This is a genomic window from Phycisphaerales bacterium (assembly GCA_016699835.1).
Lineage (GTDB): Bacteria > Planctomycetota > Phycisphaerae > Phycisphaerales > UBA1924.
On sequence record CP064987.1, the window covers coordinates 3,053,927 to 3,111,597 of the forward strand.

The following is a 57,671-nucleotide window of genomic DNA, read 5'->3' on the forward strand; positions in this document are numbered from 1 at the left end:
TTGAACTGCTCAGCATCCGCAAGAAGGCGGAGCGTGAGCAACGTGCCACTGATCGGCGTGCCGTACATGGAGCACACGCCGCTGCGACCAGGGTTTCAATCCAGCCGATGCTCACGGAAGCAGATCGCAACACCGAAGTCGAGGTGCCTCGACGTGACATAGAAGGTGTGATCGGCGGTCGACTCCTCGCCTGGATCGGGGCGGTCATTGTGATCGTCGGCATCGGTTTCTTCGTGAAGTACGCGCACGATGAGGGCTGGATCGTCCTGACTCCCGCTCGCGGATGCATCACCGGCGGCATGTTCGGGGCGGCTCTCACGGCTGCGGGAGTCTTCGTCTGGAAACGATTCGGACCTGCGGCATCGGTTGGCGTGATCGCCGCCGGTATCGGCTCGATGTTCGCCTCCGTGCTCGCCGCCGAACACGTCTACCACCTCATCTCGCCCGGTATCGCGTTCGTTCTCCTTTCGATGGTCACGGTCGTAGGTATTGTGCTGTCGGCAAACCTCAGGCTGATCTCGGTGACGGCGCTCTCCATGGTGGGCGCGTATCTCGTCCCATTTCTCCTGATCACAGGCAGGCAGAGCACATGGGTGACCCCGTCTTATGCGGTCCTCCTCCAGATTGTGGGCATTGCCACGGCCTGGAGATTGCGTGGGCGCTTCTATTCCCTCCGAACGCTCGCGATGTGGGGCACAGGCATCCTGGGCATCTGGTGGGTTCTCGACCACGCCCTGGAGCACCCGGTCCAGTGCTTCGCATTCACCATTGTCTATTGGGCAGTGGTGCACATCGAGATCGCCAAGTCAGCCCTTCTTGCGAGCGACTCACCCGAGTTCTCTTCGGATTCTGAGGATTCAACATACTCCGTCAATCTCGAGAACGTGCTGCGGTGGAGGCCCTACGTCGCCTCGTTCTCGGCCAGCGTCTATGCCGCGGGTCTGGGGATCTACATCGCACGCGATACGAGCCTCCGCTTCGACTGGCTCGTCCCCACGTGCGGGATGGCCGCGACCGCCACGATCGGCTTCGTCATTGCCGCCGGCCACAAACTCCGCGAGCCATCTACCGAACGCAGCCGCCTCGGTGTGTGCCTCCTCCTCCAGGCGGGCGCGTTCCTCCTGCTCACCATCGGAATGGCACTGACGAGTTGGTCGATGCCACTTGCCTTGCTCATCCTCGGCGTCGCCGCCGTCGCGGCCTCATCTCGAATTCGATACGACCCTCTCCTGATCTACGGCATGATTGCCGCCGGAATCGGCACGGTTCGACTCCTCCTCTTCGATTCCATCCTCTCGGGCATGAACACCGGGGGCGTGCACGTGATCGGCCTCGAGCTCACCACCTGGACCGCGATGATGGCGATCGCCGGTGTGGCCTGGTTCGTGATCGGGGCCATTGTCCGCCACACGGAGAGCCATCGTGCGATCTCCAACGCATCCTGGTGTCTCGCCCTCCTCCTCGTGCCGATAGGGCTCGCAAACGCGTCGACTCCTGTGCACGCGATGAGCATCGCGTTTGCGTCCGCCGCGATCGCCGTGGCCGTTCTCGCACGAGCCGCTCGGAGTCAAGGAGTTTGGATCGCCTCAGTCGGAACTATGGCCCTCGCGTCGATTCTGGCGGTCTATGGGGTATGGTGGATGGAGCCATCCATACTGGAACTCGCCGGCGCCCATCTGGCCCGAGAGGCCATGGTGCCCCTGACGTGTGCCGTGGCCTGGATCGTGATGGCATTGCTCGAACGGAGCGAGAGCGAACGACGCGCGAGCGAGATCATCTTTGGACTGTTGGGCTTTGCATTTCTCTTCTCCACGCCCATCCACGAGCGGACCGACTCCACCTCGCTCGCGTGGATCTGGCTGGGGCTTGATCTCTTCATCATCTCGGGAATCCCGCTCCTCAAGCGCCGTGCAATCACACTCATCACGCCCGTCGCGAGCCTGATGAGTGCAATCGTGTGGTTCGCCGCATACGTGTTGGCTCCGTGGTCGGCAAGCCCATCACCACTTGTTTTCCATCCTGGCCTCTGGTACTCCTTCATTCTCGCGTGTGCGATCGTGATGCAGGCTCGGCTCCTCCGTCCGGGATCGAGTTCAGACAGAACCAACGGCGGCACGCTCGACATGCTGGAACGTGCCTTATACGTGATTGCAGGTTCACTGCTCTTTACTTCAACCAGCCTTGAGGTGGCGCGTGGCGCCTCAAAGCTCGCCTCCGATGAGGCCGCGCAAGGAGGTGCGCTCTCGATCTGGTGGGCCCTCATCGCGGTAGGGCTTATCACGCTTGGGTTCTTCCGGAATCGGTCCATCGTCCGTCACGTCGGGTTGGGCCTGCTCATGGTTGTCGGTGCCAAAGTCGTGATCCTTGATCTTGCCACTGTGTCCGCGGGCTGGCGGATCGGTAGTTTCGTGGGTGTCGGACTCCTCATGCTCGCGGTGGCCATCGGGTACTCTCGCTTGAACCGCACCAACGCCAAATCGCCCATTGAGGAGCGCGGCACGACCGACCGTTGATCTCTACTCTCACGCATGCCGCGCCACTCGCGAGCGACCGAGGTCCATCGCCTCTTCGTCGCCGCTTCACCGCCAGTTGGGATGGCCCAACGAATGCTCGATCTCGTCCCGCGTTCCGGCGGCTACGAGCACGCCCGCCCCACGCCACTCGAGCAGATTCACCTGACGCTCCTCTTCATCGGCGACACCGCCGACCGACTCCTTCCCCACGTCGTCGAGTCCGTCGAACGATCGGTCGCCGGGCTTTCGCCGTGCGTCCTCCGCGTCGCGTCGCCGATGGTCCTTCCGCCAAAGGGCATGGCCCGCGTCCTCGCCCTCGAACTCTCCCCGCATCGAACGATTCTCGAGATCCACCGTCGCCTCGCCAACCGTCTCACCAGCACCCACCGAATGCCCGATCGGTTCCTGCCCCATATCACGATCGCACGATTCCCAGGACCCGGCGTCGATCGTGCCACTCTCGCACCATGGTCGCTCCCTGAAATCGACGAGTACCCCATCGAGTTCCTCGTCGACCGCGTCATCCTCATCCGCAGCGTCCTGGGGGGCGGTCCCGAAGGCCGAGCCGACCACAAACCGGTCGCGTCGATCGTTCTGGGCGCGTGAGTCCCTCGTGGGCACTCTACCGACGTCCGCGCCCCATCTCTGGTACACTCTGGCTCCATGGATCGCGACGAGCGTGCCCTCATCCTCAGCGACGGGAGCCTGGCCTCCGCGGTTGCCTGCGCCGCCGCCAGCGAGGCCTCGGCCCTCGCCGGGCGCAAGGACCGTCCCGCCATCATGGCCTGGATGAGCCAGCACACCCCAGGCCTCGCCGCCCGCCGAAAGGCCGTGGATGCCCAGACCGATCTCTTCGGCCTCGACCAACTCCCCCCGCCCGAGCAACTTGCGAGCGTGAAAGCCCACGGCGAGGCCGAGTGCATCGATCTCCTCCGCGCCACCTACGCCGCCGCCCACGCCGGGTGCGTGGTCGTCGTCTGGCCCATCCACTGCGTCACGAGCGAGGGAGCCGTGGACCTCGATGGCGTCGCCCGAACAGTCGATCGTTCTCTCCTCGCCGCACGCCTCGTGGGCCTCGACGCCCGAGAGCACGGCCACCCCGGCCTGCGCGTCGAGGTCCCCTATGTCGATCTCACGGACATCCAACTCGCCGACCTCGCCTTCGAGTTTGCGGTTCCCCTTCGCGGTTGCTGGTGGTCCACCGGCGGCGGAAGCGAGGCCGCCGCCGAGCGTGCCCGTTGGACCAAGGCCCTGCGAGCTGTCGGCTGGCGCACCGAGCCTGCTCCGATGCCGCCGGCACAAACTCCCAAGGCGACCAAGCCCGCGAGCACGGCTTCTGTGACCACACGAGTCGCCGCCAAGCCCTGAGCCTGGAATCAACCTTGGGTCGTTCGTCGTGCGTCGCCATACTTTGGAGGCGTGACACGATTTGTTCGTTGTGCCATTGCTGGAATCGCTCGAGTTCCACGCACGAAAAAAACCCGCGGATCACGAGGATCCGCGGGTCGAGGGTGGACTCGAATATCGAGTCGTGTGCTTAGCAGCCGCTGTTGAACCGGGCGAGGTAGTACAGCAGGTCGTCGATCGTCACGCCGAAGTCGGGCGCGCCAGAGCCTGTGCCGTCATCGACGTCCGCAGTGGCGTCGCCGAGGTTGAAGATGTTGAGGTAATAGAGCAGGTCGTCGATCGTCACGCCGCCGTCGGGCGTGCCCGTGCCCGTGCCGTCATCCACGTCGGCGAGGCAGACCGCCGCGAAGACATACTGACGACCCGCGAGCGTGTTGAGGTCGATGGTGCGGGTGGCGCCCACGTTCCCAAGGTTCGGCGTCGCCGCGGGCAGGCCGCCGATGACCTGGTTGGACATGTACGACCCGTCATTGTTGACGATAAAGCCGCCGATCTTGATGACCGAAGAGCCGTCCCAGCCGAGTTCGTCAAGATCGATCGCGATCTCCAGGCCCGTCGTCACGCTCGTGGCGAGCGACGTGTCGGTGTCGGTGATCCCGCCGATGTTGCTGTTGTCGAGATAGAACATGATCTGTCCCGCCGTACCGACGGGGTTGAAGGGATCGATCTCGAGCGAGGCCGACGCCAGTCGCGGGCTGTAGTTCGTGTAGAGCGCCGGGGTGAATCCGTCCTGGGGCTGGATGAAGTTCGTGCTCCCGCCGTTGCAGGTCGAGAATGCGCCGCTGAAATCGACCGGCGTACGCGTCGGCTCGTCCTTCTGACGCCCGTCGTACGCGCCGAAATCCAGCGCGTTGTTGTTCAGGTCCTCGAGACGCCCGTTGCTGCGGAGCGTCGCCGCGTCCATCACCTGGTAGACATTGGGCGTGCCGCTCGTCTTGACGCTCATCCAGTAGTCGGGGAGGAAACTGTTGCGGACATAGTCCTGCACGCTCCCGCCGATCACCTCGTCGAAGTGCAGCCCGTTCCCCGAGCCGTCGTCGCCCATCCCGTTGAGGATGTTGAATCCGATATCGACGTTGTCGCCGCGGAGTTTGTTCTGCCCGGCGGCCGTCTCGGCTCCGATGGGCCCCTCCACGCCGATCGCGTCCACGAACAACTGAATCTTGTTGCCGCCCGAGTCACATTGCGACGCGGTCGAGTTCTCGATGTTGCCTGTCAGCATAATCCACAACTTGCCCGTACCCGTGTCCACCTTGGCATAGATCGCGTCGAACTCCGACCCGTTGGAGACGTCGGCGTTCCCGGCCGGAGGCGGGCACAACCCGTCCACGCCAATAGCGTTGGTGTTATTGAGGGCCACCTGGATCGAATCGGGATTCGTCCCGCCCGCGAGCACACCACTCCCGGAGCCGACAAGCACGCTCCCGAGATAGTTCCCGATCCCGCCGGCAAAGTCCGCAAAGTTCGCGAACAACTCGGGTGTCGCGTTCCCGTTGCCGAACGTCAGGTAATAGTCCGCCTCAAATCCAGCGTCGAACGTCAGGCCCGCCATCTTGTTCAGACCGTCGAAGTCCACGTTGGGGTTCGTGTTCAGCAGCGTCTGCTGACCGCCCGTGACCGAGTCGATGAACAGGTCAAACTTGTTGAAGTTCGACTCCACGTTCCCTGTGATGCACACATACAGCACACCCGCGTTCACCACGGCATACACCGCGTCGAGCTCCGAGCCGTTCGCGTTCGACGCCGAGTTGTTCGAGTTCCCGAAGCCGGTGCGAGCGGCCTGCACCGCGAGAGGCGCGCCATAGATCGCCGCGTCGAGCGTCCCGTCAACCGTGGGCGCCGTCACACTCACCGTCGGCGTGGCGGTCGCGAACTGATCCCCAGCAAACGAACCAAAGTTGATCCCCGCGACCGGGGTCGTCCCGCCCACAAAGTTGCCGGCTCCATCTCCGCCGAGATTGCCCGTTCCGGCCGGGAGGCTCCCCAGCACCTGGTTCGAGAGATAATCATGCCCGCCGCCGTTGATGAACGCGCAGATCTTGATCGCTCCAGCCGGATTCCCGATCGCCGACAGCGGAATCGCGATCTCCACGCCCGTCGTCGCCAGCGCAGGGTCGCCGCCCGTCGAGTTCGGATCGCACGGCGTCGGCACGCCCGCGTTCCCGAAGCCCGTGCCGTTCTCCTGGATCCAGCGCGGCGGCCCATAGAACGCCTTCTCGCTCGGATCGAGCTTCCCGTTCACCGTCTGCGCCTGCGCCAACCCGGCGCAACCCACCAACCCGATCACCGTCACGATTGTGTTCCGCTTCAACATCGATTCGCTCCCTCGATTTCAGAAAAACACCTTGCAACAAACATCTCTGCGTGGATACGTCCACTCATGTCGCGATGACGCCGAAGAAACTCGTACGTCAACGCCCTTGGTGTCGCACTCTGGCCAAGGATTTGACCGGGACTAGTCTACACGAAGCACGCATCCTTTGGCCAGCAAAAACTGCACGACAACTCCGCGATGGCCCCGTGATTCCACCGGGATCTCTCCGCCCCGGCCCGAGAACGACTGTCATCCTTGAAAGTCCGCGCATAAATCCAGTCCCGTGTAACCGTTTCATCCGGAACTCATGCAAAACACCGGGACAATCGCCGTAACGATCGAACCAGGTTTCAACGCGCCTTGGAGTCATACGTGCGCCCTCGCAGATCGCAACTCATCCTCGAGCCAACCCCGGTACAAATGCGTACCCCAAGTTTTCCTGTGCCCAACGCCACCGCCCACCAACTGGTCCGTATAGACTCACGAAACCTTGACAACCTAGTGAGAACTCCGGTAGGTTGTCATCGTTTGAAGCGGATTCTCGTCTCGCTCCGCCCCGTCTCGGAGAAACACATGAAATCGCTGGTGAAACCGATGATCGTTGGTGCACGTCGTTCGCGCCATTCCAAACTGGCCTTCACGCTCATCGAACTCCTCGTCGTCATCGCCATCATCGCGCTGCTTATCGGGCTTCTCCTCCCCGCGCTCGGCAAGGCACGCCGAACCGCCCAGGAAGCCAAGAACCTCTCCAACCTCAAGGGCATGGGCCTCATCATGACCCTCTACGCCAACGACTCCAAGTCGTGGTACCCCGTTATGAAGCAGCCAAACGCGTACAACACGCCGGGCTCGCTCAATGGGCAGTTCGTCTACGGCGGCGTCGCCGGGCTCTTCAGCCTCTTCCAGGAGGGCGATGGCACGGATTTGGGCTTCCGTGGCAACGCCAATCCCAACCTCGCCGCCTACGTCGATGGCAATCGCGAGCCGCTGCTTCGAGCCTATTGCGACGCCCTCGCCATTCTTGTGAACCCGACCGACAAGGAAGACCGCTACTACGGCATGCCGCACGGCCCCAACCCCGCAACGAGTTACGCCAACGCGAAAGTCAAACAGCCCAAGCCGCCAGGCTCCGAGCGAGAAGTCGTCAGTTACAACATCAGTTACCTCTACATCGCAGGCCTGAAAACAGACGAGCCCAAGATCCTCACCTCCGTACCCTTCTGGGGCGACGAGACCAACGGCCCCGACGTCAGCACCTTCGCGTGGTACGGCGGCGGCGGCGCCGGTTCGAGCAACGCCACCGAGGCCGGAACCCAACCCGGCGGCTACGCCAAAACCGACAACCTCGGACCCGATGGCGGCGCCTTCGTCTTCACCGATGGCCACGCCGCCTTCGTCAAAAGTGCACCGCCCATCGACACGATCCAGAATGTCTTCTTCGGCACCGATACCAATCGCTTCCCCTCGAGCGTGAACGCCGTCGATCCCAATCGCAGCCGGTTCGTGCAGACCATCGACTGAGCATGTGGTCCTCCACGAGTTCGCCCAGCCTCTCACGAGGCCATCTTCTCTGATCGTTCTCGCCCCTTCGGGGGCGTTTTTGATGAACTCGGCCGAGTTTTCGTGGGCACGTCGCCCATTGCGTGGTAGACTGTTTTCCAGTGATGAAAACGTTGATCAATCGGCTCTCTCTTCGAATCGCTCGGTCGCCAATCGGTTTGGGTGTCGGCGCGTTGCTCCTCACGACGACTGCCCGCGCACAACCGATCACGTCACCCTTCGCCGCGCCGGCCTCGGACCGCGCCGTCGCCACCGCCGCCGCCCAGGTCGCGGGCTACTTCGCCACTGCCTCCACCCAATCCGATACCGTCGAGATCCGCGACGTCCGCCAGTCGCTCGTGCGATCGATCCCGCGTTCGCGCTTCGCCACGGCCGCACCGTGGATGAATCTCGACACCTCCAACGATGGCCCGACCTCGCTTGCCTTCACCGACTCAGGCCGCCTGCTCTACATCGCCCTCTCCGACGCCGCGCCTGCCACAGACTCCCAGCCCTCCGACGCGATCCTGCGCTACGACGTCGACGCCGACATTCTCACCGTCTTCCTGCGCGTCGAACTCGCGTCAACCGACGAGCCACTCCGACACGCGGCACTCCTGCACTTCAAATCCCGCCTCTATGTCGGGCTCGAATCCGGCATTCTCGCGATCTACAACGCCCCGTCCAGCACCGGCGCCGGCACGCTCGCCTTCGCGGTCGCCTCGCCGAATGGTCAGCCCCTCACAGGCCTGTCCATCGACCGCGACACCTCGACGCTCCATGCCTCGTGGGGCGATTCCATCTATCGCGCCTCGGCCATCTCCACGCCCACAACATTCACCCTCACAGGCTCGATCCCCTCCATCCGCGCCCTCGCTTACTCCACACACTTCGGCGGCAACCTCAACCCAGGCCTGTACGTTCTCACCGCGCCCGCCGCGCCCGCGAGCGGTGCGATCAAGTACCTCTTCCCCGGGATGGCCTCCGGTGCCCTCTCGTTCCTGCCCTCTGACTACGCCACACTCCCCGGAGATCACCACGATCTCGCACCGACCAGCGACGGCGCCATGCTCCTCGCCAGCGACTCCACCGGCGCCACGCTCCTCCGCGACCAGAGCGACACTCGCCTCACTTTCGAGTCATGGCTCACCGACGAGATCGCCCAGGTCGTCACCATGTCACGAAGCCTCACACGCCCCGACGGCTACGTGATCGATGGCGACACCGACATCGGCGTCGCGCGGTTCCACCCCGCCACCCCCGATGCCGCCGCCTGGGCCGTCTTCCTCCTGCTCACCGCCGACAGCGTGCTGGGCGACACCAACGCCCAGGCCGAGATCCGCACCATCCTCGCACGCCACGCCGGCAGCCTGAGTGGCGCCGATCCCGTCCGAAGCGCCGATGGCATCTTCAAGCACTGGATCGATCCGCTCACCGGCAACACCAAATCAGGCTGGGCCGACGAGTACGCCACGATGAGCACGATGAAGATCGCGCTCGCCGCCGTCCGCGCCTCGGCGTACTACCCCAGCGATGCCTCCATCAAAGAGAGCGCCCGCCTCATCACCTGTGGCATCACCAACTGGGACTCCTACTTCCAGGCCGGCACCGACGCGATGTATCTGAAGGCCCTCGCCGGTGGGGGCCCAGACCCCTTCAGCGCCGCCGGGGCGTACCACGAGGGCATCCTCTTCACCGCCCTCGCCGCGGCCTACGGCGGCATCCCCGCCGACTTCGTCTACTCCCGCTGGCTCAATCGCGCCCTGTGGCCCAACGCCCAATACGTCCCCGGACGCACCGTCACCGGCAATCAGTGGGGTGTCCACCAGTCCGCCTTCCTCTCCAACTACGCCAATCTCCTCCTCCCCGAGTACCGCGCCTCCGCCGACTGGCGCCTCAACATGCGCAACGTCCGCATCAACCACGCCGCCTGGACCGACGACAACGCCCCCAAGTACAACACCGTCTTCTCCGCCGGCACCACACCCACCGGCTACAACGCCGACTCCCTCTCCAATCACCCCAGCGACATCACCACCTTCACCTCGCTCATGGCACTCTCCGCCGACGGCACCACACCAGACGCCGTCGGGGCGTACAACGCCTACCGCCGCGGCGCGCGACAGGTCTTCACCAGCGGTGCCTCCATCCTCTACCGCCGGAGCAACACCTCGTCGATCTACGAGCCGAACTCGTGCGGCATGCCCGACGTCGCTCTCGGCGCCCTCGGCCTCGCCGAACTCGTCCAGCCAGGGTTCATCGACGCCGTTCTCGCCGCACCCATGCCCCCCTGCCCCATCTGCATCGCCGATGTGGACGACGGCAGCGCCACCGGTCACGCCGACGGCGGCACAACCATCGACGATCTGCTCTATTACCTTTCCCTGTTCAACGCCGGCGATCTCCGCGCCGACGTCGACAACGGGTCAGGCCAAGCCTTCCCCGACGGCGGAGTCACTATCGACGACCTGCTCTTCTACCTCACTCGGTTCAATCTCGGATGCTGACGTGATGTGTTGATACACCTCGCGATCACAACTACTTGATCACGCGCTCGAACCCCAGCGCCCGCCGCAGGTCCACAATCTCGCCGCAATGCGTCCCGTTGTGGAAGATCATGCGAAGCCCAAGTTCCCGTAGGGACATGTCGTTCTTCCCCCATGGGATGCGCTCTTCGAGACGCTCGGCGGGGAGTTTCCGCAACGCCTCCGCCACACGGGCACATGCACCATCGAAGATCGCCACGCACCGTGTCCATTCGGGATAACTCGCCCCGTCGCTCATAGGAGTCGATCCGACCGCCACGCCCTCCACGCCGAAGCGTGACGCGTCGCCACGTGTCGAACCCTCAATGAACACATCGCCCGGGAGGACACCGCCATCCAGTCGCATCGCCGCCCGGTGCATCACAAACGCGAGATGCCCCAGCGTCCATGCCGCATGATTCGGCAGGCCAGGAGCCGTCCGCGTCTTGTTCTCGTCCGTGAATCCGGCAAGGAACCGCTCCAGCAACTCCCGGCTGTTCTCGACGCCCAACGCGATCGTCTCCTGCTCCTTCATGTCGATCTCCCAATATGCACGTGGTCGCCGTGCTCGCCCGTGAGCACTCACGATATGGGCGAGCCGAGGTCTCGGATATGATGCCGCCGTCCAACGACCGTTGCTCGCCGCGTCGCGGTGTGCCTCGTCGTCCGGGCGGGTAGCTCAACGGCTAGAGCATTCGCCTTACACGCGAAGGGTTCGGGGTTCGAATCCCCGCCCGCCCATTCTCGTCGGCACGATCGCATGAACGCCCTCGACCTGCTCTACCTCCCAATCGCCCTCGCCACCGCGCCCGCGTGGGCAACCAAGAAGCGCGAGGGCTGGCGAGAAAGGTTCGGGCACGTCCAAGCGCTCGCGAACATCGATCGCCCACGCGTCCTCCTCCACGCCGTCTCCGTCGGCGAGGTCAACGCCCTCCGCGAACTCGTGCCATTGCTCACCAAGGACATGGACGTGGTCGTCTCGGCCACCACCGACACGGGCCTCGCCCGCGCTCGCGAGATCTATTCCACTCAGGCGACAGTCGTTCGATATCCCCTCGACTTCTCGTGGAGCGTGCGCCGTTTCCTCGACGCCGTGCGACCCAGCGTTGTCGCCCTCACCGAACTCGAGGTCTGGCCGAACTTCGTTGCCGAGTGCCAGCGACGAGAGATCCCCGTCGGCGTGATCAATGGTCGTCTCAGCGCCCGCTCCTTCCGCGGCTACAGGAAAATCCGCCGCCTCATCGCCCCAACGTTCGCCCGCCTCGCCTTCGCCGCCGTGCAGGACGAGGACTACGCCGAGCGTTTCCGCACGATGGGTGTCGTCCCCGGCCGCTGCACCGTCACCGGCTCGATGAAGTGGGACACCGCCAAAATCCGCGACCACGTCGAGGGCGCCGACCAACTCGCCAGAGAACTCGGCATCGACCGTACCAAACCACTCGTCGTCGCCGGCAGCACCGGCCCGCTCGAAACTGGTCCGCACGCCAACGAGGAAGCCCTGCTCCACGCCGCCTGCCCGCCCGAGGTCCAACTCCTGTGCGCACCGCGCAAACCCGAGCGATTCGACGAGGCCGCGCGCGCCTTGCCGAACTGCGTCCGCCGAAGTGTGACCAAAGGGTCACCTGTTCCGCCCGGCGCGACCCGATTCCTCCTCGACACCATCGGCGAACTGGGCAAGGCCTACGCCCTCGCCGATCTTGTCGTCGTCGGGCGATCCTTCGGCAATCTCCACGGCTCCGACCCCGTCGAGCCGATCGGCCTCGGAAAGGCCACACTCATCGGCCAGAGATTCGGCGATTTTGAGTTCGCCGTCGCATCTCTCCAGAATGCCGGTGGTCTGAAAGTGGTTTCCGCCGACCAACTCGGCGATGTGATCCGTCGACTGCTCTCGGATCCCTCGGCCCGGCAGGACCTTGCGCGTGCCGGCAGGGCGTGCATCACCCGTCATCAGGGCGCAAGCGTTCGCCACGCCGACCTGATTCGCCGGATGTTTGAAGGCAAGGCGATTGGGCCTGATGAGGTGGTTGGAGTTCGTCAGGGTCAGGTTTTGTCAGGAACCGGGCCATGAAATCCGCCCCGACTTGTGCGAGCGGCGTAATTTAGAGATGATGCAACAGGATGCGGCGGCGTTCGTAGCCTTATGGGGTCAAAGGACGACCCCTCGGATCGTCAGCAAGGCCTCCACGCCACACGGCGGGACGCTCTGACGCACGGACGCCGCGGGACTGTGCCCCAAAGAGGCATGGTCCCGGGGAAGCCACCGAGGCAGCCGACCATCCTTGAAGTTCGTGGAATCGTCGTCGCCTGACCGCGACGGCTATGGAGTCGCCCGATGTCGAAAGCCCGGAAAGCTCGGCGTGTCGTTTCCGCCCCCTCATCCAGCCGCGTTCCCGTTGCGCCGGCCCGTCTCGAGCGTCTCGAGGAGCGTGTCTTCCTCTCCGCCGATCTCGGCGCACAGGCGATGATCAACTGGGGTGGACGTGAGGTCTCGGTTCTTGCCGGGTCCTACATCGTCACGCTCGACAGCCACATGACCAGCGACCAGGCCGAACTCGTGGCCCGCGAGGCGGCAACGCGACTAGGCGTCTCGGCCTCGTCGTTCGAGATCATCGGCGAGGGGCGATGGATCACCTTCACGACGAACGATTACGTCTCCAAGGAGGCTGCGTCACGCGTCTCGGGCGACATGGGTCGCGTGCTCGCGATCGAGCCCAACGTGGTTCGTCAACTCGCGGCCACACCCAACGACCCGAGCCTCTCGCAGCAGTGGGGGCTGATCAACTCCGGGCAGCAGATCCCGCCGGGCGCGGGCCCGCTCGGGACCGCCGGGGCTGACATCAGTGCCGCCGAAGCGTGGGATGTCACCATCGGCGATCCCACCGCGGTCGTCGCGGTCATCGACAGCGGCATCGACCTCACCCACGCCGACCTCGCCGCCAACATCTGGGTCAACACCGGCGAGATCGCGGGCAATGGGATCGACGACGACGGCAACGGCGTCATCGACGACATCAACGGCTTCGACTTCGGCACCAACTCGCCCAACGTCACCGACACCACCGGGCACGGCACGGGCGTCGCGGGCGTCATCGCCGCCGTCGGCAACAACGGCGCGGGAATCACCGGCGTCAGTTGGAACACCAAGATCCTCCCCGTGAAGGTGACGGGCCTGGGCGGACAGAACTTCACCGCCTCCGCCGTCATCGCCGCCCAGAACTACATCACGCGCCTCAAGCAACGCGGCGTGAACATCGTCGCGGCGAACGGGAGTTACGCCGACATCAGCCAGGACGCGTACGCCAACGGCCCGCTCCAGGCCGAGATCACCGCCATCACCGAACTCAACAACGCCGGTGTGCTCTTCGTCACGTCCGCGGGCAATCAGGGCCTCGATCTCGACGATGGCAACACGTTCTTCCCCGCGTCGTACCAACTCCCGGGCGTAATTAGCGTCGCCGCCACCGACAACAACGACGCCCTCGCGGCCTTCTCGAACATCGGCGCCCAGACCGTCGATCTCGGCGCGCCGGGCGTCGGCATCTTCACGACCGGGCTCTCGGGCTCCTTCAACTTCGTGAACGGCACGAGTTTCTCGTCGGCGTATGTCGCCGGCGCTGCGGCGCTCCTCAAGGCGGTCGCTCCCACGGCGTCGCCCACGCAACTCAAGCAGGCCATCCTCAACGGCGTCGACGCGCTCCCCGCCCTGCAGGGACGCACGATCTCCGGAGGCCGACTCAACGTCGCCCGTTCCATCGAGATCATCTCGATCGCCGGCCCGGTCCTCACCGCGGCCAATCCTGGTCCCGTCACCGGACAGAACGATCCGACCACCAACCTTCCCATCAACACCATCACGCTCGAGTTCAGCAAGCCCATCGACAACAACCCGAGTTTCTTCAACACCGGCGGCGTGAGCGTCATCGGACGCGGGACCGACGGCGTCTTCGGCGGCGTCGATGTCACGATCCCCGTCACCGGCATCGCCGTGGACGCGGGCGATGCGCGCCGCGTCGTCATCTCGCTGAACCTCGCGACCTTTGCCGGATCGCGTTTGCCGCTCGACACCTATCGCGTGACCCTGGCCTCGAGCGCCATCCGCGATACCGACGGCAACTTCCTCAACGGGAACACCGTGAGCGGACAGGACGAGGTCCACGAGTTCCGCGTGATCGCGCCGACCGGCGACAACGAACTCAACGACACGCTCGCCACCGCGACCAGCGTCTCGTTCGACTCCAACGGGAACGCGTCGTTCAACGGGGCCACTATCGGCAACGGCTTCTTCGCCAATCTCGACGTCGATCTCTACATGCTCACCCTCGCGCGAGGGGGTGAGATTACCGCCGAGACCATCGCCGCCCGGCGTTCCATCCCCAGCAACCTCGACACCGTCATCCGCCTCTTCAACTCGCGCGGCGAGCAGATCGCGTCGAACGACCAGTTCTTCGGGACCGACTCCTTCATTGACTTCTTCGTCGCCTCGGGCGGCACGTACTACATCGGCGTCTCCGGGTTCGGCAACGCCGCGTACAACCCGGACGTCGGAGGCTCGGGCACGACCCAGTCGCTGGGCGTCTACGACCTGCGCCTGAATGTGCGCTTGTCGCAGGACGAGGTTGTGAACTACGCCCCGCCGGCGTCGGCCCTCCCGCGGCGCATCCCCGTCGCCGAGAACCAGACCCAGGGCACGACGACCTCCACCATCGCCGTCACCGATTCGCGGAGCATTCTCGACCTCAACGTGCGCCTCAATCTGACGCACTCGTTCATCAGCGATCTCACCATCTCGCTCATCGGCCCGGACAACACCGAGGTCGTCCTCTTCAATCGCCGCGGCGGCTCCACCGCCAACATCACCAGCATCGTCCTCGACGACGAGGCCTCGACGCTCATCCAGAACTACCGCATCACCGGCGTCACGTCCTATCGCCCCGACAACGCACTCAGTGCGTTCGACGGCAAGGTCGCCAACGGCAACTGGACCCTCAAGATCGTCGATTCCATCCCCCTCAACTCGGGCAACCTCATCGACTGGTCCATCGACTTCACCTTCGGCAACAACATCTTCGGGCCTTTCGAGTTCAACGACACCATCACGACGGCCAAGCCCGTCACGGAGATCGCCGGCATCGGGACCGCCGCCCGCGACGCCTTCCTCGGTGATGGCGCCTTCGGCGCGAGCGATCGCGACATGTTCGCGATCACCGTCGATCCCGGCACGTCCCTCAACGTGATCGCGACCTCGCTGGGCCAGGCCAACACCGCTCTGCGGCTCTTTGACTCTTCGGGCACACAACTCGCCCTCTCCAGCCCCTCGACGAGCAACAACAGCAACATCGAGAACTACATCTTCACCTCCGGCGGCACGTACTACATCGCCGTCTCCGAGTCGGGCAACACCACCTACAACCCCCTCAACACCAGCGACAACGCCACCAACACCGGCGCCACCACCGGCAACTATCGCCTCAGCATCACCGTCACCGCAGGCGTCGGCGACCCCGGCACAGTCCTTGACGGCACGCTCATCAACGTCGGCGTCGGGACCGATGGCACGCTCAACGCCGCGGATTCGAACGGCAACACCGTCGGCCTGCAGTTCGGCACGACGCCCCTCGAGTTCCTTACCGGAAACGTCCAGACCTTCATCAGCGCCGGCTCCTCCGCCGGGAGTTTCTTCAACAACGGCCCCGGCGGCACGACGCAACTCCCCTTCTCGCTCATCTCCACCTCTGACGAGTTCAACAACGCCCTCACCGCGACGGGTATCTACCGCGGTCTGCGCGTCCAGCGCACGCTCTCCTTCGCCGACGGCGACTCCTTCATCGCCATCGATATCGTCCTCTCCAACATCGGTACCTCCTCGCTCACGGGCGTCGGCTGGCTCGAGGGCTTCAACCCGAATCCCGGTCAGTCCACCGCCGACAACACGCCCAACACGGCGATCGACGTCGATGGTCGATACATCCGCGCCACCTTCACCAACAACACGTTCCAGCAGGGCCTCACTGTTGCCCTCGGCGCTCCCGCCGCCGACACTCGCGCCTCGGTCAACGTCGTCAACGCGACGACCACGCTCCGCGATCCCAATCAGTTCTTCGCCCTCCCCGCGAGCGACCCCGAGGGGACCTCGCTCGACGGGCAACTCGCGATCGGCTTCAACGTCGGCACGCTCGACGCCGGTGCCTCGACGCGTCTCCGCTACTTCATCTTCATGGGCAACGACCCCGCCTCCACCGCCTCGATGTACGGGCAGGTGAACAACGGGTCTGGCTCGGGCCACCTCACCGCCACCGTCACCAACAACGCCGGCAACATCATCATCACCAGCGACAACCCCGCCCCCGAGGCCCTTCAGACCGGCGGCTCGCTCGTCACCATTCCGACGCTCCCCTACTCGCTCTATTACCCGGAAGGCTTCTCCGGGCCGAACATCACTACCACGCTGAGCCTCGTGAACCCCAGCGCCGCGGCCACACGAGTCGTCGTCATCGCCCGCTTCGAGACCGGCGTCCGCGACCAACTCATCTTCGATTCCACGCTCACCGCCGGCCAGCGCACCAGCCTCGAACTCCTCTCGCCGGCCTCCTTCGCCGCGTCCACCGCGACCATCAACCGCAACAACGCGCCATACGCCCTCGAGATCCGCTCCGAGAAGCCCATCTCGACGACGTTCACCCACGTCGACGGCAACCTCACGGGCGGAGCCGTCCGCACCGCGGGCGAGTCCTTCACCAGCCGCACGAGCGCCTCGTGGACCTTCCCCGAGGTCGCCAAGGGCGGCGCCAACCGTGACTTCATCCTCCTCTTCAACCCCACCGACACCACCCAGACCGTCACGCTCACCTTCGTGCCCAAGTCTGGTGGAGCATCGATCACCGTGCCGATCGCCGTCGAGGCCCACCGCCGTGGCGGCATGGCGATCAACGATCGATACTTCGATCAGAACAGCGTCTCGCAGTTGCTGCCCGATGGCGTGTATGCCGTCAGCGTCGTCGCGGCGTCGCCGATCGTCGCCTCGGTCTCTCGCTACGACGCGGCGGGCCAGCGCGCCGAGGCCGCCCTGGGCAACGTCGGGCTTGGCTCGACCTCGGGCGTGAATCCCGACGGGCAGTTCGGCCTCAATGCCACCGCCGAGACCGTCTCGGTCTTCAACGCCGGCGCCACAACCTCCACCGTCACCTTCACCTTCATCTTCGCCAACGGCAGCGCCGATCGTCGCCTCCTGAGCGTCCCCGCCCGCAGCGTCCGCGAACTCAACCTCGCCACGCTCTCGGGCTTCCCCACGGGCCAGGCCTACAGCATGACCTACACCGCCACCGCTCCCGTCTCGGTGATGACGCCCTCGCAGGCCTTCAGCAACACTGTCCTCGGCTCCACTGCCGACCGCGCGTATACCTACTGGACCTTCGGCGACGGTTTCCGCCCGGGCGGCAACGTCCGCCTCGTCAACGAGTACCTCCGCGTCTTCAACCCGTCGAACGCCGACGTGACGATCGAGATCACGATCAACTACGCCGGCACGCCGGGCAGCGAGGTCTTCCGTCGCACCGTCAACTCCCGCCGTGTCGCCGAGTTCAACGTGGACGACTTCATCACGGGCACGCGCCGCAACGCCGACGCGTTCTATGGGATCACCATCAAGGCCTCCAAGCCCATCGTCGCCTCCTACGGCCGGGCCGACCTCGTGACCGGCAACGCCTTCAGCACCCTCGGCACGCCCCTGGGCATCTCAGGTGCCGTGCTCTAAAGCAACACGAACCATCAAACGCACCACGGCCTCCACGACATCGTGGAGGCCGTGGCGTTTTTGCCGCGTCGTCGCGCTACGATCCGGGTCCAAAAACGTTGCCCGGCATGTCCGGGCACACACGCCAGCGAGGGCGTAGCTCAGTTGGTAGAGCAGCGGCCTTTTAAGCCGTAGGTCCAGGGTTCGAGTCCCTGCGCCCTCATTCATTCGAGGGGTGCGTCCGCGCTCCTCCGGGAGTTCGCGTGCACGACCCATCCCTCTACGTCCTCCACGCCGCCTGGCACGACGCGAGCCTGGTCCTCTGGGCCGAGCACTCCGGTGCGCCCCACCCGGCCCAGAGCGCGACCGAAACCGTCGCGGTCCATCCCCACGCGATCGATCCACTCCCCGCGATTCGCGCCCGATCCTCCTGGGCCAGGTCGCACGAGCCCGAGGCGCTCCAACTCGAGGTGCGCCTCCCCGCGCTCTCCGGCACGGTCCTCCCCAGCGCCCGCCTCGCCCTGGCGCTCGGCCACTCCACCACGCACGAGGCGGCCACGCTCGTCCTCGCGAGCGCCACGGTCCCGGCTCGCGTCGCCCCGCCCGGACACACGCTCTCATTCCTCTCGGAAATCCTTGACGATTCTTCGTCCGAGTCCGGACCGCGACTTGTCCTCGCCGACTCGCTGCGGTTCTTCGCCTCGCTCGCCGACTTCGCGCGGTCCCTCCTCGCCCAGCAGCGATTTGTCCCCATGCTCATGCAGTCCGCGAGCGGCGAACTCTCCGGGTGCTGGGCGCCGTGGCTGAGCGACCAGGCCAACGCGGCACGCACGGCGGCCCTCCTCGCCGCCATGCCCGCGAGCGCCCGCGCCGCCGTGGACGCCACGAATCACCAGCCCTGGCCGATCGTCGATGCGTTCTTGCGCGAGGTGATCAACGCCGAATGCCGTCGCGCTCTGATGCGCGAGGACTTCGAGGACGCCATCCGCGAGCGCAACGCCGCCCACGATCCCCACGTCGCCTGGCTCAGTGGCCTGCTCGCCACCAACGACGACATTCCCGTCCTGCCGCAGCATCGCCCCGACCTCGCCAAGCGTGTCCGCCACTGGATCGGCCTGCTCGAGGATCGTGGCGAAGGCTCCGCCTGGCGACTCTGCTTCAAACTCGCCGAGCCGTTCATGCTCGACCCGACCGAGGAGACCACCGACGCCGAGTGGCAACTGACGTTCCACTTGGAATCCGTGGACCGTCCGGGCCTGGTGATCGATGCCGACGACGTCTGGATCCTCCCGGGCGACTCCGCCGTGGTGCATGGCGTCCGCGTCGAGAATCCGCAGGAGCTCCTCCTCGCGGAACTCGGACGTGCCGTGCGTCTCTATCCGCGACTCGAGCGTGCCCTCGACGAGCCCAAGCCCACGCGCATGGGTCTCACCACCAAGCAGGCCTACGAGTTCCTGCGCGAGATCAAGCCGATCCTCGTCGAGCAGGGATTCTCCGTCAAGGCGCCCGACTGGTGGGACTCCCCCTCCGCGCGACTCGGCGCACGGCTTCGACTCGAATCGTCCGAGACCGATCCCTTCGGCGCCTCGGGGGGCGGCGGTCTCACCAACGCGGCCAACCCGCAACTCGGCCTGGGCGCGCTCGTCAAGTATCGCTGGGACATCGCCGTCGGCGACACGGCCCTCACGCTCCACGAGTTCGAGCAACTCGCCGCCAAGAAGACGCCGCTCGTCCGCATCAACGGACGCTGGGTCGAGATCCGCCCCGAGGACCTCGCCGCCGCCATGCGTTTCATACGCGAGAACCCCGGCGGCGAGATGTCCGTCCTCGAGGCGATGCGTCTCGCCTATGCGACCGACGTCAAGCAGTCCGGCATCCCCATCGTCGGGATGGAGGCCACCGGCTGGCTCGAGGGCTTCCTCGCCAGCGACCTGCAGTCACGCAAACTCGAGGCTATCGACACGCCCGACACGTTCCATGGCACGCTCCGCCCGTATCAGGCTCGAGGCGTCTCCTGGATGTACTACATGGAGCGTCTCGGCTTCGGACTCTGCCTCGCCGACGACATGGGCCTGGGCAAGACCATCCAGTTGCTCGCCCTCCTCGCGCTCGAGCGCGAGCGTGCCGCCGACGCGACCGCTAACGTCGCGAAGCCCGGCCCGACACTCCTGCTCGTCCCCATGTCGGTCGTGGGCAACTGGGTCCACGAGACGCGCCGATTCTGCCCCGAACTTCGCGTGCTCGTGCACCATGGCACGGGCCGATTCCAGGGTGAGTCGCTCGCCATCGCCGCGGGCGAGGCCGATCTCGTCATCACCACCTACGCCCTCGCCAATCGCGACCGGGCGCACCTCTCAACGATCCCCTGGCACCGCGTCGTCCTCGACGAGGCCCAGTACATCAAGAATCCGACAGCGAAGCAGACCCAGGCCGTTCGCGAACTCCAGTCGCCCCGGCGCGTCGCGCTCACCGGCACGCCCGTCGAGAATCGCCTCACCGAACTCTGGTCCATCATGGACTTCCTGAACCCCGGCTATCTCGGCACATCAGGGAACTTCCGCCAGCGCTTCGGCGTCGCGGTCGAACGCTTCCACGACAAGGTCCGCTCCGAGCAGTTGCGCTCGCTCATCCGTCCGTTCGTGCTCCGCCGCCTCAAGACCGACCCCAACGTCGTCGCGGATCTCCCCGACAAGGTCGAGTCGCGCGAGTTCGGGCATCTCACCGCCGAGCAGGCCTCGCTCTACGAGTCCTGCGTCTCGCGCATGCTCGCCGAGGTCGAGGCCGCCGAGGGAATCCAGCGCCGCGGGCTCGTCCTCGCCACGCTCATCAAACTCAAGCAGATCTGCAACCACCCCTCGCTCGTCCTCAAGGACCACGATCCCGAGTCGCCCAACCCGCCCGACTCGCAGCGCTCGGGCAAGTGCATCCGCCTCATCGAGATGCTCGACGAGGTCGTCGCCGAGGGGGACAAGTCGCTCATCTTCACCCAGTTCCGCGAGATGGGCCACATCCTCGCCGCGCTCCTGCGTCACCAGTTCGGACGCGACGTCCTCTTCCTCCATGGCGGCACAACCCAGGCGCAGCGCCAGAACATCATCGACACCTTCCAGAACGACCCGAACTCGTCCCCCTTCCTCATCCTCAGCCTCAAGGCCGGCGGCGTCGGTCTCAACCTCACCGCGGCGACGCACGTCTTCCACTTCGACCGCTGGTGGAACCCCGCCGTCGAGAACCAGGCGACCGACCGCGCCTACCGCATCGGGCAGACGCGCACCGTCCAGGTCCACAAGTTCGTCGTCCAGGGCACGCTCGAGGAACGGATCGACCAGATGATCGAGTCCAAGACCGCTCTCGCCGAGCAGATTATCGGTTCCGGCGAGCAGTGGCTCACCGAACTCGACAGCAGCCAACTCCGCGACCTCCTCACGCTCCGCCGCGACGCCATCGACGACGAGTAACGACTGCGTGGCTGTGGGGGAGTTGAACAGCGACATCGTCCCAGAATCTCGCGAACCCGGCCTCGTCGCTTTGGGTCGTGACGACTGGGGAATCTCCAGAACCACACACCACGCGAGAAACGCTGGCATCCCGCCGCACCGAATCGCACACTCGCCATGCCGGGCATTGCGCCCGCATCATTTCTGGCCCGTGTGGAGTCGCTCTATGGCGTCGTGGTGGACCATCAGTTCTCGGACAATCTCGTCGTGGCTCGTGGCTCGGAACGGGCAGGCTCCGCGCCGGGCCATGCCGTCCCGCGGATCGGCATCCAGACCCGGCGATCCATCCCGCTGCGAGCCACTCGAGCCTCGCACGCACCTGAGCGCCACGACCTCGATCGATCTTCCCCCCGTCCCGCCGGATCATGCGCCCGCGCCGATTATCGAGAGCCTCCGCGAAAATCGCCTCAGCCCGTCGAGTGATCATGGAGCGGGTGCTCGTAGTGATCACTCGATCGAGATCCTCGCCGCGACGCGTGCCGCCCGCCGGGCCGCATCCACGACGCCTACACCCACTCCGACACCAACGCCAACACCCGAGCCAACGCCGACACCGACTCCCGCGCCAGCCCAGCCCGCGACGCCCCCCGACGTGCCGTATGTCGCACCGTCGCCCTCGGCCCCGTGGTCGCTCATCGGTCTCGACAAACTCCGCGCCGACCCGCGCTTCGCCGGGATCGACGGTCGCGGCTTCTCCACCGTCATCATCGACACCGGCATCGATCTCGACCATCCCTTCTTCGGGACCGATGGAAACGGCGACGGTGTCGGCGATCACATCAGAATCCAGTACGACTTTGCTTATGAGGACCACGACGCCACCGACTACAACGGGCACGGGACCAACGTTGCGGGCATCATCGCCGGCATCAATCCGACCTACGGCGGGATCGCGCCGGGGACCGACATCATCGCTCTCAAGGTCTTCACTGACACCGGCGGCGCCAGTTTCGCCACCGTCGAGAAGGCCCTTGCCTGGGTCGCCTACTTCGCCCAGCAGTTCAACATCTCCGCGGTGAACCTCTCGCTCGGCGACGGCGGCAACTACGCCACCGCGCAGCAGATGTACTCCATCAGCGACGAACTCGCCCAACTCGCGTCGATGAACGTCAAGGTCGTCGCCGCCGCGGGCAACTCATACGCCGAACTCGGCTCGAAGCAGGGCGTCGCGTATCCGGCCGCCGATCCGAACGTGATCGGTGTCGGCGCGGTCTTCGCGGGAGGCTCGGGGACGTGGATCTCCGGCACCAAGTGGGCCGACGCCGCTGTGGACAAGGTTGCTCCCTTCTCGCAGCGCAGCACCAGCATGACTCCGATCTTTGCTCCAGGTGTGAACATCTATGGCCCGAACCAGTACGGCGGGATCTCGTCGTACACCGGCACGAGCCAGGCCTCGCCGATTGTTACGGGTGCGGCCGTCCTCGCCGACCAGATCGCGACACAGGTCCTGGGGCGTCGCCTGACCACCGGCGAGTTCCGCTCGATTATCACGTCGACGGCGGTCAACATCGTCGATGGCGACGACGAGATCGACAGCGTCGCGAACACCGGCGCGACGTTTAAGCGGCTCGATGTCTACGCGATGGGTCAGAAGATCCTCGACATGGCCGCACCGCCGCCCCCTGCTCCCAGTGCCCCGCCACCGCCGTCGCAGCCGGTGGCCTCCGCTCCGGCGCCGACGACGACCGTCACGAAGACGGTCTACAGCCGTTCGGCCCGTCGAATGTCGCTCGAGGCCGACGCGCCGTCGATGTACACGATGCCGATCTCGGTGGCACCATCGAGCGTCATCGCCGCACGATCACGCCTTGATATCCGCCTTGGGCCCGTGACGCAAACGGTCAGCATGCCGGCGTCGCTTCCCGAGTCGCTGCTGCAGGTGAGCACGCCGATCGGCGAGGGGCTGCCGGAGGCCGCGTAGGACGGGTGCGCACATCGGGCACGAAAAAAGCCGGCCCACGCCAGAGGGCGCGGGCCGGCCGAACGATCCGGACTTGTGGAGGAAGAGCCTCCGTTAGTTGGCGCATCCGTCGCGCGAATCGACCATGCACTCGACGAACGCTCGCACGTCGTCGTTGTTGGTCTCGCCGTCGTCGTTGAAGTCGGCGTTGCCCGCGCGGAAGTCCTCGACGAACTCGCGGAGGTCGTTGCTGTTAATCAGCCCGTTGTGATCCCAGTCGCAGGGGCACGTCGAGGCGACGCACGATTCGGGCCCACACTCGGCGTTGTCCCCGCGATAGTGTCCGCCTCGGGCGAAGCACTCGCGACGCGAGAGGACCACGCACGAGAGCCCGTCTTTTCCGGGGACGCAGCACGCGCCGGTCGGGGGCGCGGGCGGGACACAGGTCGAGTCCGTGCACGCCGAGCCGTTCCCGCGATAGCGACCATGAGCCTCAAGGCACGCCCGGAGGGTCATGACCTCGCAGCGGTCGATGACGGCACCCTGGCGGATGCAGCACGCGCCCGTCGGCTGGGGCGGACGAACACACGTGTTCTCGCCGCACGGGACAAAGTTGCCGCGGTACCGTCCACCGGCCTCAAGACATTGGCGTGCGGTCAACACGCTACACGTCGTGCCGTCCTTGCCGACGACGCAGCACGCGCCGGTTGGGGTCGGAAGGCAGATGGTGTTGTTGCAGGTGGTGCCGTTGCCCTGGTAGCGCCAGCCGCCCTCGATACAGGCGCGGGCGGTCATGACCTCGCAGCGGTCCACGATGGCGCCCTGGCGGATGCAGCACGCGCCCGTCGGAGGAGCGATGCACGGGGTGTTGGCGCACGAGGAGCCGACGCCTTGCCACTGACCGCCACGAGCGATACAGATGGACTCGATAAGGATGGCGCATCCGCCGGCATTTGTGGAACTCGGGGGAAGGCAGCAGGCCCCGGTCAGGGGTTGGACATCCGGGCAGATCCCGTTGTCGCTGCACGCCGATCCGGCGCCGCGCCACTGACCCTGGCGCTCGGCGCAACCGGCTTGTGTGTCCATCACGCACGTCGTGATGAACCCATTCTGGCTGAGGACGCGGATGCAGCACGCGCCGCGAGGCGGTGGCGGCGCGCACAAGATCGTCGTGCAGTCGGAGCCGGCGCCGTGCCACTGCCCGCCCTGGGCGATGCAGATGGACTCGATCACCATGACGCACGCCGGGCCGCCCGCGGGCGAGATTGGCACGCAGCACGCGCCAAGCACCGGCTGGACGATCGGGCAGTCAACCGTGTTGCACGTCGAGCCAGAGCCGTGCCACGTCCCGCCACGCTGGGCGCAGATGGCTTCAGTCGCCAGAATGCAACCGCCGATGGCGCCGGCGACGTTCGCCGGAAGGCAGCACGCGCCCAGCGGAATCGGGGCGCAGCCGTTGGTCACACAGTTCGTTCCCAAACCTCCCCACGTCCCTCCACGCTCGGCGCACCCGGCCTGAGTCGTCTGCAAACAAATGATCGGTGTGGTCGGGGTGGGGCTGGGGATGCAGCACGCGCCGGTCTGGGGCTGGATGGTCGGGCACGACCCGTTGTCGCCGCAGGTCGTCCCGGGACCACGGAACAGGCCGCGCATCTGCAGGCACGCTTCGGGAGTCACGACGCTGCAGGTCACCGCGCCGTTGGCCTGGACGCAGCACGCGCCGGCATTGGTGTTCTGCGCGCTCGCGGACGTCGCCACAAGGCAACACCCCGCCAGCGCACCGATCAAACCGCGGACTGAAAGATTCCACATCATCGAAAACTCCTTGGAGTGGTCGTCGGCGCCCGCCACGAGAGAGCGGCCGCGCCGAAACGCCTCAACCCCGATTCATGGTGTACCCGATAATCACAATTGGTGCAACATGAACAAGAACCAAACTGAGAGGCGGAGCCAAGACCGATGACTCGGTGGCGGGGAATGCCCGGGGCGAACCTCGCCGCGGCTCTCATGCAACCCAAGTCTTGGGTCTCGGCCCCGGCCTCCAGATTGGACCCCCACGAGAGTAATGATCAACGTTCCGACAGCGAGGACATTGCATGCCACAGCACGGAAAGCCTGACCCACGCCGCGTATCTCCAGCCGCCGCCAATGGTTCCGATGGTGATCCGCGTTCGTGGCCAGACTGGGTCCGCACCGCCTTCGTCGCCTTCGCCATCTGCATGGTCGCCACCACGGGCATCCTTGCGTTCCACCACCTGAAGGTCATGGCCGCTCCAGGTTGCGGCGCCGGTAGCCCCTGTGACCTGGCCGCTCGGAGCGAGTGGGCCAAGGTCCCGCCCTCGACCGGCATGCCTATCGCCTTCATTGGGCTGGCGTACTCGATCGCCATGCTCGCCGCCCTCCTCGTCGCCAAGCCGCCTTACCCGCGGGCGCTCGGGTGGATCTCCCGTGCCGCCGCCATCGGCTCGCTGGTCTATTTCGGCATCATGCTCGGCGCGAAGATGATGTGCTCGTATTGCACGGCGTATCACACGGCAGCGATCGCTCTCGCCATCGCGATGCGCCGCGCCACGCGCGCCCCGTCATCGGTCGCCCCGCGCGTCCTCCCCGTCTTCTTCATCACGGCCCTCGTTGCTCTGGCGGCGTTGCAGGGGTCGTATCTCGCCTTCGTCGATCAGCAGAAGTCCGAACTCGCCGAGTCCACCAAACGCATCGCCGAAGCGACCCGCGCCGGGGAGACAGGAGCAGTCAACACTCCGAACACCAACAACGCGACTCCATCCAACGCCACAACTCCTACAACCTCAATACCCCACCCCACGTCCGCGCCTTTCGAGGGCCGCTATCGCCTTGGTCCCGAGGTTTCGCCCGTTCGTGTCGTGCTCTACACCGACTACCAGTGCCCGGATTGCAAGGGCATCGAGGCCCAACTCGAGGCGTCGATCGCCGCCCATCCGGATCTCGCGGCCTCCATCAAGCACTTCCCGATGTCCACGACATGCAACCCGCGCCTCACACAGAACTACCACGCCGATGCCTGCTTCGCGGCCTATGCCGCCGAGATCGCTGGGAAACTCGGCGGTTCCGAGGCGTTCTGGAAGATGCACCGCTGGCTTTTCTCGGTCAATGGCTCCTTCGACGCGGTGACCCTCCGCGCCGCCGTGACCAAGCAGGGTCTCAACGCCGATCGCTTCATGCCCTTGATGGAATCGCCCGAGATCAACGCGTTGATCGCGAGCGATGTTGACGAGGCCTGGTCGCGCGGCATCGATCACACGCCCATGATCTTCGTCAACGGCGTCGAACTCCGTGGCTACACCATCCCCAACGCCCTCACCCAGGCGATCGATGCGGCGTATGCGGCTCGCCCCGCGCCCGCGACCGCCGCCACCGACTCGCCCCTCGACGCGGCCGGTCGCGCCATCGATCTGTGGCAGAAATCCCCGGCCGCCACCATTCCCGCGTCGCTCTTCGCCCACGCCTTCGGCCCATCGAACTCGCCCGTGCAGGTCGTGATGTTCGGCGATCTGAACGAGCCGGGCACCGCCGAGGCCGACACCGTGCTTCGTGCGTTCACCTCCGGCGGCTCGTACCAGATCCGCTACGCCTTCGCGCACTTCCCGGTGAACACCGACTGCAACTCCCAGACCGAGGTGAACCTCCACCCGTATGCGTGCCACGCCGCGAAACTCCTGGAGGCGTCCGCGTTTGTCGCCGGCGACAACGGGTATGCCGCCGCTCTTGATTGGATCCTCGCGCATCGCGCGACGTACGAGCCTGAGGCGGCCCTCGCGGGCGTCGCCGGCGCGATCGGCGCCCAACCCTCGGCCCTTGTCGACGCCATGAGCCTGCCTGACGTTCAGGCGAAGATCAACAGCGACACGGCGCTCGCCAAGCAACTCGGGATTCGCGAGATTCCCTTCATCCTCATCAACGGGAAGCACGCGAGATCGTGGAAGGTCGGCGAGGAGAATCTTCTCCCCAAACTCTTCGAGAAGGCCCGCGATCTTGCCACCAAGCCCTGAGCCACACCATTCCGTGCCGGGGGGACCGAGGCTCGTATCCTTGCCTATGGACCTGTGCCGAGGATCCGACGCGGTGACCGAGGGCATCCGCGTGGTTGCCACACCGGGCTACGACGCGACCGAGTCCGATCCGGACGCTCGGCTGTTCGTCTTCACCTATCGCATCCGCATCACCAACGAGGGCGATCGCCCCGTGAAGTTGCTCTCGCGCCGCTGGGTAATCGTCGATGCCGACGGCGAACGCACCGTCGTCCGAGGCGAGGGCGTGGTCGGGCAGCAACCCGAACTCAAACCCGGCGAGCACTTCGACTACGCGAGTTTCTGCCGCCTCACACGCCCCTGGGGCACGATGGAGGGGACGTATCTCATGCGCGACCTCTCGCCTCGCTCGGGCGAGAGTGATGCGCCGGATGACAAGGCGGAACTCTTCGAGATCGCCGTCGGTCGGTTCTTTCTAGTCGCGCCAAAAGACGTGAGCGCGACCTGATCGATGTTGACGCGAATAGCCCGGAGTCGAATCACTCGCCGATCAGGTAGAACGAGGGTATGGCCTCGGTCACGGTTGTGAACTCGCCCGATTCGCCGGTCGCCAGGACGTGCTGATACGCCCACAACTGCCCGCCCACGGTGTCGCCCGCGGCGAGGCAGAACGGACGGCTCTGCAATGCTCCAAGCGTCACCGTGTGCGACGACGAGGACGAGCAGCCCCCGGCCATGCACGCGAGAACGCCGACCATGCCCAGAACGCCGAAAGTAGTAACGCGACGCATCGGATCTTCTCCAGTCTGAGCGGTGCCCGCTCTGGTTCTCGGAATCGACCGATCCGACGGGCGGCTTCACACAATCGCCGAAACTCGTCCGAGATGCAAGCGGTTCCAGGAACAATCTTGACGCATCCCGGAAGTCGTGGTGAAGTTATCGCCCCGGCCGTCCGATGTTTCTGGTCACGGCCCACCCAAACCGGGAGCCGTCGCGTTGAGATGGGAAAGATTGGTTGGCTGGGTAACATCGCTCGCCAATCACTCCTTCCGGGAGACAATCGTGATGAAGACCGGCTTGAAGAATCTACAGACCGTCGTCGTACTGGGCATGGCTGCGCTCGCCACATTCGCGGCGCCGTCACTCGCGCGCCAGGACACGCCCCCAGCGATTGAATCGACTCCCGCCGCGTCGGAGGAGACGTTTCTCATTCGCAAGGTCTTCGTTCGATACACAACCGAGAACTCGGCCCACCCAACCAGCGATGAAGTCCTCGCGACCACGATCCCGCTGGTCATGGACAACGGCGTGTTGCGTCTTCCCCGTGAGGGCGAGGCCGCGGGCCTGATTCCGCTCGCCCAGATCGCCGAGACCGCAGGCGAGCCGCGTGTCGATTCGCAGACACTTCAGGCCATACAAGCCGCCGTCGCCGCGCGAATCCTCGACATGGGGTACGCGGTGGTCTCGGCGAACATCGATCCGGGCGAGTTTAAGCCCGTGAGCGAGGATCGCCGGTATGTGGACCTCCGCCCCGCGGGGAACGACGAACTCACCGTCATCGTCCTCATGGGCGAGATTACGAGCCTCACGACCAAGGCCAAGGGCGAGCGATTCGATCCGGAGAAGGACACGATCGTCAACAACGCGTCGCACGCAAAGGTTATCGAGCACTCGCCCGTGCAGCCCGCCACCGACGAACAGAAGGCCCCCGACGGGCCGGCCCGCTTCGACCTCATCCGTCGCGACCAGGTGGACGAGTACACCGCACGCCTCTCGCGTCACCCGGGCCGACTCGTCGAGTACGCGCTCGGCGTCGCGGGCACCGGCCCCGCCGACATCGACATGGAGTACCTCGTCACCGAGAACAAGCCCTGGCTCATCTTCGGGCAGATCTCCAACACCGGCTCGGCCTCGACCTCGCGCCTCCGCGAGCACCTTGGGTTCATTCACAACCAACTCACCGACAACGACGACACGCTCCAGATCGGCTACCACACCGCCAACTTCAAGGACTCGCACACGCTCTACGCCTCCTACGAAGCGCCCTGGATGGAGTCGCAGGAACTCCGCTGGCGCGTCTCGGGGTCGTGGTACGACTACGTCGCCTCGGAGGTGGGACTCGCCGGCGCCGACTTCGAGGGCAACGGTTGGGACCTGGGCGCCCAGGCGATCTGGAACTTCTTCCAGAAGGGCGATCTCTTCGTGGACCTCCTCGCGGGCGCCAATCTGAAGCACGTCAGCGTGGACAACAACCTCGCCGCGATCTCCGGAAGCGACAACTTCCTGGTCCCCGGCGTCTACCTCCGCCTGCAGCAGCACCGCGGCACGTTCCGCACCGACGCGACCGCCGGCTTCGAGTTCAACATCGGCGGCCTCGCCGGAACCGACGACGACCTCGACGCGCTCGGTCGCATCGACGCCGATAAAGACTGGCTGGTCTTCAAGGCCGACGCCACCCACTCGTTCTATCTCGAGCCGTTCTTCCCCGAACTCTTCGGGACCACGCCCGGCGAGTTCTCGCAGAAAGGCCACGAGATCGCTCTGGCGCTCCACGCCCAGGCCGCCCTCGGCAGCCGCCTGATCCCCAACGAGCAGATCGTCGCGGGCGGGCTGTACACCGTGCGGGGGTATCCCTACGCCCTGGTCGCGGGCGACTCGGCCCTGATTGGCTCGGTCGAGTATCGCTACCACGTGACCCAGTTCCTGGGCACCTCGGAGCAAGCCGGCGAGTTCTTTGGCGATCCGTTCCGCTGGCGCCCGCAGTACGAACTGGGCCCGACCGACTGGGACCTGGTCCTCAAGGCCTTCCTCGACGCCGGCCGGGTGATGAACAGTGATCGCCAGTCATTCGAGGCGGATTCGACTCTGGTTGGCATTGGCATTGGAGCCGAGTTCTCGATCCGGCGTAACTTCAGCGCCCGCCTGGATTGGGGCTTTGCCATGAAGGACGTTCTGGATTCGACCGGTAACGAACGCGAAAACTCGGGTCACAATGAGCTCTCGTTCGTTATTACGGTCGTCTATTGAGGTCTGTCCGGGTTATTCCGACCCAAATTCTCTGAATTGGTTGCCAAACCCCGGTTCCTCGTTCACACTATGGGTGTAGGACGAAGAGCGGCCCATCCTCCCGGCGGGGAGAAATGGTTGCTCTGGTATTGGGGAGCAACCGAAGATGAGCCGACTCACGACCCGCAGCACCGTTGTCCGTTGTCGCCACACGATGGCCCTGGCCCTTGCCGCTGGAGCCGCGGGTGGCCTGGCCGGCGTGTCCCTTGCCAACCCGACCGGGCAGCAGGTCGTCGCGGGGAGCGCGACCTTCGCGCAGCAGGGCGCGACGACGACGATCACCGCGTCGAACAACGCGATCATCAACTACCAGACGTTCAACATCGCCCAGGGCGAGACCGTCCGCTTCGTGCAGCCCACCGCCGCCTCGCGCGTCCTCAACCGGATCCAGAGCAACGCACCCTCAACGATCAACGGCAACCTCCAGGCCAACGGCATCGTCTACCTCGTCAACCGCTCGGGGATCATGTTCGGCGCCAACTCGGTGGTGAACGTCGGCGGGCTGTACGCTGCCGCTGGCAACATCGCCAACGACGACTTCCTCAACAGCATCGATCACTTCACGAATGTCCAGGGCACGATCCGCATGGACGGCTCGATCAGCGCCCAATCCGCCGCCATTGTGGCGCGCCAGATCACGAACAACGGCGCGATCAACGCCGATGGCGGGTGGATCGTCATGGCCGCCGGAAACGACGTCCTCTTGCGCCAGGAGAACAGCCGGATGTACGTCCGCCTGGACGGGCGCGACGCCGAGACCCAGACGCAGGGCACGCGGAACTCCGCCGCCAAGGCCAGCGACCCGGCCAGCATCCGCAACACCGGCTCGATCTCCGCCGACGACGGGCACATCTCCATGGCCGCCGGCGACATGCTGGGCCTCGCCCTCCTCAACCAGGGCGTCATCAACGCCCACGGCGGTACGGTCGACATGATCGCAACCCACGGCACGGTCATCAATGCAGGCACCATCGACGTCGGCGTCGGTCCGGGTCAGGCGGGCGATGTTTCGATCCACGGTGTCTTTGTCACCAACTCGGGCCGCGTCCGCGCCGACGCCGAGTCGGGTCACGCCGGGAACATCGAACTCGTCAGCACCAAGGGCACCACGCTCACCAACGGCTCGCTTGTCGCTTCCAACGGCGGCAACGGCGTCGCCGACGGCGGCACCATCCTCATCGATTCCACCCAAGGCCGCACCGTCGTCGAGAAGCAGGCCCGCCTCGACATCTCCGGCGGGAAGGCCGGCGGCCACGGCGGATCCATGGAGATCAGCGCCGCCACCACGATGTCGCTCAAGGGCATCCTGATCGGCGACACCCTCGCGGGCTATGCCGCCGCGCGACTCGTCATCGATCCCGCCATCGTCATCATCGCCCTCGAGCAGCCCGACACCATGCCCTCGGACTCGGCCTTCGTCTCCGTCGCGAGCATCGAGGGCTTCCAGGGCGACACCACCATCCTCGCCGACAACGACATCTTCGTCCTCTCCAGCATCCACAAGGACGTTGGCGGGCTCACGCTGCTCGCCGGGAACGACATCCAGTTCTGCGGCTATGAGCCGGACCCGACCTGCCCCGGTCGCTGGAGGCCTCGGATCAAGAACTGGTGCACGACGCCGAATCCCTGCGGCCCGACGGGTGGCTCGTGCGACATCACCATCAGCGCTGATTATCTCGACTTCCAGGCCGGCCACAGCATCCTCGACATGACGTCCACCGGCGCCATCCTCGAGGCGACCACCGGCGACATCCACCTCCTCGCGACGACCGGCCGCGCCGAGTTCGGCCTTGCCTCGGTCGCGCCGCAACGGATCGTCTCGATCACCCAGGCCGAGAGCCGGGTGATCCGTGGCGGGACCGATTCCTTCCTCGAAGATCCTGAGAACACGCATCTCGTCGTGAACATCACCAATGGAAGCCTCACCTTCGCCCCCCAGTCCAACGGCACGCGGGTCCCGCAGTCGTACTACCGCCTCGACGCCTCGGCCAAGGGCGATCTCACCGTCGACGCCCAACTCGAGTCCGCGACAGATATTCTGTTGACTGCCGGGAAAGACCTCATCATCAACGACAACATCCACGCCACCGACGACGCCGTCCTCCATGGCGGGGCCGGCGGCGCGGGGATCGTCGTCTGGTGCCGCACGGGTCTCGATGTCTGGGGCACCGACATCGCGCTCATCGCCGGCGATGGGAACGGAACCTCCTCGTTCATCCAGGCCCAGGAGTTCCACCCCATGTTCCGTGGGGGCGGCGGCGGCGACACGCGTCCGGACAGTTTCACTTTCCGCCAGGACGCCGCCGTCACCAGCGCGCTCCTTCCTCTCGGCTCCCAGTTCGGCGCTTCGACGCTGGGCATGATCTACAACATCGAGTCTGTCAACGCCAGCGTCAAACTCTCCGACGCCAACCAGGTCACGGGCACCATCCTCACCATCAGCAGCCTCACGGGCACCAGCATCAACGACAACCTCAGCCTTACCTCCCTCGAGGTCTTCGGCTCCACCGCCCTGGCCGGCGATGTCGCCTCCACGGGAACGCAGACCTATCACGGCCCCGTCACCGTCGATGGCGACCGCACGCTCACCGCCTCGACCGTCACCCTCGACTCGACCCTCGACGGCACGTCCGGCGGCGACGCCGATCGCCTCACGATCGACGCCGACCTCGTCGCCAATGGCCAGATCGGCGGCAACTCGCCCCTCGAGGAACTCACCATCACCCGCTCCACCGTCCTGGGCACCGACCTCGTCCGCACCGAGGGCGACCAGACCTATGGCGGGCACCTGACGCTCACCCAGAACACCACGCTCGAGAGCCTCACCGGCACCGTCGCGTTCGGCGCTGGGCTAGACGCCGCCACCGGCGCCATCGTCGATCTCGATGTCATTGGCAACATGCGTGCCGATGGGCCCATCGGTCAGACCAATCCGCTCAACACACTCGACGTCACCGGCGCCAGCACGCTCAACGGCGGCCTCGTCCGCACCACCGGCGAGCAGTCCTATGGCGGCCCCGTCGTCCTCGGCGCCGACACGCTCATCGAATCCACCACCGGCGCCACGCTCACCTTCAACGGCTCGATCGACGGCAACGGAACCGGTCCCGCCGAGGCCCTCACGCTCCACGGCAGCGCGGTCCTCAATGGCCAGGTCGGCGCAACCGATCCTCTCGCCGCCCTCTCGATCGATGGCCCCGCCGCCATCAACACCGACCTCATCCGCACGCTAGGCGATCAGACGTACGCCGGCCCCGTGCTCTTCTCGGGCGACGCCCGCCTCGAGAGCGCCGGCGGCCGAATCGCCTTCGAGAGCACCGTGGACTCCGCCAGCGCCGATTCGCCCATCGATCTCGCGATCGATGGCGACCTGCTCGCGATGGGACTGATCGGCGGCACCAATCCGCTCAACTCGCTCAGCGTCGCTGGCGACGCCGAACTTTGCGGCGGGCTCGTCCGCACCGTCGGCACGCAACTCTACTCGGGCGATGTCGTTCTCTGCACCGACACCATCCTCGAGAGCACCACCGGCGCCACGCTCACCTTCAACGGCGCGATCGACGGCGACGGGCTTGGAGACGCCGAATCGCTCACCCTGCTCGGCGAGGCGGTCCTCAACGGTCCCGTCGGCGCCAGCGATCCGCTCGCCGCACTCACCGTCACTGGCCCAACCTCCATCGCGGGCGGCCTCGTCCGAACGATCGGCACCCAGACCTACAACCTCGACATCACGATCAACGGCGACACGACCCTCGCCAGCACCTCGGGCGCCGTCATCACACTCAACGGTCCGGTCAATGGCAACGCCGACGGAACGCCCGACGTGCTCACGATCGACGGTTCGGTCGTCGCCAACGGCGCGATCGGCACCAACGATCCGCTCGCCGCACTCTCCATCAATGGCCCCGCCGTCCTCAACGCCGGGACCGTCGACACCATCGGCGACCAGACCTTCGCCGGCGCCCTCACCCTCGGCACCGACACCACGCTCACCACGCAGGGTGGCCTCGTCACCCTCGGCGGCCCGGTGGACTCGGCCTCCGCAGGCACGCCCGTCGCGCTCGCCATCAACTCCGACGCCATGATCGAGGGCGCGGTCGGCGCGACCAACCCGCTCCAATCCCTCGCCATCGCCGGCAACGCCGAACTCTGCGGCGGGCTCGTCCGCACCGTCGCCGGCCAGTTGTACTCGGGCGATGTCATCCTCTGTGTCAACACCATCCTCGAGAGCACCACCGGCGACACCATCGAGTTCGGCGGCACCGTCGATGGCAACTCCGACGGCTCGCCCGAGTCGCTCACCATCAACGGCGCACTCATCGCGAGCGGCGCCATCGGCGCGAGCGACGCCCTTGCCTCGCTCGTGGTCAACGGCCCGGCCTCGCTCGCCGCTGGCCTCATCCGCACCATCGCCGATCAGGATTACTTCGGCCCGACCACGGTCGCGGGCGACATGACCTTCGAGAGCACGGGCGACGCCCTCATCCGCTTCCGCGATGCCCTGACCGCCGACACCGCGGGAACACCAAGCGATGTCACCGTCGCCGCGAACGCACAGTTCGACGGCCGCGTCGGCGACAATCCCTTCAACTCGCTCACGGTGGAGGGCAACGCCCTCATCGCCGGCGGCTCGGTCACAACGATCGCCGACCAGCGCTACAACGCCGACACCGTCATCGCCGATGACACCACTCTCATGGCGTTCTCGGGCGCCACCATCCGCTTCGGCGGCACGCTCGACAGCGCCAACGCCGACGGCTCCGCGGACGCCCACGACCTCTTCGTCGGCACAGGCCCCGGAGGCGTCATCCGCTTCGCCGGTGATGTCGGCTCCAACGGCGCCTTCGACACCATCCAACTCTGCACTCAGTTCTCCATCGCCGCTCGTGGCGAAAGCAGCGAGGGCGGGGAGATCCTCCCGCCCGTGCCCACCGTCCCCGATCGTGCCACGATCGTCGGCGAGCAGAGCCTCACCATCAACACCGCCGACTTCATCATGTGCCCCTACGAGAAGTTCACGACCCTCGGCTCGCTCACCCTCAACGCCTCGCGCCTCGCCGAACTCGGCGACCTCGTGACGATCGCCGAGATGACCGTCAACGCTCCCAGCATCGTCCTCCTCACGCGGCCCGCCGCCGACCTCCAACTCGCCGACGGCACGACCGTCACCGATCGCGGCCTCGACTTCGTCGCCGGCGGCCAGATGAACTTCAACGGTACCGTTACCACCCGCTCGGCCTTCGGCGGCACGGACCCCGCGCCCACCTTCGAGGATGTCGATGGTCTCGCCCCGGCCTCGCTCGCCGGGTTCGAGTTCAACACCACGCCCGTCGGCGACGCGACCATGGACGCGCTCGTGCTCAACGGCGTCGTCCTCGACCAGCGCACCCGCAAGTCGATCGTGCCGCCCCCGCCGCCGCCCCCGGTCGATCCGCGCGTCTCCGATGACCTCGCGAGCATCACCACCCAGCCCCCGGCCTTCGTCGATTCCATAATCCCCGAGGTCTACGACCTCTCGATCCTCAAGTCTCTCGCGATCAACGCCCGTGGCGTCGAGTTCGACGAGGCCCTCAACGCCGCCAAGGGAAGCCGCCTCTACATCGACAACCTCCGTCCGGGTCCCGATGGCAACGCGGACACGCGCATCTCGGCCACGCGTCTCAGCGACAACGCCGTCCGCCTCACGGCTCAGGGTAAGGACTCGGTCTCGGGCTATGACCAGACCCCCGAGGGCGTCCTCGTGGCGCGTCCCTTCTCCGCCGTGGGCGATTCCATCGCCGAGGCCTTCAGCCGCTTCACCCAGGCCCGCATCGCCGACACCAACGCCGCCGCGCCCAGCACGGCCGAACTCGTTCCCGCCTTCCGCGACTTCCTCGTGGCCTCGCCCGACGAGACCCAGACGCTCAACTCGATCCGCCGCCTCGCCGCGGTCCTCGATCGAGTTCGCTCGATGGGCCTCCCGACCGCCCAGTACGAGCGCACGCGCCGCGAACTCCTCGCCGAGGTTGCCCGCCAGAACTCGCTCGGCGTGGACGAACTCATCCAACTCGTCGAGTCAATGAGCGGCCAGGTCTAAGTTCTACGTGATGTTTGGTGGCACTGCTCTCCAGAGCAGTGTCCGGGGTAACTCAATCACTCACCAAGGCACAGGCCCGACCGCCTGTGCCTTATTCATTCTCTACGTCCCCGCCGGAAACTCCCACGGCGTCCCCGGCGTGTACCCCACCAACTCGTACAACTCCTTGCGCGTCTGCATCCGGTCAAGCATCCCTTCCGCCGTCCCCGTCCTCGCGAGTTCCTCGAGCGCTTTCGACACGGCACCCATCGCCACACGCAGCAGCGTCACCGGATAGATCACGCACGAGTACCCCATCCGCTCGAACTCGCTCAGCGCGATCATCGGCGTCTTCCCGAACTCGGTCATGTTCGCCAGCAGATACGGCCCACCGCCACGAGCCTTGCCCTTGATGTGACGCATCGCCTTCGCGAACGCCTCGAACTCCGCCGCGCTCGCCAGTCCCTCGGGGAAGATCATCTCCGCCCCGGCTTCGACGTATGCCGTCGCGCGCGCCAACGCGGCCTCCATCCCTTCAACACCCCGAGCATCGGTGCGCGCGCACACGATGATTCCAGCCTCGCCTCCACACCCCACCTCGCGTGCCGCCTTTGCTGCCCACTCGACCTTCTCCACCATGTGGTCCCTGGGCACGAGTTCCTTCCCGTCGAGGTGCCCGCAGCGCTTGGGGAACTTCTGGTCCTCAAGGTGCAGCCCGGCCGCCCCCGCGCGCGCGTACTCGATCACCGTCCGGCGCACCATCTCCGCCTCGCCGAATCCCGTGTCGGCGTCGGCAAGCACGGGAAGCCCGCTCGAGTCCGCCGCCTCGCGGATGCAGCGGCAGAAATGCTCCAGAGAGAGCAGCCCCACGTCGGGCACGCCCGCGCTCACGCTTGTTGCCGCTCCGGAGATATAGCACGCCGGAAATCCCGCCTTGGCGATCGCTTTGGCGCACAGCCCATTGAACGCGCCCGGGATGGGGACGCACCGCTCGTTCATCGCCCGCCGGAGCCGGGCCGCCGGGTTGGTGTCCGTGTTCTGCATGTCCGAGCGTAGGTGGGGGGGTGGGGCGTCCCGGTTCGTCTCATGTCCGCATGGATCCACGACCATCCTGCGAACATCCGTTATGGTCCGACATTTCTTTGCGAAGGTTTTGTGATTTGCTCGTTCCCCTCCCACCCATTTTCCGATAGGCTTGCAAACACGCACGTGTTTCAGGAGTCGTACGCGCTCGTCCCACGAGCACCAAAGGGATCGGAGGCAGTGGTGTCGCATCCGGCCGGCGCAAGATCGGCGATGCAGGGCGAGAACGCTCGCCCTACCCCTGCGCGCGCGACACGCCACTTTGGTGCGATTCTGCCAGGGGCGCTCGCCTTGATGCTCGCCTCTGGCTTTGCCCCGGTCAGCCGGGCCGACGAACCGTCGCCCGCGTCCGAGAATCCGAAGTACGCCATCACGCTCAGTTCCGGTGAGACCATCGCCGGCACCATCAAGGCCAACGAGAAGGACGCCATCGTCCTGGTCCACACGGTTCTCGGCGAGATCCGTGTTCCTCGCTCGGGGATCACCGCTTCAGAGCCGCCCGTTCCCGATGCGCCACCACCACCCCCGCCCCCCCCGCCCCCTCCTCCGCCGCCACCGCCGAAGGAGCCGGAACCTGCGCCCCTGCCGCCGCCCAAGCCGCCGAAACTTTCACTCTGGGACGCGATCACCGCCAAGGACGACAAGTCGTTCTGGACCGGGTGGAAGCGATCGACGGAGTTCGGACTCAACGGCACCATGGGCAACCGTGACTCGTATGACCTCCGCGCCAACCTCAATCTGAACCGCGACTCGAAGGCCCTTCGCACATCGATCGGGACTAATGCCGTCACCGGGCGCGACAACAACGGCGAGACGCGGTCGCGTGCCGAACTCAACTTCCGCAATGACTGGAAAGCAGACCACTGCGACTGGCAACTCTGGCTGGGCGGAAAGGTCGAGGTCGACAACAGCACGCCCTGGGACGCGAGGTACAGCCTCAACACAGGCCCGGCGTACGTGATTCTCAAGGACGCGGACGTCACCCTCCAGACCCGCGTCGGCCTGGGCATGACCCGTCAGATCAACGGTCCACAGAACGACATCGACCCCGAGGCCGTCGGTGCCATTGACTTCAACTACAAGATCGACGACCGCTCATCGATCTACGCCAACCTGGAGATGAGGCCCAACCTCGCCGACACCGAGGACGTTCGCACCACCACGCGTGCCGGGTGGAACTTCATCGTGGATCCCAAGAAGAACATCAACCTCCGCATCGGTTGGGAGCACCGCTACGTGAACGAGTCCGGCAGCCGCGAGCCCAACGACTTCGATTACTTCGTGGTCCTTGGATTGTCGTTCTGAGTGTTCGACAGGTGTCCCAGGAGGCGCGCGTCGCGCCACGCCGGGAACTTCTCTCGCCAACGCCGGACCGCGCCGGGATCGATCTCGACGCTGAGGACGCGCTCCTCGTCGCCCAACTCACCCAGGATCTCGCCCGTCGGTCCGATGGCGATCGTGCCGCCGGTGTACATCAGGTTCGGGTCGTTCCCAACGCGGTTGACGCCCAGGACAACGGCCTGATTCTCGATCGCTCGCGCCACGAGCAGCGCCCGCCAGTGTGATTGACGCGCCACGGGCCAGCACGCGCCGAGCGAGAACACCTCGGCCCCTTCGAGGAGCCCGAGCCGGAACAACTCGGGAAACCGCAGGTCGTAGCAGATCGCGGGCATCACGCGAAGGGAGCCGTCGCTGCCTCGCCATTCATAGATCACGATCCGATCGCCGGGCGTGAAACGCTCGTGCTCCTTGCCCAACGTGAAGGGGTGGATCTTCGCGTACTCGCCGAGGATCGTCGGCTTGCCGTCGGGGGCGGCATAGACGATCGTCATCACGTTTGAGGCCGTGCCGTCGCCCACAGTCCGCCCGCCCTGCACCGTCGCGTCGAAGGCGTCGGCGAGATCGCACAGAAACGCGAGCGTGACGTCGCCGGCGTCTCGTGTCCGCTCGGGATTCATCGAGAAGCCCGTGTCGAACATCTCGGGGAGCAGGATCAGATCGCCCGGTTCGACCAGGGCCGCCTCGAGCATGGCCAGGACCTTCTCAAAGTTCGCGGGCTTGTCTTCCCAAGAAATATTGAACTGGACGAGGTGGGCGCGCATCTGAATCAACGATAGCACGGATCGGCCCTAGTGTGTTTGGGAATCGATCGGGTGTCAAGGTCATTGCCTGCTCTGGATTAGTTAGTAAAGACTATGATTTTCGATCGCCCATGGCACACACGGATGAACACAATCGCAGGACTGGACGCCGCCCCAGAGTGCTCCTGGCGAGCCGATCGCCTCGGCGTCGGGAGATGCTGACCAAAGCGGGGATCGAACACATCGCCGAGCATCCAGGCCTGGACGACGCCGAGTTGGCGCCGACCACCCGGGGCGTGGAGGCCTATGTCGCCTCCCTGGCGTTCTTGAAGGCAGCAGCCGGGGCCGTGCTCCCACAATCCGCGGGCGTCGATGTCGTCCTCGGGGCCGACACCGCCTGCGAGCAGAATGGGACGATCATCGGGACGCCGACAAACGAGGACGAGGCGTACCACATGATTCGCAGTTTGTCCGGTAGAGAGCATCGCGTGTTGTCCGGCGTCGCCTTGGTTGGGACATGGGACGGCCGTCGTGTGATCTTCGTGGACGAGGCGCGGGTCTCGCTCGGGCGGCTCTCGGAAGACGAGATTCGCACGTATGTTGCATCTGGGGAATGGCGCGGGAAGGCAGGCGGCTACAACTTGAGCGAACGTTTGGCTGCCGGATGGCCGATTGAACACAGCGGCGATCCCACGACGATTATGGGACTGCCCATGCGTCGGCTCGTCCCGCTGCTCGACGCGTGGAACGATCACGTGTCGCCTCTTCGGCGATCGTCAGGAGAATCGGTCTCGTGAGCCTTGTGTCGGCGAATCTTGTGTTGGCGAACGCGGTGACGAACTCATCGACGCCGTTGGTCCCGACGTGGATCGTCACGCCGTGCGCCATTCTCGCGTTGTTCATGCTGGGCGGCTACTTGCGGGCGATGGTGAAGGCTTCCCCCGAGGACATCCCCGCGAGCCGTCGAAGGATCCGTATCGCGAGCACGCTGGTGATGATGTTCACGATTCCGATTGCGGCGTTCTCGTTCGGGGTCGTGGTCCCGGGGCAGCAGCGTGCGTGGGTGCTCTCGTGGACGCTGCTCGCGGGGCTGGTGACCATCGTCCTGTGCATCGCGGCGGCCGACGTGCTGAACACGCTCCGCTTGTATCGCCGCGCCCGTCGCGAGATCATGCGTGAGCGGGCCGAACTGCTCTCTGGCGCGCACCCGAGCGCGCGAGGCACGTGACCAACGCGACACCACGCACGCCCGAGCGACGCCCGATCCTCCTTCCGGCGGCGTGGGTGTACTCGCTCATTATCGGTGGGATCAACCGGCGCTTCGATCGCCGCAAGGGCGTGGTCGAGTTCGATCGCCCGGTGATCAGCGTGGGCAATCTCTCGACCGGGGGGACGGGCAAGACGCCGATGGTGGCGACGATCGTGCGATGGCTACGAGAGGCCGGGCACGATCCGGCGATCGCAATGCGCGGGTATGCGCCACGCGGCGGCGTGGGCGGCATTCTGTCCGACGAGGCACGGACGTATGCGGGGATGTTCGAGGATCTGCCGCTGGTCGCGCAGCCCGATCGGATCGCGGGGCTGATCCGGATGTTCGGGACCGAGCGCGGTGAAAGGGTCGATTCTGTCGTGCTCGACGATGGGTTCCAGCACCGCCAGATCGCGCGCCAACTGGACATCGCGCTGATCGACGCGACGCGGGATCCGTTTGGTGATGCGCTTCTGCCGGTGGGATCATTGCGTGAGCCGGTGTCGAGCCTTCGACGGGCGGACGTGGTGGTTCTCACGCACGCGGACGCGATTGGAGAGGCAGAACTGAGCAGCCTGGAGCGGTCGGTACGAGGCGTGGCGCCCGGAGCAATCGTGTGCCAATGCGTGCACGCGTGGGCGGGGCTTCGTGTGGCTGAGGCGGCTGGCGAGCGGGATGAACCCGTGGCGATGCTCGGTGGAATGCCGGTGGTCGTGGCGTGCGCGATCGGGAATCCGTCGGCGTTTGTGGCCCAGGCGTCGCGCCATGCCGACGTGCGATCAACGCTCGTGCTGCGTGATCACCATCCGTTCGATGGGGCCACTGTGGAACGTGTCGTCGCGATGGCGCGTGAGCACTCGGCTCGGGCGATCGTGGTGACGGAGAAGGACTGGGCGAAGATGTCGCGCGTGCCGAGGGATCGATGGCCGTGCGAGGTCGTGCGGCCGGTGCTCCGCTTGGAGTTTCTGGCCGGGGGCGAGGCGCTGCTGGAGCGCGTGCTCGAGACGGCGTCGATGCGGCTCGATGATGAGGAACCGCCCCAGATTGCGAATGAGTAGGTTGGTTTGAATATCTCAGACTGAGAGGCATGGAGCCTGAAATGATCTCGAAGGGATCACGCCATGCACGATGTGGGAGAGTGAACGTGGCGTGATACTGTTGTCCTTTGGGCCACGCCGCGAGACTTGAACAGAACCATGGACACACTCCTCCCCGTGCTCGACCGATGGAAGCCGTTCAACGCGGTGGTGGTCGGCGACTTCATGCTCGATGAGTTGGTGTATGGCGATGCCGAGCGGCTCAGCCCCGACGCGCCGGTGCCGGTGCTCCACGTCCGGCGGATTGAACGGCGCGCGGGAGGGTCGGCAAATGTGTGCATGGATCTCGCGGCCCTCCGCGGGAGCGTGCGGGCGATCGGGGCGATCGGCGACGACGAGGCCGGACGTGAGCTTGCCATGGCACTCACCCACGAGGGCGTCGACACCTCGTCGCTGGTCGTCGATCGATCGCGGCCCACGACGCTCAAGCGGAACTACATCGGTCTGGCGCAGGCTCGCCACCCGCAGAAGATGTTCCGTGTGGATGTCGAGTCGCGTGAGCCGCTGGATCGGAATGTGACCGATGCGATCCTGGAGCGGCTCGACCGCGTGCTGCGCGAGGGCGGCGTCGACCTCGTGTGCATCGAGGATTACAACAAGGGCGTGTGCACGCTCGAGTTGTGCCAGGGCGTGATCGAGCGGGCGCGGCGGGCCGGGAAGCCCGTCTTTGTCGATCCCGCGCGGATCACGGACTATTCCAGGTATCGCGGCGCGACGACGATGACGCCCAACCGCACCGAGGCCGAGATCGCCACGGGCCTCAAGACCGATGGCGAGGCGTCGATCGCGCACAACGCGGCCCTCGCGCGGACGCTGATGGAGACGTGCGACCTAGAGAGCGTGGTGCTGACGCTCGATCGGCACGGGGCGCTCCTGCTCGAGAGAGAAGGAAAGGCAGGCGCGACGCGTCCGCCGCAGAGCATCCCGACCGTGGCGCGCGAGGTGTACGACGTGACGGGCGCGGGGGACATGTTCCTCGCCGGGCTGGCCGCCGCGCGGACGCAGGGGTGCGACTGGCACGACAGCGTGCGCTTCGCGAATGCGGCGGCGGGCCTGGAGGTTGAGGTCTTCGGTGTGCAGCCGATCCCGCTGGAGCGTGTGCACCACTCGCTGCTGGTGATGAACAGCAAGTTCACGGGCAAACTCCGCACGCCGCGGGAACTGGCGGTCGAGGTCGAGTCGCAGCGTCGCGCGGGCAAGCGCATCGTGTTCACCAACGGCTGCTTCGATATTCTGCACGCGGGGCACGTGGCGCTTCTGGACAAGGCCGCGAGTTTCGGGGATTTTCTCGTCGTCGCGATGAACACCGACGCGTCGGTGCGGCGGCTCAAGGGCCCGGGGCGCCCGGTGAACACGCAGGAGGATCGGGCGCGGGTGCTGGGGGCGCTCGGGTGCGTCGGCGCGGTGGTGTTCTTTGACGAGGAGACGCCGATCGATCTCATTCGGGCTGTGCGGCCCGACACCCTGGTCAAGGGGGCGGACTACACGAAGGACCGCGTGGTTGGGGCGGATTTCGTCGAGTCGTGCGGCGGGCGGGTCGAGTTGGTCGATCTTGTCGCGGGGCGGAGCACGACGGCGACGATCGAGAAGATGCGCACGCCGGGCTGAGTCCATGGGAAGTTGATCCCTCAGGAGTCCATGCCGCGTGATCCATGTCGCGATCATCCACCGTCCGCATCTCGACGCGATCGTTGCGGGGGCGAAGCATGTCGAGTCGCGATTGACAAAGTCGCGGCGTGATCCGTTCGGACGCGTCGCGGTGGGGGACTGGGTCTTCTTCAAGCAGGCGTCGGGGGCGTTCCGGGCGGCGGCTCGTGTCTCGCGCGTCGTGAGCCGGGAGGGGCTGGTGGTTCGTGACGTCCGAGAGATCCGGCGTGAGTTTGGCGACGAGATCGCGGCTCCAGCGGCCTACTGGCGCGAGCGATCGCGGGCGCGGTACGCCACGCTGATGTGGCTGGGCGAGGTGCACGAGATCAGCGATGGGCCGGACTATCGCGGCGCGGGGTATCGCTCGCAGAGCGCGTGGCACGTGCTCGATCGCGTGGACGAGGCGCAGGCCCTCGCGACGCTGCTGCGCATGCGACGATCGGCGTGATCGGCGCACGCGTTCATTCTCCCCACAACTCCAACTCTCACGCCCAGCGGAGCACGATCTTTCCGAACTGCTCGGCGGCCTCGAGCCGCTCGTACGCCTGCCTCGCGTCCTTGGCTTCATAGACCTTGTCCACGACGGGCTTGAGCGAGCCGGCTCGGAAGAGCGACGCGACCTCCTGGAACTCGGCGTTGGTGCCCATCGTCGAGCCGAAGAGGCGGAGTTGGTTCCAGAAGATGCGGGCGAGATCGGTGACGGCGTCGGGGCCCGAGGTGCATCCGGGCGTGACGTATGCCCCGCCTCGCGCGAGGCTCTTGATGCTGCTGAGATGTGTCGCCTTCCCCGAGGAATCGACGGCCATGTCCACGCCGCGCTTCCTGGTCCAGGCGCGGACGTCGCGCGACCAGTCGGCGCCGGTGTCCACGACGCCGAAGTCGGCGCCGAGTTCTTTGGCGCGGTCGATCTTCCACTGGTGGCGGCTGGTGACGGCGATGGGGCAGGAGAGGTGCCTGGCGATCGCGAGGGCTGAGGTTGCCACGCCGCCGCCGATGCCGGTGATGAGCACGGATTGGCCCGGGCGGAGTTGGGCCTTGGTGACCATCATCGAGTAGGCGGTGAGGGCGCACAGGCCAAAGGCCGCGGCGTCGGTGGGGTCGCTGTCGCCGACGTCGGCGAGGTTGCCGACGGGCGCGAGGAACTTCTCGGCGTGCATGCCGAAGTGGTGCTCGCCGATGAGTTCATAGTTCGGCGCGAGCGTCGAGGCCGGAGGATCATCGGGCGAGATCCGGTCGGGTACGCGCATCGCCGCGTTCACGATCACGCGTCGGCCGACCCATGACGGATCGGTGTCGGGCCCGACCGCCTCGACGACGCCGCACGCGTCGCACCCCGAGACGCGCGGGTATGCGAGGTCCAGCCCCGGCACGCCGCGACCGACCCAGAGGTCCATCTGATTGAAAGCGCTGGCGAGCGTGCGAATGAGCGCCCAGCCGGCGGTGGGGGGCTTGGGATCGGGCCAGTCGACGCGGATGACGACGTTGGGGGCGACGATGGCGTTCTTTCGCTCGACGACGACGGCTTTCATGGTGCAGCGTAGACCCGGCGATCGGAACGATCAGCGGAATGAAAAACACCCGTCGTTGCGACGGGTGCGTGCGAACGATCGGATGATCTGTGATTACTTCGACGAGACGTGCTTGAGCCCGCGCCGGCGGTCGCGGAGGCGGCGGCTCTTGCCCACGCGGTCACGCAGGAAGTACAACTTGGCGCGACGGGCATCGGCGCGGCGGACGATGTCGAACTTGGCGACCAGCGGCGAGTTGATCGGGAAGATACGCTCGATGCCGACCTCGTCGACGATGCGACGGACGACCATCATCTCGTCGATGCCTCGGCCCTTGCGCGAGATCACGACGCCCTGGAAGACCTGGAGGCGTTCTTTGTCGCCTTCCACGATACGGAAGTGGACGTTGATCGTGTCGCCGATGTCGATCCGCGGGAGATCGGTCTTGAGCGATTGGGCGTTGATGTTCTCGATGATGGATTGAGCGGCCATGGTGCGTCCTTCCAAAGCCCGTCCCGATTCTGGGCAGGGCGGAGAGGATAGGCGGCGGACCCGATCGGGTCGAGTCTCTCGAGTTCCGGGATCGTGCTACCAGCGGCTATGTACGGGAATCGGCAGGTGCCGCACTGGGGCTTGCCTGACCCTGGAAGGCGAGAGACGCTACTTTCGCCGGCCATTGATTTGTTGGCGAAGCCCGTCGAGTTGCTGCTGGATGAGGTTGCGTTTGTCGGACATGCTCTTGAGATTGTTGCGGTGCAGGTCGCGTTCGTCGTCTGTGGCGGCGTTCTCGAAGAGGGCTTTGCTTGTGGCTATATCGCTATCGATCGACTCGAGATCCCGCTCCATCATGGCGACGCGGGCGCGGATCTGCTCGCTGACATCGCCCCTCAATGGAGTAAAGAACCTGGGCGGGGGAGCGATGGAGAGTGGTGTGTCGCCGCCGGACGTGATCCTGGTGGGACGGGACTTGTCGTCTTGTCCCGCGCGATCCATGTTGATGTTGACGCGAATGCCGTTGGGTGGCATGGACATCCGCATGTCCTCGAATCGCGACCTCGTGCTCACGGTGTCCACGGCGAGGAGCGCGTGCTCATCGAACCGGATCGCGATGGGCGCCTCGTCTCGAGTCGAGCCTTTCAGCGTCCGGTCTCGATAGAGCAGCCATGCCGTTGCGAGATTGAAATCGACCTGGTTGGGCAGTCGCTGATTGGCGAGCGTTCGAAAGTCGCCCATGATGACGGTGCCGACGCACTTCTTGTCGTTCCGAAGGAATCGGATTTCCACGCGATCATCGGGGGAATACGAGAGGATCGCGGGCGGGAGGCTGCCGACGGCCGCGATATCGACGTCGCCAATCCGGACGATGATGTCACCCGCCTGGAGAACCTTGGAGCAGTCGAAGGCCGGTTCGGTGGAGAGGATCGTGGCGCCGCCGGGATCGTTGGCGTTCCAGCGGACCCCCAGGGCAGCGCGTGGGCCTTGCATGAACTTCGATCGGGCCGTCAACTCCAGACGTGTGCGCTGCTCGAGCGTGAGGCTGTCGCGGGTGAGCAGCCCCATGAGCACGACGAGCGATTGCGCATGCAACGAGTCGCCTGCTTTCTGGCGATCGGTCAGTGCGGGCGAATCGAGTTGGGCGACGAGGGTTTCGAGATCAAACGTCGGCGGTTTCGCGGCGGGAGCGGCAACGGATGGGGAGTCCTTCTCCAGTTCACCCTCGGGCGGGCGCGCGGAGAGAACATCCTGCGCGAGCACCGGCGTCGCGAGCGTGAGGGCCACCCCCGCGAGCACGCATCGTGTGAATGTGGAACAGGCCTGTGTCCTCATGGTGATTCGTCCTGGCGCAGTGTACACGGACGACGCCAATATCGCCAGTGATTCTCGGACGAGGCCGTCAGAAACGCCGCAGGCGGCTCATTCCACGTTCTGGGCCTGTTCCTTGATCCGATCGATCGCCCCTTTGATCTCGACGGCATGACGCGAGATCGTGGAGTCGGGCGATTTGCTCGCGATCGTGTTCGTCTCCCGGAGCATCTCCTGAGCGAGGAAGTCGAGCGTGCGCCCGATGGGGCGCTCGTCCTTGCTGCGCAGGTACTCGGCGAACTGGTTTAGGTGTGCCTGGAGGCGCTGGGTCTCCTCGGCGATGTCGGTGCGTTCGGCATACGCCGCGATTTCGCGGATGAGATCGACCTGCTGCACCGAGACGCCGGCCTCCTGGAGCAGGAGTTGGATCCGCGAGCGGAGACGGCTCTCGTACTCGGCGACGACGCCCGGAGCGAGGTCTCGGATCAGGTGGACGCGCTCCTCGATATACGCGCGGTGCGAGTCGAGTTCCTTGATGAGCGACTGGCCCTCGATCTCGCGCATCTTGATGAGCGAGGCGCAGGCACGGTCGAGCAGGGTCAGGAACGCCTTGCGGGCGCGGTCGAGGCGGGCCTCCTCATTCGTCGGCGGCTGGAGCACGCCCGGCAGGGGGAGCAGCGCCGCGAGATCGAGCGTCAGCGTCCCCGAGCGGATCTGGGGGAGGGCGGAGATCTGCTCGATGTACTTTTCCAGGGCCTTCACGTTGACGGCATGGGCCGCCGACTCGGAGACCTCGGCACAGCGTGCGTTGACGGTGATCGTGCCCCGCGAGAGGCGCTCGCGGAGCTTCTGCTCGAACTCGGCCTCCAGCCCCTGGAACTCCTCGGGGAGACGTATGAGCGTCTTGAAGTACTTGTTGTTGAGGGAACGGACCTCGAGGAAGTAGTGTCCACCATCGCTCTGGAGCGAGGCCTCGCCATAGCCGGTCATGCTTCGGATCATGGCGAACCTCGAGCGGGGGTGGAGTGGGGCGAAGAGAACGATCGAGCAAGCATCAAGGCGTGGTCGTTGGCTCAGGAGATGGAGCCGGCGTTGGCGCGGGCGTCGATGCAGGCTCTGAAGGAGTGCTCTCGACGGGCCTGGGTGTCTCGGTTGCTGGCGGATTTGTGGCCGGCGTCTCCGAGGGCGCGGGTGTGGTGGTTGTGGTCGGCTCGGTCGTTGGCGCAGGGACGCTCGGCGTGTTGGTGCTGGTGGGCGAGGTGTCCGAGTTGGTCGCGGGTGCCGGGGCAGTTGTCCCCGGGGCGCTGATCGTCTCCACGGGCGATGGCTTGCTCGGATGGAAGCCGAAGTTCAGCGCGATGGCGATGCCGATGAAGAGCAGAAACATGGTCGTGGTGAAGACCGTGAGCGCATCGCCGGTCTTGGTGCCGAATGCGGTTTGACCCGATCCCGATCCGCCCCCGAACGCCGCCGAAAGCCCACCGCCCTGAGGTTTCTGGACGAGCACGACCAGCACGAGCACCAGGCACGCGAGAAGAAAGACGACCATGAGGGTGGCGAGGAGCCAGGGGGGCCAAATCGCCAACGTCGGAAGGGGCATGCACACACTCCATCAGCGGCCGATGGTGCGACCACGCGCACGGCCGGGCCTTAGGGCCTCACCAGAACGGCGAGTATAGGAACCGGCGTGGGTGGTGTCTGTTCGCGAGGGCGGATCGAATTTCGATCGTTGTGTCAAGAACGAGAGGCAATAGCAACGAGAGATCGGATGCTGGAAGCGAACTCGGGTTGGACGGGATGTGTCAGGGAGGGGTGGGTGGACCATTCATCAAGGCACGATCGAGGCGGCCTGAGTGGGCCGCCAGCACACGCTCGGCCTCGATGCGAGTGACGCCGAGACAATGCATGGCGACGGCCGATTTCACGCTGCCGGCGGCCTCATGGAGGAGCGCGAAGGCCGCATCGCGTGAGAGGCCGGTGAGTGTGGAGACGATTCTCGCGGCCCGATCGCGGAGTTTGGCATTGGTGGCGCGGAGATCGACCATGAGGTTCTCGTGGACCTTGCCGGCGCGGATCATGAGCGTCGTGGAGATGGTGTTGAGCGCGAGTTTGGTTGCGGTCCCGGCCTTCATGCGTGTGGAGCCGGTGATGACCTCGGGCCCGGTCTCGAGGACGATGGTGTGGTCGGCGTGTGTCGGCTCGACGCGCGTGCACGCGAGCAGGCCGGTGACCGGCGGTGTGGCGAGTGATCGCGCGAGGGCGAGGCCGCCGAGGACGTAGGGCGTCGTGCCGCCCGCGGCGATGCCGAGGACCGAGTCGTCGCGTGTGAGTTTGAGCGATCGCAGGGCGTCGTGAGCGCCGTGGAGTTCGTCCTCGCGTCCCTCGCTGGAGGTTCGCAGCGATGCGTCGCCACCCGCGATGAGGCCGACGATTCGTCCCGGTTCGACCTGGAACGTTGGCGGCGCCTCGCTCGCGTCGAGCACGCCGAGTCGGCCCGAGGTGCCCGCGCCGAAGTACACGAGTCGCCCGCCGCGAAGGAAACCCGGCTCGATGGCGGTGATGAACGCTGTGAGCGAGGGGGCGGCACGTTCCATCGCGTCGGCGATCGCGCGGTCCTCACGCTGGATCGTGTCCACGAGTTCACGCACGCCCAGCGTGTGGAGATTCATCGTGCGCGGGTTGCGCTGCTCGGTGAGCACGTGCGCGCGGTCGGGTGGCGAGGGGGTTGAAGAGTGATGTGGTATTGGATTCCATGGCGAGGACATGATCTGAGCGTATCCGCTGCTGTGCGGGTCTGAAAACACCGATCGAGTATACAAGAATCGGGAGTCACTCGGATCAGGGCACGTGGGTCGCCGGCGTGGCGTCGGGTGCCGAGAGTCCCAGGTTTCGCCGCATGGTCTCGAAGTGCGAGCAACTCTCGGTGAGACCGCCGGGGCGTGAGCGGAGATGCCAGAGTCGCGTGTGCTCGCGTTCGAGTGCGTGGAGGCGATCGGTCCACACGGCGGCGAGCGTCGGACGATCCGAATCCGAGGCCGTCCGGCGTCGAAGCCCGCGCTCGGCGGCAAACTCGGCAAAGGCTAGTGTGTGGGCCAGTTCATCAGATATAAGCGTGGGTATCTCTGAAGGAACTTCGCGTGCGACACGCCGAACCACTTCGACTGCGTGCACCCAATGCTCGATCGCGCCGGTATCTCGCCACATCGAGTCCGGCGTGAGGAGATCGAGGAATATCGCGGACTGATTGCGAAGTCGAGTGCCGATCGATGGGCCGCTCGGCGCGCGTGCGAGATCGCCACAGGTCTCGCGGAGGACGAGGTCGGCGTCGCCGAGCGTGTCGAGCAGATCCGCGAGTCGGAGCGATTTGTCGCCGAGGATGTGCATCGAGACGGCCTCACGATCGACGTTGTCGGCGCGCTCGGGGTTCCATGCCGCGTGAGCCGCCTGGGCGAGAGCGTTGAGCGTGATCGGCCACTGCTGGTGGTGCCCGGTGTCGCCCCAATCGCAGACAAGGAAGCCGCCCGCGCCGTGTCGCACGCCACCGCGCGCGGCGTTCGCAATATTCGCGCGGCGCTCGGTTGTACGTCCCGCGATGCTCCGCCACGAGGACGTGCCCGGGCAGATCCACGCCTCGCGCCCGTGCGAGCAGATCGTCTCGCACCAGCGGGCGAATGGCGAGTCGTCCTCGTACCCCCACGCGAGGGCGATCAACTCCTTCGGGAGCATCTCGAACGCCTCGGGTCTGGAGAGCGCGATGTCGGCCCAGAACATGGGGCGACGCCCGCGATCGAGCACGGCTTGCGCGACGCTGTTCACGAACTTCGCGTAGACGACATGCCGACCGAGCCGTGTGACCTCGTCCTTGCTGCGTCCAAACTCGATGTCGTACGTCTCGTCGCAACCGATGTTGACGAGATCCGACGAGAAGCACGGGAGGAGTTGATCGAGCAAGCCCTCAACGAACTCCAGCGAGCGAGGATCGGTCGGACACAAGGAGAACGGCCCCGAGCGAGGCCAACACAGGAACCGCCAGTCGCTCTGCGTCTCGGCGAGGTGTGCGTACTTTGGCAGCTTCAGCCAGCGGGCGAGGTGTCCGAAGCAGTTCTGATTCGCGACGAGCGTGATGCCGTGGTCGCGGGCGTACGCGTCGAGCGTGCGCACCTCGTCGGGCGTGATCGGCGAGGCGTCACGCCACACGTCCTCGTGCCCCGCGTAGGCGAAGGCGTGCTCGGTGTACAACTGGAGATGGTTCATCTTCAGTCGCGCGAGCGTGTTGATCACCTCGCGAAGATGCTCCATCGTCGGCACTCGCGTGCGTGAGACGTCGAACATCAATGCACGGATAGGAAAACCCGGCTCGTCCTCGATCTCGAGAGTGGGTATCTCGCGATATTGCAGGGTGAGTTGCGCGAGCGTCTGGAGCGCATGGCGGACGCCGGTAGCATCGGAGGCGAGGATACGGAGTGGACTCGTTCCGCGTTTCTCGTCGCTCGCGGTGATCGTGAGTCGATAGCCGCCCGCAGGGATGTCGCAGGTGGGATCGATGCGGGCCACGCCATCGGCGTCTGCGTGCTGGCGGATCTCGATGTTGCGAGCCGAGTTCGCGAGGGACACCGTGTCGGTCGGTGTGTCCGACTCGACTCGAACGCGCCACGTCGAGCGTGCCTGGCATCTCCCAACTCCCAGCGCAAGTCGCCGGGGTGCGGGCACCAGCATCGGCGGAAGAGGCTCATGCGCCACGCGAACCTCCCGTCGTGTGATCGCGGCGGTCGGCGTCAACTTCACCAGTAGTCGCTGGCACCTCGGCGTCGAGCGTCCGTCCCGTGGGTGTGCCGAGCATGCAGACAATTGTCGCGACGATCGTTCCGGCCAACAATAACCACGGAAACGCGATCGACGTACGGAGCCACGACACAGGCTCGTGCCCCGCGCGATTCTGTTCGATCACGCCCGCGACCCACAGGCGAATCGTGGGATTCAGGCACGCCACAACGACAAAGCCGGTGACGAGAGCGGCGATGGCGCTTCGCTCGCTGCCCATCTTTGTGAAGAGTGCCGTCAGAAAGACGGCGAGGAGACCCGCGTAGGCGAAGCCCATCACGCCCAGCGCGAAGTCGATGAGTCCCTGAGAATCGGGGTCATAGAGCGCGATGCAGGCGAGGGCGAATCCGCCGAGGAGCACGCCGAACCCGACGACGCCGAGGCGCCCAACGCGGACGAAGTGTCGCTCGTCACGGCCTTCGCATCGCGGCTTGTAGAAGTCGCTGACGAACGTGGACGACATCGAGTTGAGCGTGGACGAGACCGTCGAGAGTCCTGCGGCGAAGAGGCCCGCCATCATCAATCCCGCCACGCCCCGGGGCATGTCGTGCAGGATGAAGGTCAGGAAGATCCATTTCTCCTGCGTTCGAATCGCGTGCTCGGCGCCCGCGAGGTCCGGGCGCTGGTAGTAGACCCACATCAGAAGCCCGATCACGAGAAAGATCGCGACGGCGGGGATGCCGATGAGCATGCCCAGGATCGCCGAGCGGGCGCCCTCGCGTGGCGATTTGCACGTGAGCATGCGCTGCACAAGATCCTGGTCCATGCCATACGACGCGAGGGCGAGGAGGAAGAGGCCCGTGACCGACGCGAGCAATGTCCACGAGTCTGCGAAGTCGATGCCGTTGGGTCCGAAGCCCAGTGAGAGGAGCGTGAGTTTCGAGGGGACGTTCTCGGCGTCGTTGGGGTGGATGAGCGCGTGGACGATGTCGGTCATCGGTGCGGGAATCTCGCGGAGAAGAAACCCGATCGTGAACGCGGCCGTCCCGAGGTAGATCCCCGCCTGGATCACGTCGGTCCAGATGACGCTTCGGATCCCGCCGACGAGCGTGTAGGCGATGCCGAGGACGGTCATGAGCCCGACGGCGAGCGCGAGGTGCGACGCCGAAGTGTCGCCGAAGACGATGAGCGAGGCCGGGATGGAACCGATGAAGACGCGCGAGCCCGTGGAGAAGATTCGCCCGATGAGATACGTGGCGCTCGCGGCCGTCTTGGCGCGTGGGCCGAAGCGCGTCTCGAGGAGTTCATAGGGCGTGAAGACCCGCCGACGATAAAACGCGGGAATGAAGACGCGAACCAGGACCACGATCGCGAGGATGCCGCCGATGTTGCTCGAGAGATAGCGCAGGTCGGCGTCGTACGACATGCTGGGCACGCCGATGAACGTCGCGGCGGACTGGGCGGTCGCGAGGATCGAGATGGCCACGGCCCAGGCGGGCATGGAGCGCCCGCCAAGGAAGTAGTCCGAGGTGTCCCGTTGCTTCTTGAGCGAGAAAATGACACCCGTCGTGATGAGCACGAGGGCGTACAAGCCCATGACGCCCCAGTCGAGCGGCGTGAAAGAGCCCAGTGTGGCTGGGAAATGGCCAAATGAACAATTTACCAAATGGCCAAATTAGGGCACGGTGTCGCGGTGGCGTCTGGTCCTGGCATCTCTTCCCTGATGCCTGATCCCTGATGCCTGCACGAAAAAAAAACTCGGTCGCGGGTTTCCCTGCGTCCGAGTCAATAGGAGGAGAGAGAGACAAGACTTCGTCGAAACGGCGAGGACCCGAACAGAGACCTTCGTTTCTCAAACTCGGTCGTCGGACTTAACCCACGGCCGAGTCATAGGAGGAGAGAGAGACAAGACAATGGGAATGTGCGCTATGTTTTGAGAAATACCAGGAAAGTTGGAACTTTTTTTTGGTCTGGAGCACAATTTCCACGTAAACCTATCTTGATGAATGGTTTATGTGTGACAGCCCGAGACGCGCTCAAAAGCGTTCAGGATCCGAATGAGTTCGTGTTGAGAGTCTGGGTTGACCACCCGCATTCGCGAATTGCGAACGTTATGCGAACACCAGATCACATTCGTGGGTTGTCGATCAGGCCTGTCGGCCTTCGATGGCGCTGACCAGGCAGGCCGCGGCGAGAAGGAGCATGGGGTCGATGTCGTTGTCGCCCTGGCCATCGAGGACGGCTGGGTCGATCGCGACACCCAAACGATACACGAACCAGTTGAAGTGCTGGCGGAACATCGCCACCTGCTTGCCCTGCATGTCGAGGACGTGGAACTTCTGCGGCGAGAGGGCGGCGAAGAGTTCGTGGAGACGGCGGAGAATCGCAAGCCAGGTCGAGTCCTCGCGGAGCGTGGCGATCTGCGTGCCCGCGGCGTCGAGGATCAGCCATTCGTCTCGGACAAACGTGCTCGCGAGGCCCTTTCGCTGGAGGATGCCAAGGACCTGGCCGGCGGCGTTGCGGACGGTGAACTTGGGAGAGAAATCGATGATCTGCTGCGTGGAGAGGTGGAGGAGTTCGGTGCCCATGGACTCGTCTGTGAAGACGCGGATGTCTTCTTTGAGTTTGAAGGCCTTCTGCTTGCAGTAGCCGACGACCTGGCCCTGGGCGTCGTAGATGTGGAAGGCCGCCCCGAAGAGTTTCATGACCTTGCGTCGGATGGTGTACTGCTCATTGGCGGCGGGGGTGAAGGCCATAGGGGCTCCTTGGGGCGCGGGGGGCAGGACTTGACGGGCTCCTCGACGAACTCATGTTGTATCGGCACATCAGGTTCCTGGACTCGTTCGGATCGAGAGAACGGCATTTCCACGGTTATGCCGCTCTGGGGGCGAGGAGTCTCACGCGAGCGGCCTGGTGGGGACCGAGCCAACGACACCGAATACACGTTCGACGGCTCCATGCGGCCCATGTGGAAGAGGAATATGAGCCTCTCCTGTCGCCCGTCGGAGTTCAAGCCGGGTGTCGGGTGGTTGTTCGTGTGTGGCGTGGGCCTATCCTTTTCGCCCGGTGGTTGTGGCGACGTGTCGGCTCGACCCGCCCGCATCCGGTTGCCCATTTCCAGACTTTTTGCGGTCCTTGTTCCGCTCACTTTGGAGCCTCCTGCCGTGCGACTCTCTTTGATTCTCGCCTGCGTGATCTTTGTGGTCGCTCGCGCGTCGGCGGCGATGGACGCCCTGGCCTCGGCGGACCTTCCGGTGGAGATCGTCCGTTCAACGGGGTCCTTGACCGAGTCTCAGCGTGAGGAGGTCGGGGCGTTCGCCGCGTCGCTGCTCCCCGGGTTGTCGTCGGAGAGCGCGGTGGAGGTGGCCGAGGCCCGGCGGGCGCTGGTGAAGCCTTTGCGAGATCCGCAGGTGACGGCCCCGGTGCGGATCGAGTTGGCGACTCGATTGAAGTCGTCACTGACGAGTGCGGCGAGCGGCTCGGGGGAGGCTTCGGCGGTGAACGCGCTTGTAATTGCGGGTGATCTCGCGACGGTGGAGTCGCTGGGCGTGATCGAGGCGGGGATGCGATCGACGGGCGCGCCGGTTCGGTATGAGGCGGCGTACGCGTCGATGCGGGTCTTCCAGACCGCGGGTTCGCCGGGGGCCAGCCCGATCCGGGCCGATGCCGTTGATGGGCATGTTCGAACACTCGAATCATGGCTGAAGACCGAGAAGGAGCCGATGGTTGTCGCGGCGCTCGTGCGGGCGCTCGCGGCAGCAGCGGAGAACTCCAAACCGGAGTTCTCGTCGAGCCGGTCGCGGGCTCTGGTCTCCCTGGCGAGTAGCATGGAATCGCGGGCGGACGTGAGCGGGAACAAGGACCTCTCGCCGGCGATGCTCGAGGCGCTGCTCCTGGCGCTCTTGACCGAGCGTGACCAGTCGGCGTCGATCAGGAATCCCGAGGTCTCAAAGGCGGCCGCGAGGCTCGCGGGTCTATCGCTCTCCCACACCATCCGCGTGCTCGCCTCAGGGAGTCGTCTGTCGGAGGTGGAGGGCGCGGCGATCCAGCCCCGCGAGTTGTACGCCCAGGTCGCGGCGGCGGCCGAGACGGTGATCGCGGCGACGGCCACACAACTCGACACCGGGAGCGGCGTGAGCGTGCGTTCATACAACCTTGGGGACACGCTCCGCAAGGGCACGGTGCGCGACGACGCCCAGTTCGCCATCGATGCCAAGAAGCACGTCGACGCGGGCGGAACGCTGGGCAAAGCGCCGTTCTCCCTCCCGGCGGAGACGTTCAAGACGAAGTGAGAAGAGAGGGAATGGGGATTGGGCAATGGGTGGGGAGTCGTGATTCGGCATTCGTGATTCGAAACTCGAGAGTGGGTCCCGAGGTTTGATGTGTGGCCGGCACCAGTCGGCCCAGAGCCGCCGACTGGTGGCACCCAGAATCACCACTTTCACCTGCTCGCCATTTCTCCTCCATACCATCGCCGATGTCGTCGCCTGCATCGCTCTTTTTCAGCCTGCGTCGCCGTGGGCGGTGGTCGTGGGTGGCGATGGCGATGCCCGTGCTGTTGCTCGCGGCGGTCGTGGCGGTGTCGGCGCTGGCGGATCGTCCCTTGCCACGGGCGGCGCTGACCATCGTGGACAAGGACTCGTCGACCCTCGACCTGCACCAGATGTCGTGGTCGCAGGAGTTCCGTCTCGCGCGGCTGCTGCACGAGGGGCTGGTGCGCCACGACGTGCTCGCGGGAGACATGCGGGTGATGCCCGGGCTTGCCGAGACGTGGGAGAAGAGCGAGGACTCGACGACGTTCACGTTCCACCTGCGCGAGGGGCTGCGCTGGTCCGACGGGCGCCCGCTGACGGCGGAGCACGTGCGGGAGTCGTGGCGGCGCGCCATGCTCCCCGACGCCAAGAACGACTACGACAAACTCTTCGGCCTGCTCAAGGGCGGGCGTGAGTTCACGGCGTGGCGCGCGGGGGCGCTCGCGTCGTATACCGAGGTGCGGGCGGCGACGGGCGCGTTCCCCAGCGACGCGTCGCACACACATGGTGGCGGGCCGGCGGACCATCTCCGCTCGGCGCGGGCGCTGCTGATCGAGACCTATCGCCGGTTCGACGAGACGGTTGGTGTGGAAGCGCCCGATGCGCGGACGCTGGTGGTCGAGTTGGAGCATCCCACGCCGCACTTTCTCGACATCGTGGCCTTCGCGCCCTTCGCGGCGGTGGATGTCGAGACCATCGAGCGCTTCGAGCGGCTCGACGAGCGATCGGGCGTGGTCTCGACGGACTCGGCGTGGCTGACGCCGGAGCATCTGTGCACGTCCGGGCCGTTTGTCGTCTCGCGACTGCGGTTCAAGCGCGACGTGCGCCTCACGAAGAACCCGAACTACTGGGCGGCGGATCGCGTCGCGATCGACTCGGTCGAGATCCTGTCGATCGAAGATCCCTCGGCGCAGGTGCTGGCGTACGAGACCGGGGCGGCGGAGATGGTGGCGGACGTGACCGCGCCGTATGTCGCCGAGATGCTCGCCGCCAAGCGAGAGTTCTACGCCGAGCACCAGTCGCTGGTGGACGAGATGCGGGCCAAGGGCGCGAGCGAGTTGGAGATTGACCGAGCCCTCCCGCGCGACCCGCGGAGCCGCATCCACGCGTTCCCGGCGTATGGCATGTACTTCTACAACTTCAACTGTGCGCCGCGGCTTCGCGACGGGCGGCCCAACCCCTTCGCCGACGCGCGCGTGCGCAAGGCCTTCGCCCTCGCGATCGACAAGCAGCGCATCGCCGACGACGTGCGCCGCCTCGGCGAGACGCCCGCCACGACCGTCATCCCTCCCGGAGCGATCGACGGGTACTCCTCGCCCACGGGGTGCGGCTTCGACCCCGAAGAAGCGCGACGCCTGCTC

Annotated in this window: 36 protein-coding genes and 2 tRNA genes (1 of these 38 cut by a window edge); 23 read left to right on the forward strand and 15 right to left on the reverse strand. The window is 65.7% G+C overall.

Annotation, left to right across the window (positions count from 1 at the left end; genetic code table 11):
- Nucleotides 1–107 precede the first annotated feature (107 nt).
- The 3 genes from IPK69_12715 to IPK69_12725 all read left to right on the forward strand — a co-directional run bounded on the left by IPK69_12715 (nucleotide 108) and on the right by IPK69_12725 (nucleotide 3,881).
- A complete protein-coding gene (locus IPK69_12715; GenBank protein QQS08825.1) occupies nucleotides 108–2,513 on the forward strand; it encodes a DUF2339 domain-containing protein in 2,406 nt (801 codons plus the stop codon).
- 93 nt (nucleotides 2,514–2,606) lie between these two features.
- On the forward strand, nucleotides 2,607–3,119 hold the full coding sequence (locus IPK69_12720; GenBank protein ID QQS08826.1) for a 2'-5' RNA ligase family protein: 513 nt from the start codon (nucleotides 2,607–2,609) through the stop codon (nucleotides 3,117–3,119).
- 57 nt (nucleotides 3,120–3,176) lie between these two features.
- On the forward strand, nucleotides 3,177–3,881 hold the full coding sequence (locus tag IPK69_12725; protein ID QQS08827.1) for a hypothetical protein: 705 nt from the start codon (nucleotides 3,177–3,179) through the stop codon (nucleotides 3,879–3,881).
- Nucleotides 3,882–4,050: 169 nt separating this feature from the next.
- On the opposite strand, the gene IPK69_12730 is transcribed toward IPK69_12725, so the two are convergent.
- A complete protein-coding gene (locus IPK69_12730; GenBank protein ID QQS08828.1) occupies nucleotides 4,051–6,234 on the reverse strand; it encodes a hypothetical protein in 2,184 nt (727 codons plus the stop codon).
- A gap of 594 nt (nucleotides 6,235–6,828) precedes the next feature.
- On the opposite strand from IPK69_12730, the gene IPK69_12735 reads away from it, so the two are divergent.
- Together IPK69_12735 and IPK69_12740 are read left to right on the forward strand one after the other, a co-directional pair.
- Complete coding sequence (locus IPK69_12735) at nucleotides 6,829–7,755, forward strand: prepilin-type N-terminal cleavage/methylation domain-containing protein (GenBank protein ID QQS10485.1); 927 nt, start codon at nucleotides 6,829–6,831, stop codon at nucleotides 7,753–7,755.
- A 143-nt stretch (nucleotides 7,756–7,898) separates the two neighbouring features.
- The gene (locus IPK69_12740; protein ID QQS08829.1) at nucleotides 7,899–10,280 is read left to right on the forward strand and encodes a hypothetical protein; all 2,382 of its coding nucleotides are present in this window, start codon (nucleotides 7,899–7,901) and stop codon (nucleotides 10,278–10,280) included.
- A 31-nt stretch (nucleotides 10,281–10,311) separates the two neighbouring features.
- Here IPK69_12740 and IPK69_12745 read toward each other — a convergent pair whose 3' ends face one another.
- On the reverse strand, nucleotides 10,312–10,833 hold the full coding sequence (locus tag IPK69_12745) for a DinB family protein (GenBank protein QQS08830.1): 522 nt from the start codon (nucleotides 10,831–10,833) through the stop codon (nucleotides 10,312–10,314).
- A 133-nt stretch (nucleotides 10,834–10,966) separates the two neighbouring features.
- Here IPK69_12745 and IPK69_12750 point away from each other — a divergent pair.
- From IPK69_12750 to IPK69_12775, 6 genes are all read left to right on the forward strand, one after another.
- A tRNA-Val gene (locus tag IPK69_12750) sits at nucleotides 10,967–11,039 on the forward strand.
- Between the two features lie 19 nt (nucleotides 11,040–11,058).
- The gene (locus IPK69_12755) at nucleotides 11,059–12,366 is read left to right on the forward strand and encodes a hypothetical protein (GenBank protein QQS08831.1); all 1,308 of its coding nucleotides are present in this window, start codon (nucleotides 11,059–11,061) and stop codon (nucleotides 12,364–12,366) included.
- Nucleotides 12,367–12,630: 264 nt separating this feature from the next.
- Nucleotides 12,631–18,048, forward strand: a complete 5,418-nt coding sequence (locus IPK69_12760; GenBank protein ID QQS08832.1) for a S8 family serine peptidase — start codon at nucleotides 12,631–12,633, stop codon at nucleotides 18,046–18,048.
- Nucleotides 18,049–18,177: 129 nt separating this feature from the next.
- A tRNA-Lys gene (locus tag IPK69_12765) sits at nucleotides 18,178–18,250 on the forward strand.
- A 40-nt stretch (nucleotides 18,251–18,290) separates the two neighbouring features.
- The gene (locus IPK69_12770) at nucleotides 18,291–21,485 is read left to right on the forward strand and encodes a DEAD/DEAH box helicase (GenBank protein ID QQS08833.1); all 3,195 of its coding nucleotides are present in this window, start codon (nucleotides 18,291–18,293) and stop codon (nucleotides 21,483–21,485) included.
- A gap of 286 nt (nucleotides 21,486–21,771) precedes the next feature.
- The gene (locus IPK69_12775; protein QQS08834.1) at nucleotides 21,772–23,445 is read left to right on the forward strand and encodes a S8 family serine peptidase; all 1,674 of its coding nucleotides are present in this window, start codon (nucleotides 21,772–21,774) and stop codon (nucleotides 23,443–23,445) included.
- A gap of 93 nt (nucleotides 23,446–23,538) precedes the next feature.
- On the opposite strand, the gene IPK69_12780 is transcribed toward IPK69_12775, so the two are convergent.
- A complete protein-coding gene (locus IPK69_12780; protein QQS08835.1) occupies nucleotides 23,539–25,239 on the reverse strand; it encodes a hypothetical protein in 1,701 nt (566 codons plus the stop codon).
- A 281-nt stretch (nucleotides 25,240–25,520) separates the two neighbouring features.
- Between IPK69_12780 and IPK69_12785 the strand changes: the two genes are divergently transcribed.
- Both IPK69_12785 and apaG read left to right on the forward strand, forming a co-directional pair.
- Nucleotides 25,521–27,449, forward strand: a complete 1,929-nt coding sequence (locus tag IPK69_12785; GenBank protein QQS08836.1) for a DsbA family protein — start codon at nucleotides 25,521–25,523, stop codon at nucleotides 27,447–27,449.
- A 46-nt stretch (nucleotides 27,450–27,495) separates the two neighbouring features.
- On the forward strand, nucleotides 27,496–27,936 hold the full coding sequence (gene apaG, locus IPK69_12790; protein ID QQS08837.1) for a Co2+/Mg2+ efflux protein ApaG: 441 nt from the start codon (nucleotides 27,496–27,498) through the stop codon (nucleotides 27,934–27,936).
- A 31-nt stretch (nucleotides 27,937–27,967) separates the two neighbouring features.
- Here apaG and IPK69_12795 read toward each other — a convergent pair whose 3' ends face one another.
- Nucleotides 27,968–28,219 (reverse strand): hypothetical protein, encoded by a 252-nt coding sequence (locus IPK69_12795; GenBank protein ID QQS08838.1) that lies wholly within the window; start codon nucleotides 28,217–28,219, stop codon nucleotides 27,968–27,970.
- A 286-nt stretch (nucleotides 28,220–28,505) separates the two neighbouring features.
- On the opposite strand from IPK69_12795, the gene IPK69_12800 reads away from it, so the two are divergent.
- Entirely contained in the window at nucleotides 28,506–30,455 is a 1,950-nt protein-coding gene (locus IPK69_12800) for a ShlB/FhaC/HecB family hemolysin secretion/activation protein (GenBank protein ID QQS08839.1), read from the forward strand.
- A gap of 145 nt (nucleotides 30,456–30,600) precedes the next feature.
- On the forward strand, nucleotides 30,601–36,570 hold the full coding sequence (locus tag IPK69_12805) for a filamentous hemagglutinin N-terminal domain-containing protein (GenBank protein ID QQS08840.1): 5,970 nt from the start codon (nucleotides 30,601–30,603) through the stop codon (nucleotides 36,568–36,570).
- A gap of 102 nt (nucleotides 36,571–36,672) precedes the next feature.
- On the opposite strand, the gene IPK69_12810 is transcribed toward IPK69_12805, so the two are convergent.
- Entirely contained in the window at nucleotides 36,673–37,593 is a 921-nt protein-coding gene (locus tag IPK69_12810) for an isocitrate lyase/phosphoenolpyruvate mutase family protein (protein QQS08841.1), read from the reverse strand.
- A gap of 222 nt (nucleotides 37,594–37,815) precedes the next feature.
- Here IPK69_12810 and IPK69_12815 point away from each other — a divergent pair, with 222 nt between their 5' ends.
- Nucleotides 37,816–38,937, forward strand: a complete 1,122-nt coding sequence (locus IPK69_12815; GenBank protein QQS08842.1) for a DUF481 domain-containing protein — start codon at nucleotides 37,816–37,818, stop codon at nucleotides 38,935–38,937.
- Here the strand turns inward: IPK69_12815 and IPK69_12820 are convergent.
- The gene (locus IPK69_12820; protein QQS08843.1) at nucleotides 38,907–39,734 is read right to left on the reverse strand and encodes a carbon-nitrogen family hydrolase; all 828 of its coding nucleotides are present in this window, start codon (nucleotides 39,732–39,734) and stop codon (nucleotides 38,907–38,909) included. The genes IPK69_12815 and IPK69_12820 overlap by 31 nt on opposite strands.
- Before the next feature lie 194 nt (nucleotides 39,735–39,928).
- On the opposite strand from IPK69_12820, the gene IPK69_12825 reads away from it, so the two are divergent.
- The 5 genes from IPK69_12825 (at nucleotide 39,929) to IPK69_12845 (ending at nucleotide 44,154) form a co-directional block, all read left to right on the forward strand.
- A complete protein-coding gene (locus IPK69_12825) occupies nucleotides 39,929–40,510 on the forward strand; it encodes a Maf family protein (GenBank protein ID QQS08844.1) in 582 nt (193 codons plus the stop codon).
- On the forward strand, nucleotides 40,507–40,941 hold the full coding sequence (locus IPK69_12830) for a hypothetical protein (protein ID QQS08845.1): 435 nt from the start codon (nucleotides 40,507–40,509) through the stop codon (nucleotides 40,939–40,941). Before IPK69_12825 ends, IPK69_12830 begins: the two co-directional genes overlap by 4 nt.
- Nucleotides 40,938–42,020 carry a tetraacyldisaccharide 4'-kinase gene (gene lpxK / locus IPK69_12835; GenBank protein QQS08846.1) on the forward strand — a complete coding sequence of 361 codons (1,083 nt, stop codon included), beginning with the start codon at nucleotides 40,938–40,940 and terminating at the stop codon, nucleotides 42,018–42,020. The genes IPK69_12830 and lpxK overlap by 4 nt, the downstream gene beginning before the upstream one ends.
- 138 nt (nucleotides 42,021–42,158) lie before the next feature.
- Nucleotides 42,159–43,667, forward strand: a complete 1,509-nt coding sequence (gene rfaE2 / locus IPK69_12840) for a D-glycero-beta-D-manno-heptose 1-phosphate adenylyltransferase (GenBank protein ID QQS08847.1) — start codon at nucleotides 42,159–42,161, stop codon at nucleotides 43,665–43,667.
- 37 nt (nucleotides 43,668–43,704) lie between these two features.
- Entirely contained in the window at nucleotides 43,705–44,154 is a 450-nt protein-coding gene (locus tag IPK69_12845; GenBank protein QQS08848.1) for a hypothetical protein, read from the forward strand.
- A 37-nt stretch (nucleotides 44,155–44,191) separates the two neighbouring features.
- Here the strand turns inward: IPK69_12845 and IPK69_12850 are convergent, their stop codons facing one another.
- From IPK69_12850 to IPK69_12890, 9 genes are all read right to left on the reverse strand, one after another.
- Nucleotides 44,192–45,235 (reverse strand): zinc-binding dehydrogenase, encoded by a 1,044-nt coding sequence (locus IPK69_12850; GenBank protein ID QQS08849.1) that lies wholly within the window; start codon nucleotides 45,233–45,235, stop codon nucleotides 44,192–44,194.
- Nucleotides 45,236–45,328: 93 nt separating this feature from the next.
- Nucleotides 45,329–45,706 carry a 50S ribosomal protein L19 gene (gene rplS, locus IPK69_12855; GenBank protein ID QQS08850.1) on the reverse strand — a complete coding sequence of 126 codons (378 nt, stop codon included), beginning with the start codon at nucleotides 45,704–45,706 and terminating at the stop codon, nucleotides 45,329–45,331.
- 168 nt (nucleotides 45,707–45,874) lie between these two features.
- Nucleotides 45,875–47,041 carry a PDZ domain-containing protein gene (locus tag IPK69_12860; GenBank protein ID QQS08851.1) on the reverse strand — a complete coding sequence of 389 codons (1,167 nt, stop codon included), beginning with the start codon at nucleotides 47,039–47,041 and terminating at the stop codon, nucleotides 45,875–45,877.
- Between the two features lie 87 nt (nucleotides 47,042–47,128).
- Nucleotides 47,129–48,019 (reverse strand): YicC family protein, encoded by an 891-nt coding sequence (locus IPK69_12865; protein QQS08852.1) that lies wholly within the window; start codon nucleotides 48,017–48,019, stop codon nucleotides 47,129–47,131.
- A 52-nt stretch (nucleotides 48,020–48,071) separates the two neighbouring features.
- Nucleotides 48,072–48,617, reverse strand: a complete 546-nt coding sequence (gene secG, locus IPK69_12870; GenBank protein ID QQS08853.1) for a preprotein translocase subunit SecG — start codon at nucleotides 48,615–48,617, stop codon at nucleotides 48,072–48,074.
- Between the two features lie 202 nt (nucleotides 48,618–48,819).
- Nucleotides 48,820–49,782 (reverse strand): N-acetylmuramic acid 6-phosphate etherase, encoded by a 963-nt coding sequence (murQ, locus tag IPK69_12875; GenBank protein ID QQS08854.1) that lies wholly within the window; start codon nucleotides 49,780–49,782, stop codon nucleotides 48,820–48,822.
- A 73-nt stretch (nucleotides 49,783–49,855) separates the two neighbouring features.
- Nucleotides 49,856–51,757, reverse strand: a complete 1,902-nt coding sequence (locus tag IPK69_12880; GenBank protein ID QQS08855.1) for a family 20 glycosylhydrolase — start codon at nucleotides 51,755–51,757, stop codon at nucleotides 49,856–49,858.
- Nucleotides 51,747–53,375 (reverse strand): sodium:solute symporter, encoded by a 1,629-nt coding sequence (locus IPK69_12885; protein QQS08856.1) that lies wholly within the window; start codon nucleotides 53,373–53,375, stop codon nucleotides 51,747–51,749. Before IPK69_12885 ends, IPK69_12880 begins: the two co-directional genes overlap by 11 nt.
- 550 nt (nucleotides 53,376–53,925) lie before the next feature.
- Nucleotides 53,926–54,534: a hypothetical protein gene (locus tag IPK69_12890; GenBank protein ID QQS08857.1), complete on the reverse strand. Its 609-nt coding sequence runs from the start codon at nucleotides 54,532–54,534 to the stop codon at nucleotides 53,926–53,928.
- Between the two features lie 408 nt (nucleotides 54,535–54,942).
- Here IPK69_12890 and IPK69_12895 point away from each other — a divergent pair, with 408 nt between their 5' ends.
- Both IPK69_12895 and IPK69_12900 read left to right on the forward strand, forming a co-directional pair.
- Nucleotides 54,943–56,070, forward strand: a complete 1,128-nt coding sequence (locus IPK69_12895; GenBank protein QQS08858.1) for a hypothetical protein — start codon at nucleotides 54,943–54,945, stop codon at nucleotides 56,068–56,070.
- A 185-nt stretch (nucleotides 56,071–56,255) separates the two neighbouring features.
- On the forward strand, nucleotides 56,256–57,671 hold the 5' portion of the coding sequence (locus IPK69_12900) for a peptide ABC transporter substrate-binding protein (protein ID QQS08859.1). Its footprint extends 531 nt past the window's final position; the window shows 1,416 of its 1,947 coding nt (coding positions 1–1,416); its start codon is at nucleotides 56,256–56,258; its stop codon lies off the right edge, out of view.

Excerpts from the sequence above, each read along its gene's own strand:
- IPK69_12715 (QQS08825.1), top strand. The coding sequence starts at position 108 with ATGCTCACGGAAGCAGATCGCAACACCGAAGTCGAGGTGCCTCGACGT.
- IPK69_12720 (QQS08826.1), top strand. The coding sequence starts at position 2,607 with ATGCTCGATCTCGTCCCGCGTTCCGGCGGCTACGAGCACGCCCGCCCC.
- IPK69_12725 (QQS08827.1), top strand. The coding sequence starts at position 3,177 with ATGGATCGCGACGAGCGTGCCCTCATCCTCAGCGACGGGAGCCTGGCC.
- IPK69_12730 (QQS08828.1), bottom strand. The coding sequence starts at position 6,234 with ATGTTGAAGCGGAACACAATCGTGACGGTGATCGGGTTGGTGGGTTGC.
- IPK69_12735 (QQS10485.1), top strand. The coding sequence starts at position 6,829 with ATGATCGTTGGTGCACGTCGTTCGCGCCATTCCAAACTGGCCTTCACG.
- IPK69_12740 (QQS08829.1), top strand. The coding sequence starts at position 7,899 with ATGAAAACGTTGATCAATCGGCTCTCTCTTCGAATCGCTCGGTCGCCA.
- IPK69_12745 (QQS08830.1), bottom strand. The coding sequence starts at position 10,833 with ATGAAGGAGCAGGAGACGATCGCGTTGGGCGTCGAGAACAGCCGGGAG.
- IPK69_12755 (QQS08831.1), top strand. The coding sequence starts at position 11,059 with ATGAACGCCCTCGACCTGCTCTACCTCCCAATCGCCCTCGCCACCGCG.
- IPK69_12760 (QQS08832.1), top strand. The coding sequence starts at position 12,631 with ATGTCGAAAGCCCGGAAAGCTCGGCGTGTCGTTTCCGCCCCCTCATCC.
- IPK69_12775 (QQS08834.1), top strand. The coding sequence starts at position 21,772 with ATGCCGTCCCGCGGATCGGCATCCAGACCCGGCGATCCATCCCGCTGC.
- IPK69_12780 (QQS08835.1), bottom strand. The coding sequence starts at position 25,239 with ATGATGTGGAATCTTTCAGTCCGCGGTTTGATCGGTGCGCTGGCGGGG.
- IPK69_12785 (QQS08836.1), top strand. The coding sequence starts at position 25,521 with ATGCCACAGCACGGAAAGCCTGACCCACGCCGCGTATCTCCAGCCGCC.
- apaG (QQS08837.1), top strand. The coding sequence starts at position 27,496 with ATGGACCTGTGCCGAGGATCCGACGCGGTGACCGAGGGCATCCGCGTG.
- IPK69_12795 (QQS08838.1), bottom strand. The coding sequence starts at position 28,219 with ATGCGTCGCGTTACTACTTTCGGCGTTCTGGGCATGGTCGGCGTTCTC.
- IPK69_12805 (QQS08840.1), top strand. The coding sequence starts at position 30,601 with ATGAGCCGACTCACGACCCGCAGCACCGTTGTCCGTTGTCGCCACACG.
- IPK69_12810 (QQS08841.1), bottom strand. The coding sequence starts at position 37,593 with ATGCAGAACACGGACACCAACCCGGCGGCCCGGCTCCGGCGGGCGATG.
- IPK69_12820 (QQS08843.1), bottom strand. The coding sequence starts at position 39,734 with ATGCGCGCCCACCTCGTCCAGTTCAATATTTCTTGGGAAGACAAGCCC.
- IPK69_12825 (QQS08844.1), top strand. The coding sequence starts at position 39,929 with ATGCTGACCAAAGCGGGGATCGAACACATCGCCGAGCATCCAGGCCTG.
- rfaE2 (QQS08847.1), top strand. The coding sequence starts at position 42,159 with ATGGACACACTCCTCCCCGTGCTCGACCGATGGAAGCCGTTCAACGCG.
- IPK69_12850 (QQS08849.1), bottom strand. The coding sequence starts at position 45,235 with ATGAAAGCCGTCGTCGTCGAGCGAAAGAACGCCATCGTCGCCCCCAAC.
- rplS (QQS08850.1), bottom strand. The coding sequence starts at position 45,706 with ATGGCCGCTCAATCCATCATCGAGAACATCAACGCCCAATCGCTCAAG.
- IPK69_12860 (QQS08851.1), bottom strand. The coding sequence starts at position 47,041 with ATGAGGACACAGGCCTGTTCCACATTCACACGATGCGTGCTCGCGGGG.
- IPK69_12865 (QQS08852.1), bottom strand. The coding sequence starts at position 48,019 with ATGATCCGAAGCATGACCGGCTATGGCGAGGCCTCGCTCCAGAGCGAT.
- secG (QQS08853.1), bottom strand. The coding sequence starts at position 48,617 with ATGCCCCTTCCGACGTTGGCGATTTGGCCCCCCTGGCTCCTCGCCACC.
- murQ (QQS08854.1), bottom strand. The coding sequence starts at position 49,782 with ATGTCCTCGCCATGGAATCCAATACCACATCACTCTTCAACCCCCTCG.
- IPK69_12885 (QQS08856.1), bottom strand. The coding sequence starts at position 53,375 with ATGGGCTTGTACGCCCTCGTGCTCATCACGACGGGTGTCATTTTCTCG.
- IPK69_12890 (QQS08857.1), bottom strand. The coding sequence starts at position 54,534 with ATGGCCTTCACCCCCGCCGCCAATGAGCAGTACACCATCCGACGCAAG.